This is a genomic window from Colwellia sp. MB3u-45 (assembly GCF_014077005.1).
GTDB lineage: Bacteria > Pseudomonadota > Gammaproteobacteria > Enterobacterales > Alteromonadaceae > Cognaticolwellia.
In genome coordinates this window covers 1-57,671 of record NZ_JACGVC010000043.1, presented here as the reverse complement: position 1 = coordinate 57,671, position 57,671 = coordinate 1, and the positions used below count along the sequence as shown (strand labels likewise).

At 39.5% G+C, this 57,671-nt stretch carries 49 protein-coding genes and 4 tRNA genes (1 of these 53 running past the window's edge); 39 read left to right on the top strand and 14 right to left on the bottom strand.

Annotated elements, in window-relative coordinates; translation table 11 throughout:
• From H4J41_RS05040 to H4J41_RS05015, 6 genes are all read left to right on the top strand, one after another.
• Window positions 1–201, top strand: partial view of a sigma-70 family RNA polymerase sigma factor gene (locus tag H4J41_RS05040; protein WP_182136129.1) — the final stretch only. It extends 330 nt beyond the left edge of the window; the window shows 201 of its 531 coding nt (coding positions 331–531); the start codon falls outside the window, past its left edge; it ends in the stop codon at window positions 199–201.
• The gene (locus H4J41_RS05035; RefSeq protein WP_182136128.1) at window positions 198–896 is read left to right on the top strand and encodes an anti-sigma factor domain-containing protein; all 699 of its coding nucleotides are present in this window, start codon (window positions 198–200) and stop codon (window positions 894–896) included. The genes H4J41_RS05040 and H4J41_RS05035 overlap by 4 nt, the downstream gene beginning before the upstream one ends.
• 614 nt (window positions 897–1,510) lie before the next feature.
• Complete coding sequence (locus H4J41_RS05030) at window positions 1,511–3,103, top strand: DUF4331 domain-containing protein (protein ID WP_182136127.1); 1,593 nt, start codon at window positions 1,511–1,513, stop codon at window positions 3,101–3,103.
• Window positions 3,104–3,114: 11 nt separating this feature from the next.
• Window positions 3,115–3,657 carry an Ig-like domain-containing protein gene (locus tag H4J41_RS05025; protein WP_182136126.1) on the top strand — a complete coding sequence of 181 codons (543 nt, stop codon included), beginning with the start codon at window positions 3,115–3,117 and terminating at the stop codon, window positions 3,655–3,657.
• Window positions 3,658–3,693: 36 nt separating this feature from the next.
• The gene (locus tag H4J41_RS05020; protein WP_259364589.1) at window positions 3,694–4,794 is read left to right on the top strand and encodes a lipopolysaccharide assembly protein LapB; all 1,101 of its coding nucleotides are present in this window, start codon (window positions 3,694–3,696) and stop codon (window positions 4,792–4,794) included.
• Window positions 4,795–4,841: 47 nt separating this feature from the next.
• The gene (locus H4J41_RS05015; RefSeq protein WP_182136125.1) at window positions 4,842–5,951 is read left to right on the top strand and encodes a HupE/UreJ family protein; all 1,110 of its coding nucleotides are present in this window, start codon (window positions 4,842–4,844) and stop codon (window positions 5,949–5,951) included.
• A gap of 192 nt (window positions 5,952–6,143) precedes the next feature.
• On the opposite strand, the gene fur is transcribed toward H4J41_RS05015, so the two are convergent.
• Complete coding sequence (gene fur, locus H4J41_RS05010) at window positions 6,144–6,587, bottom strand: ferric iron uptake transcriptional regulator (protein WP_182136124.1); 444 nt, start codon at window positions 6,585–6,587, stop codon at window positions 6,144–6,146.
• Between the two features lie 211 nt (window positions 6,588–6,798).
• Here fur and H4J41_RS05005 point away from each other — a divergent pair, with 211 nt between their 5' ends.
• Complete coding sequence (locus H4J41_RS05005; RefSeq protein ID WP_182136123.1) at window positions 6,799–7,254, top strand: DUF4442 domain-containing protein; 456 nt, start codon at window positions 6,799–6,801, stop codon at window positions 7,252–7,254.
• Between the two features lie 218 nt (window positions 7,255–7,472).
• Here the strand turns inward: H4J41_RS05005 and hflX are convergent, their stop codons facing one another.
• Entirely contained in the window at window positions 7,473–8,840 is a 1,368-nt protein-coding gene (gene hflX, locus H4J41_RS05000; protein ID WP_182136122.1) for a GTPase HflX, read from the bottom strand.
• Between the two features lie 597 nt (window positions 8,841–9,437).
• On the bottom strand, window positions 9,438–10,499 hold the full coding sequence (locus H4J41_RS04995; RefSeq protein ID WP_182136121.1) for a sensor domain-containing diguanylate cyclase: 1,062 nt from the start codon (window positions 10,497–10,499) through the stop codon (window positions 9,438–9,440).
• A gap of 270 nt (window positions 10,500–10,769) precedes the next feature.
• Between H4J41_RS04995 and H4J41_RS04990 the strand changes: the two genes are divergently transcribed.
• Complete coding sequence (locus H4J41_RS04990) at window positions 10,770–11,543, top strand: sulfite exporter TauE/SafE family protein (protein WP_182136120.1); 774 nt, start codon at window positions 10,770–10,772, stop codon at window positions 11,541–11,543.
• Between the two features lie 247 nt (window positions 11,544–11,790).
• Here H4J41_RS04990 and H4J41_RS04985 read toward each other — a convergent pair whose 3' ends face one another.
• The 5 genes from H4J41_RS04985 to H4J41_RS04965 all read right to left on the bottom strand — a co-directional run bounded on the left by H4J41_RS04985 (window position 11,791) and on the right by H4J41_RS04965 (window position 15,104).
• Window positions 11,791–12,555 carry an ABC transporter substrate-binding protein gene (locus tag H4J41_RS04985; protein WP_182136119.1) on the bottom strand — a complete coding sequence of 255 codons (765 nt, stop codon included), beginning with the start codon at window positions 12,553–12,555 and terminating at the stop codon, window positions 11,791–11,793.
• Between the two features lie 527 nt (window positions 12,556–13,082).
• On the bottom strand, window positions 13,083–13,610 hold the full coding sequence (fldA, locus tag H4J41_RS04980; protein WP_182136118.1) for a flavodoxin FldA: 528 nt from the start codon (window positions 13,608–13,610) through the stop codon (window positions 13,083–13,085).
• A gap of 23 nt (window positions 13,611–13,633) precedes the next feature.
• On the bottom strand, window positions 13,634–13,921 hold the full coding sequence (ybfE, locus tag H4J41_RS04975; RefSeq protein WP_182136117.1) for a LexA regulated protein: 288 nt from the start codon (window positions 13,919–13,921) through the stop codon (window positions 13,634–13,636).
• A 12-nt stretch (window positions 13,922–13,933) separates the two neighbouring features.
• The gene (locus tag H4J41_RS04970; RefSeq protein WP_182136116.1) at window positions 13,934–14,155 is read right to left on the bottom strand and encodes a DUF2788 domain-containing protein; all 222 of its coding nucleotides are present in this window, start codon (window positions 14,153–14,155) and stop codon (window positions 13,934–13,936) included.
• Window positions 14,156–14,336: 181 nt separating this feature from the next.
• Window positions 14,337–15,104, bottom strand: coding sequence for an alpha/beta fold hydrolase (locus H4J41_RS04965; protein WP_182136115.1), 768 nt, complete (start codon window positions 15,102–15,104; stop codon window positions 14,337–14,339).
• Between the two features lie 264 nt (window positions 15,105–15,368).
• Here H4J41_RS04965 and seqA point away from each other — a divergent pair, with 264 nt between their 5' ends.
• The 5 genes from seqA (at window position 15,369) to rho (ending at window position 21,113) form a co-directional block, all read left to right on the top strand.
• Entirely contained in the window at window positions 15,369–15,920 is a 552-nt protein-coding gene (gene seqA / locus H4J41_RS04960) for a replication initiation negative regulator SeqA (protein ID WP_182136114.1), read from the top strand.
• 73 nt (window positions 15,921–15,993) lie between these two features.
• Complete coding sequence (pgm, locus tag H4J41_RS04955) at window positions 15,994–17,640, top strand: phosphoglucomutase (alpha-D-glucose-1,6-bisphosphate-dependent) (protein ID WP_182136113.1); 1,647 nt, start codon at window positions 15,994–15,996, stop codon at window positions 17,638–17,640.
• Between the two features lie 459 nt (window positions 17,641–18,099).
• Window positions 18,100–18,462, top strand: coding sequence for a group 1 truncated hemoglobin (locus H4J41_RS04950; protein ID WP_182136112.1), 363 nt, complete (start codon window positions 18,100–18,102; stop codon window positions 18,460–18,462).
• Window positions 18,463–18,467: 5 nt separating this feature from the next.
• Window positions 18,468–19,421, top strand: a complete 954-nt coding sequence (locus tag H4J41_RS04945; RefSeq protein ID WP_182136111.1) for a GGDEF domain-containing protein — start codon at window positions 18,468–18,470, stop codon at window positions 19,419–19,421.
• Between the two features lie 747 nt (window positions 19,422–20,168).
• Window positions 20,169–21,113, top strand: a complete 945-nt coding sequence (gene rho, locus H4J41_RS04940; protein WP_182136110.1) for a transcription termination factor Rho — start codon at window positions 20,169–20,171, stop codon at window positions 21,111–21,113.
• Between the two features lie 254 nt (window positions 21,114–21,367).
• On the opposite strand, the gene H4J41_RS04935 is transcribed toward rho, so the two are convergent.
• Window positions 21,368–23,650: a TonB-dependent receptor gene (locus H4J41_RS04935; RefSeq protein ID WP_182136109.1), complete on the bottom strand. Its 2,283-nt coding sequence runs from the start codon at window positions 23,648–23,650 to the stop codon at window positions 21,368–21,370.
• Between the two features lie 258 nt (window positions 23,651–23,908).
• On the opposite strand from H4J41_RS04935, the gene H4J41_RS04930 reads away from it, so the two are divergent.
• From H4J41_RS04930 to H4J41_RS04895, 8 genes are all read left to right on the top strand, one after another.
• Complete coding sequence (locus H4J41_RS04930) at window positions 23,909–24,931, top strand: LacI family DNA-binding transcriptional regulator (protein WP_182136108.1); 1,023 nt, start codon at window positions 23,909–23,911, stop codon at window positions 24,929–24,931.
• A 104-nt stretch (window positions 24,932–25,035) separates the two neighbouring features.
• Entirely contained in the window at window positions 25,036–26,277 is a 1,242-nt protein-coding gene (locus H4J41_RS04925; RefSeq protein ID WP_182136107.1) for a sugar MFS transporter, read from the top strand.
• A gap of 8 nt (window positions 26,278–26,285) precedes the next feature.
• Window positions 26,286–27,809 carry an alpha,alpha-trehalase TreF gene (gene treF / locus H4J41_RS04920; RefSeq protein ID WP_182136106.1) on the top strand — a complete coding sequence of 508 codons (1,524 nt, stop codon included), beginning with the start codon at window positions 26,286–26,288 and terminating at the stop codon, window positions 27,807–27,809.
• 642 nt (window positions 27,810–28,451) lie between these two features.
• Window positions 28,452–29,561: a succinylglutamate desuccinylase gene (gene astE, locus H4J41_RS04915; protein WP_310649796.1), complete on the top strand. Its 1,110-nt coding sequence runs from the start codon at window positions 28,452–28,454 to the stop codon at window positions 29,559–29,561.
• A gap of 528 nt (window positions 29,562–30,089) precedes the next feature.
• The gene (locus H4J41_RS04910; RefSeq protein ID WP_182136105.1) at window positions 30,090–31,274 is read left to right on the top strand and encodes a thiamine pyrophosphate-dependent dehydrogenase E1 component subunit alpha; all 1,185 of its coding nucleotides are present in this window, start codon (window positions 30,090–30,092) and stop codon (window positions 31,272–31,274) included.
• The gene (locus H4J41_RS04905) at window positions 31,274–32,251 is read left to right on the top strand and encodes an alpha-ketoacid dehydrogenase subunit beta (protein ID WP_182136104.1); all 978 of its coding nucleotides are present in this window, start codon (window positions 31,274–31,276) and stop codon (window positions 32,249–32,251) included. Before H4J41_RS04910 ends, H4J41_RS04905 begins: the two co-directional genes overlap by 1 nt.
• A gap of 11 nt (window positions 32,252–32,262) precedes the next feature.
• A complete protein-coding gene (locus H4J41_RS04900) occupies window positions 32,263–33,861 on the top strand; it encodes a dihydrolipoyllysine-residue acetyltransferase (RefSeq protein WP_182136103.1) in 1,599 nt (532 codons plus the stop codon).
• Between the two features lie 202 nt (window positions 33,862–34,063).
• Window positions 34,064–35,896 (top strand): protein kinase domain-containing protein, encoded by a 1,833-nt coding sequence (locus H4J41_RS04895; RefSeq protein WP_182136102.1) that lies wholly within the window; start codon window positions 34,064–34,066, stop codon window positions 35,894–35,896.
• Window positions 35,897–35,977: 81 nt separating this feature from the next.
• Here the strand turns inward: H4J41_RS04895 and H4J41_RS04890 are convergent, their stop codons facing one another.
• On the bottom strand, window positions 35,978–37,027 hold the full coding sequence (locus H4J41_RS04890) for a patatin-like phospholipase family protein (RefSeq protein WP_182136101.1): 1,050 nt from the start codon (window positions 37,025–37,027) through the stop codon (window positions 35,978–35,980).
• A 185-nt stretch (window positions 37,028–37,212) separates the two neighbouring features.
• Between H4J41_RS04890 and H4J41_RS04885 the strand changes: the two genes are divergently transcribed.
• Complete coding sequence (locus tag H4J41_RS04885; protein ID WP_182136100.1) at window positions 37,213–37,437, top strand: hypothetical protein; 225 nt, start codon at window positions 37,213–37,215, stop codon at window positions 37,435–37,437.
• A gap of 465 nt (window positions 37,438–37,902) precedes the next feature.
• The gene (locus tag H4J41_RS04880; protein WP_182136099.1) at window positions 37,903–40,356 is read left to right on the top strand and encodes an Ig-like domain-containing protein; all 2,454 of its coding nucleotides are present in this window, start codon (window positions 37,903–37,905) and stop codon (window positions 40,354–40,356) included.
• 166 nt (window positions 40,357–40,522) lie between these two features.
• On the opposite strand, the gene H4J41_RS04875 is transcribed toward H4J41_RS04880, so the two are convergent.
• The 4 genes from H4J41_RS04875 to cmoA form a co-directional block, all read right to left on the bottom strand.
• A complete protein-coding gene (locus tag H4J41_RS04875) occupies window positions 40,523–40,648 on the bottom strand; it encodes a hypothetical protein (protein ID WP_404842464.1) in 126 nt (41 codons plus the stop codon).
• A gap of 95 nt (window positions 40,649–40,743) precedes the next feature.
• The gene (locus tag H4J41_RS04870; protein WP_182136098.1) at window positions 40,744–42,090 is read right to left on the bottom strand and encodes an anti-phage deoxyguanosine triphosphatase; all 1,347 of its coding nucleotides are present in this window, start codon (window positions 42,088–42,090) and stop codon (window positions 40,744–40,746) included.
• A gap of 772 nt (window positions 42,091–42,862) precedes the next feature.
• Window positions 42,863–43,828, bottom strand: coding sequence for a tRNA 5-methoxyuridine(34)/uridine 5-oxyacetic acid(34) synthase CmoB (gene cmoB / locus H4J41_RS04865; protein ID WP_182136097.1), 966 nt, complete (start codon window positions 43,826–43,828; stop codon window positions 42,863–42,865).
• Between the two features lie 4 nt (window positions 43,829–43,832).
• Window positions 43,833–44,567, bottom strand: a complete 735-nt coding sequence (cmoA, locus tag H4J41_RS04860; protein ID WP_182136096.1) for a carboxy-S-adenosyl-L-methionine synthase CmoA — start codon at window positions 44,565–44,567, stop codon at window positions 43,833–43,835.
• Window positions 44,568–44,925: 358 nt separating this feature from the next.
• Here cmoA and aspS point away from each other — a divergent pair, with 358 nt between their 5' ends.
• The 16 genes from aspS to H4J41_RS04780 all read left to right on the top strand — a co-directional run bounded on the left by aspS (window position 44,926) and on the right by H4J41_RS04780 (window position 56,998).
• Window positions 44,926–46,710, top strand: a complete 1,785-nt coding sequence (gene aspS / locus H4J41_RS04855; protein ID WP_182136095.1) for an aspartate--tRNA ligase — start codon at window positions 44,926–44,928, stop codon at window positions 46,708–46,710.
• Window positions 46,711–46,856: 146 nt separating this feature from the next.
• Window positions 46,857–47,384 (top strand): crossover junction endodeoxyribonuclease RuvC, encoded by a 528-nt coding sequence (gene ruvC / locus H4J41_RS04850; RefSeq protein ID WP_182136094.1) that lies wholly within the window; start codon window positions 46,857–46,859, stop codon window positions 47,382–47,384.
• Between the two features lie 124 nt (window positions 47,385–47,508).
• A complete protein-coding gene (gene ruvA / locus H4J41_RS04845; protein ID WP_182136093.1) occupies window positions 47,509–48,126 on the top strand; it encodes a Holliday junction branch migration protein RuvA in 618 nt (205 codons plus the stop codon).
• 104 nt (window positions 48,127–48,230) lie between these two features.
• On the top strand, window positions 48,231–49,235 hold the full coding sequence (gene ruvB / locus H4J41_RS04840; protein WP_182136092.1) for a Holliday junction branch migration DNA helicase RuvB: 1,005 nt from the start codon (window positions 48,231–48,233) through the stop codon (window positions 49,233–49,235).
• 584 nt (window positions 49,236–49,819) lie between these two features.
• Window positions 49,820–50,236, top strand: coding sequence for a tol-pal system-associated acyl-CoA thioesterase (gene ybgC / locus H4J41_RS04835; RefSeq protein WP_182136091.1), 417 nt, complete (start codon window positions 49,820–49,822; stop codon window positions 50,234–50,236).
• The gene (gene tolQ / locus H4J41_RS04830) at window positions 50,226–50,909 is read left to right on the top strand and encodes a protein TolQ (RefSeq protein ID WP_182136090.1); all 684 of its coding nucleotides are present in this window, start codon (window positions 50,226–50,228) and stop codon (window positions 50,907–50,909) included. The genes ybgC and tolQ overlap by 11 nt, the downstream gene beginning before the upstream one ends.
• Before the next feature lie 14 nt (window positions 50,910–50,923).
• Window positions 50,924–51,352 carry a protein TolR gene (gene tolR, locus H4J41_RS04825; protein ID WP_182136089.1) on the top strand — a complete coding sequence of 143 codons (429 nt, stop codon included), beginning with the start codon at window positions 50,924–50,926 and terminating at the stop codon, window positions 51,350–51,352.
• Window positions 51,352–52,254: a cell envelope integrity protein TolA gene (gene tolA / locus H4J41_RS17715; RefSeq protein WP_182136088.1), complete on the top strand. Its 903-nt coding sequence runs from the start codon at window positions 51,352–51,354 to the stop codon at window positions 52,252–52,254. Before tolR ends, tolA begins: the two co-directional genes overlap by 1 nt.
• 33 nt (window positions 52,255–52,287) lie before the next feature.
• Entirely contained in the window at window positions 52,288–53,634 is a 1,347-nt protein-coding gene (gene tolB, locus H4J41_RS04815) for a Tol-Pal system beta propeller repeat protein TolB (RefSeq protein ID WP_182136087.1), read from the top strand.
• Window positions 53,635–53,677: 43 nt separating this feature from the next.
• The gene (pal, locus tag H4J41_RS04810) at window positions 53,678–54,232 is read left to right on the top strand and encodes a peptidoglycan-associated lipoprotein Pal (RefSeq protein ID WP_182136086.1); all 555 of its coding nucleotides are present in this window, start codon (window positions 53,678–53,680) and stop codon (window positions 54,230–54,232) included.
• Window positions 54,233–54,244: 12 nt separating this feature from the next.
• On the top strand, window positions 54,245–55,033 hold the full coding sequence (gene ybgF / locus H4J41_RS04805; RefSeq protein WP_182136085.1) for a tol-pal system protein YbgF: 789 nt from the start codon (window positions 54,245–54,247) through the stop codon (window positions 55,031–55,033).
• A gap of 146 nt (window positions 55,034–55,179) precedes the next feature.
• Window positions 55,180–55,255, top strand: a tRNA-Lys gene (locus tag H4J41_RS04800).
• A 46-nt stretch (window positions 55,256–55,301) separates the two neighbouring features.
• A tRNA-Lys gene (locus tag H4J41_RS04795) sits at window positions 55,302–55,377 on the top strand.
• A gap of 99 nt (window positions 55,378–55,476) precedes the next feature.
• Window positions 55,477–55,552: transfer RNA gene (locus H4J41_RS04790), tRNA-Lys, on the top strand.
• 183 nt (window positions 55,553–55,735) lie between these two features.
• A complete protein-coding gene (nadA, locus tag H4J41_RS04785) occupies window positions 55,736–56,782 on the top strand; it encodes a quinolinate synthase NadA (protein WP_182136084.1) in 1,047 nt (348 codons plus the stop codon).
• Window positions 56,783–56,910: 128 nt separating this feature from the next.
• Window positions 56,911–56,998, top strand: a tRNA-Ser gene (locus H4J41_RS04780).
• The last annotated feature ends 673 nt before the right edge of the window (window positions 56,999–57,671 follow it).

The window sequence follows — 57,671 nt, the reverse complement described above, 5'->3', positions numbered from 1 at the left end:
AAAAGCCATGACATAGAAGAACTGTTACTAGACAAATGCTTGCAAAAGCTTGATCTGCAACAACGTCAGGCTATTTATTTGGCCTACTTCAATGGCTGCTCCCATCAGGAGGTGGTTAAACACCTCAATAATCCTTTGGGCACTGTTAAAAGTTGGATAAGACGTGGTCTTACAAGTTTACAAAGTTGCTTAACCTCATGAATTATTTATCTGAAAACCTCAAAAATGCCCTAGCTGCAGAATACGTATTAGGTACCTTACGTGGGCCTGCTCGTCAGCGCTTTCAAAAATTAATGATGCAATATCCACCGATCAGCGAGGCAACCCACACTTGGGAACAGCAGCTAAATGGCTTAGGAGAAAAAATTCCACCCGTGACACCTGACGTGTCAGTTTGGCTGCGTATCGAGCAGCAGTTAGGGTTTGTTTCTGAACCAGAAAAAAATAATATTGTGTCGTTCACCAAGGCCAAGCCAAAAATCTGGCAAAGCATCGCGGGATTAGCGTCAGCGGCTGCCTTGGTGCTAGCGGTATTATTAGTCAATGTTGAACCCATATCAGCACCTGATGCTCAGCAACTCGCTTTAGTAAATAATGAACAAACTGAGCTGCTATGGGCACTAGAAATCGGCACAGACACTATTGATATTCAAGCGACTAAGACCTTAGTAGCACAGGCCAATGCGGATTATCAATTATGGATAGTACCAGCAGATGGCAGAGCACCTATCTCTTTAGGCTTATTACCTAAAACCGGTAAATTGACCTTAAATAAACCTCAGTTGTTTGATCAAATTGAAATTGCTGCTTTGGCGGTGAGTTTAGAGCCGCTAGGTGGCTCGCCTAATGGTTCACCTACTACCGTGCTATATACCTCTAAATTGGTTACGCTTTAGTTTATTAATAAGCGCTAATGAGTTTACACCTAGCGCATGATTTGTTCTAAATAAGGTGAAAAGCGAAACGCAAGTTTCGCTTTTTTTTTACTTTTTTGTTATTACCCTGAAATAAATTTACCCATTGGCGGTCTGTTATTAGTGTGTTGGATGAATCGTCAATCATTAAAAAATATTGAGCGGGATTACAGCATAAGTTTAACCAGCTGGTACAAGTTGTGTCAGCTGCATAAGTTAAAAGCTAACCTAGTCAATAAAAGCACAAATGCATATAGTGTCATTGTGGGCTAGCTTTAAATCAGCTTGTGTTAGTTAATTAAGTTGCCTAGGTTGGTGAACAACATAATCAATAAAGGAGCACAAAAGTATAAAGGCATAGAGATGCTGCGGTATATAAGAGCGGTACATAAGATCCGTGTATAAGCTATGACACGTTTTTAATAGGGTAAGTAAATATGACCTATTAGCGTGTTTAAGCTGATTAATCGCTTGGAAAAATAATTAATTTAAAAAAAGATTACTTTCTTTGCATCCAATACTTAATCTCAACCGTTTAACTATATGAACTCTAAAAAAAGTACTACTAAGAATCATAAAATTAAAAAGGAAACGTCATGAAAAAATATAAATTAACGCTTATTGCCTCGGTAATTATGAGTGCAACTTTGTCTCAAGCTGTTACAGCATCAAGTCATCGTGAAGCACCTAATGTTACGCGCATGCCGACAATAGATTCAACAGATTTTTATTCATTCAATAGTTACGAAGCAGGGCGTGGTGAATACGTCACCCTAATTGCTAATTATATTCCTTTACAAGATGCCTATGGTGGACCTAACTATTTCGCAATGGATCCTGCTGCGACTTATGATATCCATATCGACAGCGATGGCGATGCCGTTGAAGATATTACTTTCAGTTTTAATTTTAGTCAGATGCTAGGCAATGACAATGCTGGTATTGCCTTGATGGTAGGCCCAGAAGGTGAACAAAAATCTGTTGGTGTACCGCTTAAGAATGTAGGTAAGATCACGGCGGATAATCAAGGGGCAGCTAATTTCTCTGAAAAGTACACGGTTAAAATGACTTCAGGCCCGATGCGCACAGGCACTACTGCCGATGTTACTAATATGGACACAGGTGGTACAAATTTTCGCAAGCCACTAGATTATATTGGTACTAAATCATTTGGCAGCGCCGCAGAATATAAAACTTACGCCGATAGCTTTGTTTACTCAGCAGCTATCCCTGGATGTGATGCCCCGGCTAAAGTGTTCGTGGGTCAGCGTAAAGATGCATTTACTGTCAACTTGGGTAAGGTATTTGATTTAGTCAACTTTGTTCCTGTTGAAGGTGACAGTGCTCGTGGTAATGGCGATGGAGAAGGTTTCCCCGGCGGTATTACTCAGTCATCAATGAATGATGATTTAGCTGATAAAAACGTCACCAGTATTGCTATTGAAGTACCAAAATCTTGTTTAATTGGCGAAGGTAATGGTGTTATTGGTAGTTGGACAAGCGCAAGTTTGCCGCAAGCAAGAATTTTGAATCCTAATGCCAGTTTTGATAGCACTGAAGTGAACGGTGGTGCAATGACTCAGGTTTCACGTTTGGGTTCACCGTTAGTAAACGAGTTGGTTATCGGCTTAGCAGATAAAGATAAATTTTCAACTTCGCATCCCAGTAATGATGGCCAGTTTATCGATTATGTTACACACCCAACGTTACCTGAGTTACTGAATATTCTGTTTAAAGATGCGGTAAATACTAGACTTGGCGCTGATTTAGAAACACTGGCACCAACAAACTTTCCTCGTACTGATTTAATCGCGGCATTTTTGACCGGTGTTGAAGGTGTTAACCAGCAATCAATCGTTACAGGTTCTGAAATGTTGCGCTTAAGTACAATTATTCCAGCCAAGCCAGCTAGCGAGCAATCTGCATTTGGCGTAGCTGGAGACGATTTAGCTGGTTTTCCAAATGGTCGTCGTCCAGGTGATGACGTAGTCGATATTGCACTTCGTGTAGTCATGGGTGCTTTATGTCATGACATTCCAGTGAATGGCGTGCCGACAAATTTAGGTTTCTGTGCACCAGAAGATGCTAGTGTTGGAAATGCCGCCTTTACTGATGGCGCACCTAGCGATGCATCTATGACAGGTACTAGCTTCCCATATTTAGCTATGCCGTTACCCGGTTCTGAATAAGGAGCACTTTAATGCAATATAATAAACGCAACATAGCGTCGCATATTATCGCAGCACCTAAACTTAAGGTGATAGCGTTAAGTTTAGCGACCACTCTGGTACTTGCAGGCTGTAATGATGGTTATGAAGCGCCAAGCGAGCCAGCCAATGCGGCACCTACTACGATAACGGTGGATTTGATTACTCAAACAGAAACGCCGATTACCGATATGTTAAGTGCAGCTGATGCAGATGGCGACGCTTTAAGCTTTAGCCTTGATCAACAGGCAATGTTAGGTGTGGTTACTGTTAGCGGCAATGGTGGATTTACTTACCAGCCAAATAACGAAGTAACCGGTAGTGACAGCTTTACTTTTTCAGTGACTGACGGCGTAAATACTGCGGTTACTGGTACAGTTAACATTACTATTGAAACGCTGACAGTATCTTTTAACAGCACGAGTCGTGCAGCTTTTAATCAGCAATCTAATGATAAACCTTTGGCCGTAAATGGTCGTACGTTTACTCAAGATGTTGAGGATCCAGCGGCATACGACGACTTGCTTCCACAGTAAAATAAAGTTTGACTGCGCCATGGAAGGCGCCCTTTTATGGATAATAATATGGCCATACTCATTTACCTACAAGGTTACACCCGCGCCTTATTAATATTGATTTTTATTACTATCGCACACCCGGCATACTCAGCAAGTTATGTACCCCAATCAGACCAAAGTATCGTTGCCAGTTGGACGGTGCCTCAACCCGCAGAACAACCAAAAGTGTTTATCGCGCAACTGATCAGTGACGCGAGCAAACCAGGTTTAGCCAGTCGCTATTATGGCCGCGCCAGCGCATTACTTAAGCCCTTACTTTTAGCTACTCCTAATGATTTAGAATTACAATTTTATTCAGCTACGGTATTGCAGCACTATCATGAGTTTGATCAGGCACAACAACTGCTTTTGGAAATACTGCAGCTTCAGCCTGATCATGTCGCCGCTTGGCTAATGAAAGCCAATATTCACATGGTTCAAGGTGATTTAGTGGCAGCTAAACGAGCCTGCTTACAAGTGTTGGGGCAGGGCAGTCTTTTGCTAAGCACAGCTTGTGTACTTGAAGTTAATGCTGAACAAGGACAAGTTGCCCAAAGTTATCAGCAATTACAACGCGTGGTTAATATGGCGGGCGACATTCCACGTGAACAGCATGTGTGGCTTAAACAAATTTTGGCTGATCTTGCCCAACGTCAGCAGTTACTAGAGCAGGCAATTCAGCATTTGTCAGATTTTCCTCTAGCACAAGCGCCCGTGAGTTATTTGGCGTTATGGGCTGATATTCATTTGGAGCAACAACAAGGTAACATTGTATTAGATAAGTTAGGGCCTATTGTACTGGCCAGTGACAGTTTTGATGATGCATTACTACTGCGTTTAGCCTTGGCAGAGCAAGCGGTTAACTCAGCCAGTAATATAGACAAGCAAGTGTGGCAACAGCGACTAAGCCAGCGCATTGAAATACGCTTGCAGCGTAACGATACAGCCCATGCCGCCGACATTGCCCGTTATTATTTAGATATTGCGCCTGATGCAATTAAAGCGCTGCACTGGGCAAAAATCAACTGGCAACAAGCTAAATTAGGCCCAGATAAACGCATACTTAAACGCGCAATGGCAGCACAAGCCGACCTTAAAAGTTCAACGCAGGCATAAGCCAGAAAGCTTATAGCCAATAAGCAGTAACAGTAGTGAGATTAAATATGCACCAGTGGTTAAAAATAGCCTTAATCGGACTGTCGTTATTATTAGCGAATACCGTGGCGGCTCATCAATTGAGCACCAGTTATATTATTGCCGAAATTGACGACACGGGTCGCATTAATGGCGAATGGCAATTGAGTTTAGCTGATTTGGAACTGGCGGTGGGTTTAGATCTCAATGCTAATGGTGAGTTAACTTGGGGAGAAGTAAAAAGTCGCCAAGCTGAGATCGCCAGTTACTTAGCAGAAAACTTATTACTTAGCCGTGACAATCTTACATGTAACCTACGTTTCGACCTTGTAGAGCGTTTACAGGATCATGCTAACGAAGCCTTCGCTGTTACTGACTTTTCAGGGCAATGTGCTATCAGTGGGGCATTAAATATAAAATATAGTGCGATATTTGCTTTAGATAGTAGCCATGAAATGGTGCTAAACATTGGTGATGGCAGCAATATGCACAGCTTTGTCTTGGATGATAACACCAGACAAATAGCGATAGATTTACGTGAGGGAAGTTGGCAGACCACCTTTAAGCAGTTTGTCTATCAAGGCATTATTCATATTTGGATCGGCATTGATCATATTCTGTTCTTGTTAGCGCTATTGTTGCCGGCGGTACTAGAACGTAAAAACAAGCAGTGGCAAGCTATTACCAGTGTTAACGTTATTTTGACCAATACGGTATGGATTATTAGCGCATTTACCTTAGCCCATTCGCTGACATTAACCGCAACCGCTTTAGGCTGGTTAAGCCCAAGTAGTCGTTGGGTGGAACTTGGCATTGCTTTATCAGTTTTATTTGCTGCCCTGAATAATATTTGGCCTCTAGTACTACGTTTAGCTTGGTTAACCTTTGCTTTTGGTTTGTTACACGGTATGGGCTTTGCTGGTGTATTAGGCGAGTTAGGTTTACCCGCTGATCAACAATTGCTGAGTATATTAGCCTTTAATCTTGGTGTGGAAATCGGTCAGTTAGCCATATTAGCTATTTTATTACCGGTATTAATTTTACTGCGCAAGAGAAAATTCTATAGTAAAGGCGTGATGCCGCTAGGTTCTTTATTGATTGCCTTGATGGCGGTGCAATGGAGTATTGAGCGTTGGTGAGTTTGATTAGCGTTTAGCTGCGCTGCGTTAGCTTGATGTTAGCCTAGGTGGTAGCTGTTTAAAGACAGGTTATCCTCACTAAGTGTGCGATAACTTGAGTTAATATTCTATATAGAGACAGCTCTTCTTGAAAATAAAAAGCCCTAGTTAACTTAATAACTAGGGCTTTTTATTTATTATTTTATCTGCGCTTTAAGACTGCGCTTTACGATATTTCTCGCACGCTACTTCGTCTTCACATTCGCCATATAAGTATAAACTATGATTGGTTAATTTTACTTTATGAAATTTTGCCACGTCTTCTTGGCGCTGTTCGATTACATCGTCTTCAAATTCAATCACTTTACCGCAATTCAAACACACTAAGTGATCATGGTGTTTCTTATGGCTTAGTTCAAATACTGATTTACCACCTTCAAAATGATGACGAGTGACAATACCTGCATCATCAAATTGGTTTAATACGCGATATACTGTCGCCAAACCAATTTCTTCATTATGCTCAAGCAAAAGTTTGTATACGTCTTCAGCACTGATGTGCTGGTTATTGGGGTTTTGTAAAATGGCCAAAATTTTAATGCGTGGCAGAGTAATTTTTAGTCCAGCTCTTTTTAGTTCTTCATTTTGTTCAGGCATTAATTTTGGTCTCTACATCTGCTTTTAATATAGTGAAAATTATAGGGGGTTATGGGCTCGGTTGAAAGGGCTAGTTGTAAATGATTGTCTATTTTGTTGGTTTTATTGGCTTAAAACGTCATAATACTTTGCTGGTCTGACGAGTATGAGGATATAAACCTTAGCGTTTATATCAGTACTCACGTTTTTATTCCACCTTTGAGGAAAACCTATGTTTAAAAAAGCTTGGCAAATGAAATTATTACTAAATATCTGGCCACCATTTCTATTTACTGGCATTCGTGTTGTTGATGTTTCTGAGGATTTTCGTCAAGCCAAAGTGCGTTTAAAATTAAACATGTTTAACCAAAATGCGGTTGGTGTACATTTTGGTGGTTCGTTATATGCAATGACAGATCCCTTCTGCATGTTATTGGTAATGGCGCGATTGGGAAAAGATTATATCGTTTGGGATAAGTCAGCAGACATCGACTATATTAAACCCGGTAAGGGCACAGTAACCGCAGAATTTGTCATTACCGATGCTTTGATTGCCGATATTTTGACCCATACGGCGCAAGGCGAGAAATACCTGCCTGAAATTCCGGTGTATGTAAAAGATGCGCAAGGCGAAATTGTCGCTAAGCTCAATAGAAAACTCTATATTCGCAGAAAAAAATCAGCGTAATAACGGCTGTAAAGTGACTAATATTTGGAGTTGAAATTTCAATCATTTATGCTGATAAGTCAGCTAAGGTAAAGCAGGCGTGAGCTTTATTTTAATTATTAGACCAAAAACGGGAACACATGGTTAATGTGTTCCCGTGAGAACAGTTAATGACTGTGCCGTTGATGCGCTAGCATTGATGACTTATAACTTATGACTTATGACTTATGGCTTAAGTTTTATGAGTCATCAGTTGATAAACCTAGCATGCTTTTTTTTAATCTTTCTAAATCAATCGCATTTGAACGTACAGTAAGCTTAATATGGCTGTATTCATATTCTTCTTTAATAACACTCATATTTGAACGAATTTCACCTATGATACCTTTAGCGGTATAGGGAATAATAACTTCGTCTTCAATCATCTCGTCCTGTGCAACGCCAACAATATATTTATGCAATTTACTGATATCAGCGGGATTACGCGTTGAAGTCATCATTGCATCAGGGAACTCTTCCATCAGCGCTTGTTGTTGCTCAATGCTGAGTTGGTCTGATTTGTTGAGTACCAGTAATTTTTTACTGTCTTCAACACCCACTTCTTCTAATACGTCATGCACGACATCGAGTTGCGCACGAAATGAAGGATCGGCAGCATCAACCACATAGAGCAATAATGATGCATCATGGGCTTCTGCTAAAGTGGAATGAAATGAGGCGACTAAATCGTGTGGTAATTTTTTAATAAAACCGACAGTATCTGAGACTAATATTCGTGGTTGAGTGATGGGATATAAGGCACGAACTGTGGTGTCAAGGGTGGCAAAAAGTTTGTTTTCACCTTCAACATCACTACCGGTAATGGCTCGCATCATGGATGACTTGCCGGCATTGGTATAACCCACTAAAGCGACACAAAAAAGCTCAGAACGTTGGCTACGTCGGCCTTTCATTTCGTCTTGAACACTGACTAACTCACGCTTGAGTTCGGCTAATTGGTCGCGAACTGCACGGCGGTTTAGCTCTAGTGTAGTTTCGCCAGCGCCTTTACCCATTTGACGTTCTTTATCACCCGTTGAGGTTTCACGAAGGCGCGGTGCAACATAATTAAGCCGAGCAATTTCAACTTGTAATTTCGCTGTTTTGGTCCGAGCATGGCGACTAAATATTTCAATAATAATGCCGGTACGGTCAAACACCTCTACGCCTAACTGATTCTCGACATTACGCAGCTGAGATGGGCTTAAATCACAATCAAATACCACCACATCAGCGCAGGCAAACGGCAGGTTATCTGATGGAACATTTACAGGGTTAAGGGTGAATTCTGCATCTTCTTCTAAGTTTTCATCCTCTTCTAAGCCTTCAACCACACCCTTGTTACCGGTGAGTTGCGCTATTTCAGCCAGTTTTCCTAAACCGAGTACATTCACTTTTTGGGTAGAACTCAGCTTTTGCGATTGTGTACCTACTACTTTAAAGCCTAACGTAGTGACTAAGCGGGCAAGCTCTGCAAGTGACTCGGTTGCTTCATCACCTTTAAAATTCGGTGTGCAAATAGAAATAAGTAACGCGTTAGTCAGTGATGCTTTTGCTGTTAGTTGCATAATTTTTTATGTTAGTGCACGTTAAGTGCAGCCCTAATTTATATCTAAAGTTACCTCATCCTACGCTGTTATAGGTAAGCTTTATAGAGTAATTGCAGACTAAATTGTTGTAAGCGAAAAATTGTCGATATATTGAGATATCAGTTAACTCATTAAACAGCGTATTTAGGCCATAATGCCTTAAGGCCAAGGTGAGTAAGTGTTTTATGATGAACGATTTTTAGCCACTGGTTCACCTTGTGAGTGTGTGAGGGGACGAAATAACTAATCGTCAGTTGGCTTGTTAGACGTTAATAGCGCTTAGACTTTATTTCCCTTGTAAGTTATTACCGTTAGGAGTCAATACGGTTGAGCTTTAACCTTAAGGCGAGCTAGTTTGAAGAAAAAGCGAAATTTTTTTATTGAATAAAACAGCTCATGCCTGACCGTGTTTTTTTTGGCGAACTGAAACAGAACAAGCCATAATAAAAAAATTAAGTGGTGATAAGCATCAAGTTAACTTAGTCAGAAGAAGTCACGCTTGTGCTGTTATTAAAATCATTAAGCAATAAAGTTTGTTACTTAGCGTTTGATCATTTATGTACAGGTATCGAGCGATTAACCTTTCAAATTTTCGTTTGGTGAAAATATTTCAACGCGATTTCGACCTTTATCTTTTGCCTTATAAAGCGCTTGATCAGCCTGATTAGTCAGTTGCTCTATGCTTAATTCATCATTATCGAGATAAGTTTCTGAGACACCAAAACTACAACTAACTTGAAAATAGCTCTCGTCTGAAACAAATTTATATTGACTGATGGCTTCTCGGATACGATTGGCCGTGATGGCACCTGATTCTGCGTCGGTGTTTGGTAAGATAATAACAAATTCTTCTCCACCATAACGGGCTATCCAGTCAACGTCATGGCGAATACATGTATTAACTATCTGTACGAATTTTTTTAGTACCCTGTCGCCAGTATTGTGACCTTGTTGATCATTAATTTTTTTAAAATGGTCTAAATCTGCAAACAGCACAGTAACTTGATTTTTAAAACGATAAGCACGCTGTAGTTCTTTGGCTAAATTGTTATCCAAGTATAATCGATTGTAGCAGCCAGTTAATGGGTCGGTTACCGAGAGTGTTTTAACTTTCTTATTGAGCTTAATTAATCGATGCGTGAGGCGAAAAACCGTTAGAGCGAATGCGCACAAGTAAATAAGCAAGAAAAAACTACTGGAAATAATAGTATTGTACTCTTCATCCAAAAAGTGCAATTCAGGCAAGATAGCAAAAGCTAGAGCAAAAATTGTGATCATCACTAATAGCGTAGTTAACATGGCACGAAAGCCACCAACAAATAGCGCGTTTGCAATCAATAATGTGATCATCGTTGAAGTAAAGGAATAAATCGGCGTAACCAGTATCATCAGGCAAGCAAACAAAGCATCTAAATGCATGTTTATCTCTTCCTGTTTTCGTCCATTTGCAGACAGGTTGGTTGCTGTCAGGGCAAGATGTGGCCATAAAAGGCACAAGGGAATAATCCAGATATAATGTATATCAAAGATATTTGCTCCTAAAATTTGCACCGAAATGGACAAAGCATACATGGTTGCAACAATTCTAGGAATATGATTAATTTTTCCAAGAGGGTGGGCATCTTTGAAATAGATCAAGTTAATCCGTCAGTTATGGATGCTGTAAATGATACAGCTAAACTATATCGCTTTGTCTCTTTTGTCGATTAATTTCTATTATTCAGTGATGAAACTCTAGTCAAGCACTAGTCAAATAGTAGTCAAGCCGTCATCATATATAATATTCAAATGGATGAAATCAGGTTAGGATTGAACATCACACAGGCATTTTACTTGCCAGTATCTGGGGCTGAAAGAAAATATGCTACCGTTTAACCCATTTTTATCTTTACAGGCTTATTATTAATCATGTCATTTGAACTCATATTTTTGTTCCTTGCCGGTTTTTTTGGTGGTGTTGTTAACTCGATTGCCGGCGGTGGAAGTTTTATTACCTTTCCCGCGCTTATCTTTGTCGGTATTCCTCCTATTATGGCTAATGCGACCAATACTTTTGCGTCGTGCGCCGGTTATATGAGCGGTACTTATGCCTTTCGAAAAGAGCTTGCTGCGCATAAAGATGAACTCTTACTCATCATCGTTATCAGTTTAATAGGCGGTGTTTTTGGTGCTTGGCTATTGCTGCAAACATCAGAAGGGATATTTCGAGTCGCTATTCCTTGGTTGTTATTATTTGCCACTGTACTGTTTATTTTTGGTGGTCAGCTTAATGCAGGCTTTAAAAAAATAGCGACTAAGCACCAACACGCATCTGCTATCGGTGGGATTTTACTGTTAATACTACTCTTGGGAGTGTCTATTTATGGCGGCTTTTTTAACGCGGGATTGGGTATCATTATACTCAGCTATTTAGCATTAGCCGGCCATACCAACATCAATGCAATGAATGGATTGAAATTATTAGTGTCAGCGGCCGTGTCATTAATTGCCATCGCCCTTTTTATTTATAATGACGTTATTGTCTGGTATGAAGGCACTATTTTGTTATGTGGTACGTTAGTAGGAGGCTATATGGCGGCGAATATATCACGCCAACTACCACAAAAGCAGGTCAGAGGTGTTGTTATTGTGATAAGTGTTGCGACGACATTATATTTCTTTTTCGCGACTTATTTAGCTTAACAGTGATAGTTAACTGTTAACAGAGGACAGAGCACAGCATTCTTATCCTACAACACTGCCAGCCAGTAACTAGGATAAACCGAGTTTGAATCAAAGTGAGTCGATTGCTGAAACACTTATTTTATATTTAATCAGGTAAGGCTTTTTCAGAGGAAACTGGCTAAGTCACTTTTAACCATGAAAATTCGTAGCTGAAAAAACAAGTTTATTATGGCTAAAGTCCTTTTATAGCTAAAAAACCTGTTAATTAGTACTCAGCTGGAGACAAGTCATATTGTTGTTTAATGGTTAATCGCTGTTTAGCAATATTATCAAAGGCTCGCTGGTAGCTTTGTATTATGTGATCGGGTGTATTGATATTAAATGCCAAGTAATTACCTGTTTTGTTGACCTGCCAAACCTGTTCATAGGCATCAGTATTTAAGTTGCTTTTTTTCGCTAAATGCTCAAAAGCATGAATAGAGGTAACCATCATGTCTACACGACCTGATTGCATCAACAAAAAGGCTTGTTCTAGTTGTGAAATTTCTGCGAGACTAGCCGCAGGAAAACCCATTTTATGTAGCGAAATACCGGAAATATCATCCTTTACCGCTACAACAGTATGATTAAACACTTGCTGTAAGTTGGAAAAATTAAAGTTTTTTGATTTTTTGGCAAATAAGACATGAGTAGAATGAAAAAAAGGCCCAACCCATTTAAATAGCTTTTCACGTGGTTGAGTTTTAGACACAGTAAATAAAGCGGTATTACTTTTATCTAAAGTAAATTTATAGCCACGTGCCCATGGCACTAACAGTACTTCTTGCTCAGGTATGTCTAAATTTTTCCAGATAGCTTTTAACGTATCTGCTGAAATGCCTTTGAGTTCATCATTGATTAAATAATTGGCTGGCGGATAAATCTCAGTATAAAAGGTGATGTTTTCAATGGCCGATGGTGGTTGAAATGCCTTCAGTTGAGGAAGCACTAAAAAAAACAACAAAATTGATTTTAAAATAAATATTTTCATTAGAAAGATCAGTACCAAACCATCGGAAGATCATGATAGCAAGATTCACGATATTAATTAAGTTTAATTATTAAAATCAAATAATTAAACTTAATTAGGAGCAGCATTACTAAGTGTTAACTATTAAATGCCTTGGACTATAGTGATAGTCAACCGCCATTGCCTTTATCTCAAGCGCTTATGCGCTAGTATGGCTACATTTTTTGTTTACTAGTTTTTTTAGATGAAGGGTTGAAAATTAATGTATATACCTTAAACGCATGTCCGGCTGCAAGCGTATAGCAGGTTTTGTTATACCAATTTCATTAACTAGGTGGTCTACTTTATACGCAGGTAAAATGGCCAAATATAAGGCATTTATTTAATAACTAGTTGTTCTAATTATTAAATAAATAACGCAGTAGTGGGTTGTTTTAACCAGTAAAAATGATCAGATAATTAGTGAAATTGGTATTAGCTATAATAGCAACAAAAAAGCCAGCTAACCGCTGGCTCTTTCAATACAATGTAGTTTACTGTGTAAAGCGTTAGTCTGCTAACTCAGCTAAACATAGTTCATCGTAAATTTGTTTAACCCAAGTATCGACGCGCTCGGCGGTTAGTTCAGGCTGACGGTCTTCATCAATACATAAACCGATAAAGGTGTTTTCGTCAACTAAGCCCTTAGAGGCCTCAAATTCATAACCCTTGGTTGGCCAGTTACCAACAATAATAGCGCCCTTTGATTCCACGATATCACGCAATGGCTCCATCGCATCACAGAAGTACTCAGAGTAATCTTCTTGATCGCCTAAACCGAAAATAGCCACGAGTTTGTCGGTAAAATCAATTTCTTCTAATTCAGGTAAGAAGTCATCCCAATCACATTGGTTTTCGCCATAATACCAGGTAGGAATACCTAAAATTATTAAATCGAACTCAGCGATTTCTTCTTTGGTACTTTTGGCGATATCTCTAACATCGACAAGGCTTTTACCCAATTTTTTTTGGATCATTTTGCCTACGGCTTCGGTGTTGCCTGTGTCACTTCCGAAAAATAAACCTACAATTGCCATCAATTTAACCTTTTTATAGCTAACTAAACTTTAATATCGTTGGCATCAAGCGACTGAACTAATAGGGCTTCTATTAATTCACTTCGACTAACACCTTTATCATTTGCTAAAGCGTCTAAGCGTTCATATACATCTTGATGTAATTTAAACTCTATTCGCTTTAAGCCATTGTTCTTATCGCGCTTGACCTGATTGCGTTTGTTTATTTTTACTTGCACGCTGCGTGAATGGGGGTTCGTTTTTGGTCGCCCCGGTCGCTTTTCATCGCTAAATAAGTCAATGGTCGTTAAATCTGCTACTTCTTTTGCCATCTTATTACTTACTTACCCAACGCCTTGGCTTTCCCAAATAAACTGAATGATGCCTTTTGCGATAAATCCAGCACACCCTAAAAATAATACAAAATAAACAACTATCTTTCCGATCTTAGGTACATCGTTTTTTTTCATTACATCATGCATTGATAAGCCAATGAAAATAAAGATAAAAGCAAAAAATAAATTTAGCCCAATGGTTTCAATTAATTCGAAGTGTTCTGCTAACATATTTAACCCTAAAATTTTCAGGGCGCACTATAGCATATTACGGCTTTTAAAGACATTATTTTTGTTACCTGAGTAACCACTTTGTCAGCATTATTTTGCTATTTTGGCGCCTATGAGTATAAAATAATTTTATCTCGCTAATTATACAAAGTTATACTGTTTGGTATTAGCGCTAGATCAATTAACTTGTTAAAAATCCTTCAACGCTGCGATTAAAGGCAAGCGTTTTTTCAGCATGTAACCAATGCCCAGCCCCTTGAATAACGCGAGCACGACTCTGTGGAAATAAGCGTAATATTGCAGTGCGGTGTTCGGGCAATATATAGTCAGAATTAGCCCCTTTGATAAACAGGGTGGGGCCTTGATAGCTATTGTTGCCTTGATAAGCTGTCATTATATGTGGATAATTTTTTGCTATGTTTTCAATATTACATTTAAAAGAAAACTGGCCATTTTCGCTACTTAAATTACGCAATAAAAATTGTCGCACGCTGAGATTGTCAACATATTGGCTGAGCTGTTTATCCGCGTCTTTACGTTGTTTTATCGTGGTAAAGTCAAGTGACCTTAAGCCAGCAATTATTTGCTTATGGTGCGGTGGGTATTCAGCAGGGGCTATATCGGCAACAATTAACTTTTCAACTAGCGCTGGTGCAGTAAGGGCTAATTCCATGGCTATTTTTCCGCCCATAGAATGCCCTAAGACTACGGCACTATTGATGGCTAGGTGCTGCATAATATCAATGATGTCTTGTGCCATGGTTGAGTAGTTCATCACACTATCGTGAAATGAGTCGCCATGGTTACGGACATCAACACTGGTGACTCGATAATTTTCCGCTAAGGCTTTTGCCACCATATTGAGGTTTTCTAAGCGGCCAAATAAACCATGGATAAGGATAATGTTTTTACCGCTGCCAGATTGTTGATAGTTTAAAAGCTTTGCCATTGGAGTCTCTTATGGTGTTATTTAAGGAATAAAACTGTGCTTATTTTTACATTTTGAGGTAATAAAATCTAAATTAAATTTTATTAAAATCAAGCAGTATATCGATTTGAGCGTGCTGATTGTGGTGGCTAATATTTAATTTTAAGAGCTTACCCAATGGCTTTTTGAAAAATATTTCCATCATTTGTTAATCCACTATAGAGACTTATTATTAACGCAAGTATAATCTTGCCGCGATCTATCATAATTTTCCTAGGGTCATCAATGAAAAACATCGAAATAGATGAAGAACTTTATCAACATATTGCCTCAAATACCCAGTATATTGGCGAAAGTGCCTCGTCGATATTACGTCGTCTAATTAACTTACCCAGCCAAAACAATGCTGAGGTTGTAGCTGCCGTTAAAGTAGAAGTTGTTGAACAAATTGTAGAAGCAGTTGTTGAAGAGCCAGTAGCTGATGCAAAGGTTGATGTTAATGGCTCAGTATTTCATTACATCAATAGAGAAGAGTTGGCTATGCAGCGTGGCGCTGTAGGTCGATTTTTACTGGTATTAGCGGCATTACATCGGGTGCACGGCCAGCGTTTTTCAGTCGCTTGTCAGATCAGAGGTCGTGACCGTTTATATTTTGCGGCCAGTGAAGCAGAATTAGTGGCTAGTGGCAGTAGTACTAAGCCTCGTCAGATTCCAGAAAGCCCATTTTGGGTGATTACAAACTCAAACACTACCCGTAAAAAAATGATGTTGACCGAAGTCAGTCGAGCATTAGGCTATAACGAGCAAGATGTAGAAGACATTCGCGATTTACTTTAGTTGTCATGGTGATATTAATCTGTGATCAAGTAAGGTATACGGCTTAAATTTTTATAAGGGATAAGGAAATTAAATGACCATTCATCAACATGCAGGCAAACTGGCAAGACCGATAGATAGAATTAACCTTGGTCGTTTGGTTAGCGACTATTTTTTACAAACACCTAATGTTGACATTGCCGAGCAAAAAGTGACTTTTGGTACTTCTGGGCATCGTGGTAATGCCAGTAAATTAAGCTTTAATCAGCAGCATATTGAAGCTATTTGTCAGGCAGTAGCTGAATATCGTTTAGCGCAAGGCTTTAATGGGCCACTTTATTTAGGTAAAGATACCCATGCGTTATCTGAGCCAGCCTTTGCTTCTGCTATTTCAGTATTGATCGCCAATAATGTCCCTGTTGTTATTCAAGACGATGATGGCTTTACGCCAACGCCGGTTATTTCACGCTTGATTATTGTCCATAATAAAACCCAGTCAAGCCAAGCTGATGGTTTGATCATCACGCCTTCGCATAACCCACCCAGCGATGGCGGCATTAAATATAATCCTCCTCATGGTGGTCCAGCTGAAGGTGAAATAACCCAAGTTATTGAGCAGCGTGCGAACGAAATAATTGCGAATAAACTGCTTGATGTTAAACGCCTTGATTATACCCAAGCGCTAAAATCTGCATTACTGACTCGTGAAGACTTTATCACTTTTTATGTTGAGCAATTAAGCCAAGTAGTCGATATGGAAGCCATTGCAAAAGCAGGTATACATATTGGTGTTGACCCTTTAGGGGGCTCAGGTATTCACTATTGGCCGGTAATCGCTAAAAAATATGGTTTGAAATTAGACGTAGTCAACCCAGTGGTTGATGCTAGTTTTGCTTTTATGCCCTTAGATAAAGATGGCAAAATTCGCATGGATTGCTCATCACCTTATGCCATGGCTGGCTTAATTGCTTTGAAAGACAAGTTTGATATTGCCGTCGGCAACGATCCTGATTTTGACCGCCACGGTATTGTGACTAAAACCGGTGGTTTGATGAACCCCAATCATTACTTAGCCGTGTCTATTCACTATTTAATGACTCACCGAAACTGGCCTAAAACTTGTAAAATAGGTAAAACACTGGTCTCTAGTTCGCTAATTGACCGTGTTGCCAAGCTTATTGACCGTCCTCTTTCAGAAGTACCTGTTGGTTTTAAATGGTTTGTTGATGGTTTACATGATGCAAGCTATGCCTTTGGCGGTGAAGAAAGCGCCGGCGCGACATTTATCGCCCGTGACGGCAGCTGTTGGACCACAGACAAAGATGGTTTTGTGATGACTTTACTTGCGGCTGAAATGCTTGCCGTTACTGGTAAAGACCCTTATCAATTATATCAAGCATTAGCTAAGCAATTAGGCGAACCCTGTTATGGCCGTGTTGAGGCGGTCGCTAACTTGCAACAAAAGCAGGTACTGACGGCACTAACCGCCGATGCTATTACTACTGATATGCTAGCAGGTGAGAAAATCAGCCAAATATTGTCACATGCGCCCGGTAACAATGCCGCTATTGGTGGCATTAAAGTGTGTACTGAAAATGGTTGGTTTGCTGCTCGCCCGTCAGGCACTGAAGATATTTATAAAATATACGCCGAAAGTTTTATTGATGATGCGCATTTACAGTTAATTATTAGCGATGCACAAAAACTTGTCAGTGCTGCCTTTGTGGCTGCTGGTTTGTAATACAAGCATAAAAAATATGGTTAGAATGGTGTTAAATAAAGTTGCCAGTGGGTGACTTTATTTATCGTTATGTCATTCTAATATTTATCTATTACTTTCTGTTCTTATGATACTCAAGGTCGTCTTATTTACGCTTAGTGTATTATCAAGTATTGTGGTGCGGGTTAAGATGAATGTAACAAGATGTTAAGGTAGTCTTATTTACGCTTAGTGTATTATCAAGTATTGTAGTGTGGGTTAAGATGAATGTAACAAGACGTTAAGGTAGTTTTATTTACGCTTAGTGTAGTATCAAGTATTGAGGTGCGGGTTAAGATGAATATAGCAAGCTTTAGTCTTGTTATATTCATTGAAAAAAAGAGCAAGTAGTCACTTAGTTAGTGAGATATTAGCTTAGCGAAATATTAGGCTTCCTAGTTATGGATAAATTCTAGCAATAGAACTAGAAATGGAAATTAAATGACGGCAATAAATTATTTTGAAAAATACGGGGGCTTTGCCACTTTATATCCTCTTGTGGGTGAGTTTTACGATGCAGTTCTAGAGTCAGATATTGTCGCTTATATTTTTGAACCAATTAGGATGGAGGCATTAATCGAGCACCAAACCAAATATTTGGCGGCTATGATGGGAGGCCCAGGTGAATATGATGATGAAAAGCTCAAATCAGCCCATAGTCAATTTAAGATAACTGAAGTTGAATGGCATGAAGTGGTCAATATTTTTATCGCTACCTTGAACAATTTTAAAGTTGAAGACGAGGATATCAAGGCGTTAGCTCGCTTGATAGCTGCTCGAAAATCGTTAATTGTCGCGGAGTAATAACCATGGGATTTGATTTATTAAATAAATTAGACGTTGTCGTTGCAATATGTAACAGGCAAACATTAGCCCCATCTTATTCGAGTAGCAAGTTTAAGGCGATCATAGGGGAATGTGGCGAGGCCATTTTCAACCTATTTGAGAGTAAATATCAAGAATTCTCTAGAGAGCAAGTCTTAGCTGTAACTGCACAAAGCCCTTATGCATTTACCATACAATTAAAAGCTGAACGCACGCGTAAAACCATCAAAGTTACCATGAGTGATTATGATGAAGACCAACTCATGATTGTTGGTCAGGACATAACCGAGCTGAAAAAACTAGAATATTCATTACAGGCTTATGCTTCTCTTATGGAAACACAAGAAAAGAGCCTGATTAAAATGGCCTATACCGACTCATTAACCGGTATCGCCAACCGTCGAGCTATGTTCAAAAGATTTAATGAATACATTCAAAACCAAAACCAAAACCAAAACCAAAACCAAAATAATACTAAAGGCTCTATCGCCGTAATTGACATTGATCATTTTAAACAGTTTAACGACGTTTATGGCCATGAGTTCGGTGATTATGTGCTAAAGCGCTTCGCTGAAAAAGTTACACTAGCGTTAGATAATGACTGTTATTTTGCCCGTATTGGTGGAGAAGAGTTTTGTGTCTTTAGTTACACACGCAATGGCGCAGAGTTAACTACGCTGATTGATACGGTTTTAGATTCAATAAAATGTTATGAAATACTGACGCCAGAAAAAAACATGACTCAACTTAGTTTTAGTGCTGGTATTGTCGAGAATACAACACATGGTACGACTTTAGATGAACTACTAAGCAATGCAGATAAGGCATTATACTTTGCTAAAGCGACTGGACGTGGTCAAGTTATTTCTTATTCAACAGATTTATTGGCAAAGTATAACGCTAAACCTATGCCTAAATTTCGAGAAATAAAGCGTTAAGTTATTTATTGCTATCAGAAATGAGCTTTGAATTTTGCAACCCTTTGTTGCTGGTTTTTGTGAGCAAATTAACGCTGTTAAGATATTAAGTTCAGCTTTTCAATGTCATCCTGAACAATAAAAACAAGCCGACTCAGTGATAAAAACTGGCATTAAAAATCAACAGTCAGGATCGCTATTGAACCATCCGCACAAGTGCGCTGTTAATTACTTAAAACGAGCACAATTAATAGAGCCCTTATGCCGCTGAAATTTACTTATGTCCAATGAGTAAAATAAAGCGATAAAATAGTCATTGATAATGATGGCATAAATTCTCAAAACTGCTGGTAATTACTCTTCAACGTGACTCTATCTACCATGACTTTAATAGGAAAGTTAGCCGCTATAAAAATGCTACGTTAGCGCTTAATTTATTTTACTGACATAAAACGTTAGCTAAAAAAACGCTTTTCTGTGATGATAAATTGGGCTCCTTTAGCTTAATTTACAATGCTATGGATATAGTTTTTTCGGTGATAGCAAGGGAAGCAGAGCGATAGCACTTTAAGCTTAATTTAGATTTTGATTTTAAAGATAACCGCTGAAAATATTGATCAATTTTTTCTAGTGGCTTAATCGCTATTTTAATAAAATATAATCTGAGCAGGTCGCTAATATTGTATGGGTGTAATACCCGTTAGTTACCTTAGACTAAAATACCGAGGTTAAAGAACACTTCACTCTCCAGAGCTATAAAGCGATATCATGACAAGAAAAATATTAACATTACCGGTCAAAAGAAAAAAAATATCCAAACAAGTGCATGAAGTAGTTAAAGATGCATCTTGTGATGACCCACAAAAGCGTTTTTTAAATGGCGTAGCCATTAATCCTTATCAGTGTATTGAGCTAGCATCAGGCTCTGAGCAACTTTCCATGCGAGCGATGGATTTGTTTACACCGCTTGGCAGGGGGCAACGAGGCTTGATTGTAGCTCCGCCAGGCTCCGGAAAAACCACGCTTTTAAAAGATGTTTGCCAAGCAGTGGCGACAGCTTATCCCGAAATAAAGCTTTATGCCTTACTTATTGATGAGCGTCCAGAAGAGGTGACCGACTTTAAGCGCAGTGTGTCGGCACAAGTACATGCTTCCTCTACGGATGAAAACCATGACCAACACGTTCGTGTCGCTAATAACCTGCTTAATATTGCGCGCAAGGAAGCGGGAGAAGGTCATGATGTTATGATTGTTATTGATTCTCTAACTCGACTGACAAGAGTACATAATGCCAATCAGAAAAGCAGTGGCCGTACTATGTCGGGCGGCCTTGACGCTAGCGCGATGGCGATACCACGAAAATTATTTGGCGCGGCGAGAAAGATTGAGCATGGTGGGTCACTGACTATTTTAGCAACCATACTTGTTGATACTGGCAGCCGGATGGACCAAGTGATATTTGAGGAATTCAAAGGCACGGGTAATATGGAAGTTGTTTTATCACGGGAAGCTGCACAACAACGAATTTTTCCTGCCTTGGATATGGCTAAAAGTAGTACGCGCCGTGAGGAACTGCTGTTAAATGTTAAGGATCTCGAAAATATAAAAAATTTGAGAAGAGCATTTACCGGGCTTAAACCCACAGAAGGTGCGAGTAAACTTGTTGAGTTACTGAAAAAATATCCAAGCAATGCCGAGCTGTTAAATCGTTAGTGGCGAAAAAATTGCAGTGTATTGCAGTGTTGAGTTGATGAAATGAATTAGCGCACAAAGCGATAACTTTATGTGCTAATTAGCTCTGTTTTTTCTACTACTTTTGCTGCTAGATTGGCAAATGGGTAGTTATTAATCTATGGTAAGCTTAGTTACTGGCTTAGTTACTGGCTTAGTTTAATAGTTAATAGTGAGTCAAGACAACAAAGCGAATCAAGTTGTTTCGCTTTGTTGTTAACTGACGCTAGTGCAAACTAGAACTGATAACTGACATTAAAATCAATAGTACGCGCTAAGATGTAACGACCATTTGAAGATAAGGTGTCACGTGGATCTCCTTCGGTTAAACCTTCTTCATCAGTTAAGTTACTTACCGATAATTGCATTTGTACTGCATCAGAAAGATTTAAAATCATACCAAGGTCAATTTTCTCGTAGCCCTCTAATATTGCTGCTGGGGTATTTAATGCATCGCTAAAACGATCATCTACCACGCTAAGTGTGCCGTACAAGGTGGCATACATGCCATTACTAAAGTCGATATTATAACTAGGTGTTACCCGCACTTGATAGCTTGGTAATCTTGGCGATTCATTGCCAATAACCAGTGGATCGCTATGCTCAGTGACTTCTGTTTTTTGCAAAGTAGCATTTAGGTTTATTGAAAAACCATTATTACTGTAGTAATTAAAATCGAGTTCTACGCCATAAGCTTCATTGGTAAAAACTTCTGCAGGATCACCTGGCGTTGCCACGAAAGTGTCACCTTTTACCTCGTTGAAAAAACCTGTAGCATAAAGCTCATAGCTATTGGTAGAAAGCTTATAACCTAATTCAAATTGACTAACATCTTTGATCAGATCTTCACCGGTTTGGTAGGCACCAAAGTTATCTCTGAAATCATCAAAGAAAGGCATTTTACTGCCTTCACTAGCGCGGACAAAAATGCCTTGTTTTTCAGCAAACATCCAGTTCGTACCAACTGTCCATGCCGTGCTTGTTTCATCGTATGAAACTGCTTTGGTAATAGTACCGTCTAGGCCTTCGTCAACCGTGTACTCAATTTGATGGTTTTCACGACGCAACCCACCATCAATCGTTATTGCATCTGATACTTCATAAGAAGCAGCAAGGTAAAGGGCTGTTGTACGGCCCTCGCCAACACTATTGATATCGTAATTCCAGCCACAGCTATCCACATTGTCATTACAATCGATACCAGTCAGGTTTTCACCGCCGGGTGCTATTACATGATAGGAATGATTTCCTAATGCCCACCAATCTTTGGCAGAAAAAGTAGAGTTATATAAACCGGCGGTTACGCTGCCCTTGTCAAAGGTTTTGGTTAAAGCGAAATCATTGGTAAATGCTTCAATTTGTTTTTTAACTACCCAACGACCAATTTGCTGAACATCAGTATCACCTGAATATTCAGTACCTGTAACACTGCCCAATGCACTACTGCCATTATCCGCAACCGTTGATAATTTAACGGCTGAGCCGTTTGGTACTAAGCCATAGGTATCAGCATCGCCACTGGTATAAATGAATCGATCTACTATTCCCCAGCCATTATCTAAAGTTAGATCAATACTACCGCCAGATACTGAGCCATTCCAGCCACGCCCTTGGCCAAAATCAACCGTTTCAGTGGTTTTATTACCTTCAGGACCATATTGAATACTTGCTTGGCGATTTAATGTACCTATTTGAGTAAATTTATTATCAACACCTTCAACATTTAAAGGTGTTGGTAAATACCAAACACCATGGTCATCAGTTTGACGAGTGTAGAAGTTGATTTTACCGTTATCTAAAACTTTCGTTAAGTTAAGCGTAAATTGATTGCCTTCTTCAGCATTAAAACCCGCATCGCGCACACCGGGTGAGCTTTTAATATAACCACCTACCATGAAGAACAGATCATCAGCAAGGCTGCCACTCACCACTGCGTCTACACGCTGTAAACCGTAGTCAGAAGTAGAGTACTTTACTAAGCCTTCGGTATATTCTGAGCCTTCTTTTAATAGAAAGTTAGTGGTAAGGCCGGGTTGACCATTACTGATCACTGGGTTGGTACCACCACGTAGTGCTTCCATAAACTCTACTGTTTCATCTAAGCGAAATAGGGTTGAATTTTCTAGGAAAGAAAGCGTTGGTGGCGGAAATATTGGCGCACCTTGCAGTTGAACTGTTAAGAAAGGCGCATCTCCACCACTAGGGAAGCCACGCACGAAAACATTGGCACCAGCAACGCCGCTTGAGCTTTCAGACCAAACACCAGGAATTGCCTTAAACAAGTCAGCAGTGCTTTTTGGTGCTAATCTTTTAATATCTTCTTCAGAAAACGAGCTAATAGCAAAGCTGGCTTCTTCCTTAGCAACCGCTTTACCACTAAAAGTACCAGTAACGATAATTTTTTCAATTTTCTCATTGGCTACTTTACGGTTTGATTCTTCTGCAGCTAAAACATTATTTGCTTGGCAAAGTAAGGTTATTGCAATGGTGATTGCAGATAGTTTGAAATTCTTAGTCATGTTTTGTCCCCTGATCTGATAAGAGCATTCGCTTTATCAGTTAATAGTTTTGTTGAATATATTTTTCCCCACGAGCAATATAAGTGTGAATGCAAACGTTTGCAAGTCGATTGTTGCAAACGTTTGCATTTTTTTGTTTTCAATTGCATTACTGGCTAATTGTGCAATAATTCTTGAGCATTATTAAGTAGAAAAAATTAAGCTGTAAATTTATGACGGTAAAATCGAAAGTTGTATCAACTTAGGAAGTAAAGACAATTGGTTAATGACAACAAATTAACGTTAGCAGGGCTGGCAAAACTAGCCGGTGTTTCGACGTCAACAGTATCAAGGGCTTTGAAAGATAACCCATTGATAAAAAAAGAAACGCGAGAAAGCCTACAAGCTTTAGCTAAAGAGCACAATTTCAGTTTAAACCGAGCGGCAAGTCGTTTACGTACCCAAAAGACTAATGTTGTAGCCGTTATTTTAAATTTAACTGATGATACAGACCAAAGTATCAGCGACCCTTTTTTACTTAAAGTTGTTGGCGACTTGAACCAAGAGCTTAATCAACACGGCTATGAATTATTATTGTCAAATTCGCACATGGCTAATGATGATTGGGCTAACTATTTTATTAGCAGTAGCAGAGCCGACGGCATTATAGTTATTGGCCAGGGTAAAAGCACAACACAAGTCGAGCAAGTGGCTAAATCAGGTGCTCCGCTTGTGGTTTGGGGCGCTCCAACGGCACAATCCAGTTACGTTATTGTTGGCAGTAATAACGACTTGGGCGGCTACCTTGCAACACAGCATTTGATTGACGGCGGCTGTAAACGTATTCTTTTTCTCGGCGATCCTGAACATGCTGAAATGAGTGAACGTTATAAAGGCTATAAAAGAGCCTTAATAGAAGCTGATATAGACTCTTCAACCGAGTTAACTTTATCTTGTGACATTACCAGTAAAGTTGCCTATGAAAAAATTGACGAGATAATTTTAGCTAAAGGGTTATTTTTTGATGGCATAGTTGCTACGAGTGATATGGTGGCTCTAGGGGCTTTAAAGGCTTTGAAAGAAAGATACATTAACATTCCTAATGATGTCAGTATTATTGGTTTTGATGATATTGCGATGGCCGAACTTTTTCATCCCGCCTTAACTACCATTAAACAGGACACTAAATTAGCGGCTAAAATAATGGTTGAGCAGCTGTTAAGGCAATTTAATCACCAAGCAGCCGAGTCTGTTGTCATCGACATTGAGCTTATTAAGCGAAAATCTACCCGCGATAGTTAAGCTACTAGCGGATATAGATTATAAAAAAACCATAATGCAAACGTTTGCATTATGGTTTTTTTGTTATACACTAAGTGAAATCACCTTCAAGGATAAGTTAAAGTATGTCCCGACTAGTCACCATAAGTGCTATTGCAGCAGCCTATTTTGTTTTTGCCATTCTGCTAAATAGCGTTGGTACAGTGATCCTTCAATCGATTAATAGTTTTGGTGTTAGTATGCCACAAGCTAGTACTTTAGAAGGCTTTAAAGACTTATCCATTGCTTTTGTTTCTTTTTTTATAGCCTCTCTCATTCCAAGAATTGGCTATAAAGTCACCTTGATGATGGGTTTGTCATTAGTGACACTGGCGTGTTTGATTACTCCAATACTGGGCAGTTTTTGGGTGATTAAGTTACTGTTTGCCTGCATTGGTGTTTCATTTGCGTTAGTCAAAGTATCGGTTTACTCGATTATTGGCCAACTATCATCATCGGTAAAATCACATTCGTCACTACTTAACACCATTGAAGGTATTTTTATGTTGGGTAGCTTGTCAGGCTATTGGTTATTTAGCTTTTATGTCGACCCTAATATTAAAACCTCTACTGATTGGTTAGACGTGTATTACCCTTTGGCCGCAATGATCGCGTTAACCTTAGTCTTAGTCGCTTTTTCTTCCATTGAGAAAGCTGAAATAAGCAGTGAAAATAAAAACATGATCAGTGGTTTTATGCACATGATTAAAATGAGCTTTCAGCCCTTAGTGTTGGTGTTTGTTCTGTCTATCTTCCTTTACGTATTAATTGAGCAGGGTATTGGCACTTGGTTACCCACCTTTAACAGTGAGGTCCTAGGGTTGCCCAGTAATGTTAGCGTACAAATGACCAGTATTTTTGCGGCTGCGCTTGCCATTGGTCGATTATTGGCCGGACAAGTATTACGAGTAATTCATTGGTATGTGTTACTCAACATCTGCTTAATCGTGATGGGGCTAACCATTATCGTGCTATTACCATTAACCGAACTTTCTTCAACACAAAATGTGACCAGCATTTTTGATGCGCCTTTAGTTGCTTATCTTTTACCCCTGATTGGTTTGATGATGGCACCTATTTATCCAGTACTTAATTCAGTGATGTTAAGCAGTATAGAGCGTTCGCAACATGCGGCTATGACAGGGTTAATTGTTATTTTTTCTGCTTTGGGGGGAACCACAGGTTCAATTATTACCGGCTTCTCTTTTCAAGCTTTTGGCGGCCAAACCGCTTTTTATCTGTCACTTATTCCTATGGGACTAATTTTTATTAGTCTGTATTTTTTCAAAACGGCAACGCAGAAAACGCTCGATTTAAAGCCGGTATAGAGACTCGCATGAAACACACCAATAATATAACGTCAAAAGTTCAAACAAGCTTAGCATTCTTTGAAAGTGAGCTATTTAATCAAGTACAAATGAGTGGCATTTTTCCTGATAGTAAAACTTTTGCTGACGCCATAGCCAGATTTCCGCTTGAAGATATATTGAAAAAATATAATTCAGCGCCAATTAATAATGAAAATATCATTGAATTTGTTGAAGAAAATTTTATTATTCCTAAGCTAAATGAAATACTTATTGAAACACCAAGTCTTGATATTAATAAGCAAATTGACGCTTTATGGCAAGCTTTACGCATGCCAGCAGATCAGCAACTCAATAGCTCTTTATTAGCCCTTAATAAACCTTATATAGTGCCAGGAGGGCGTTTTAGAGAAATATACTACTGGGACAGTTATTTTACTGCTTTGGGCTTGGTTGAGTCGAATCAAGTTGCGCTAGTTGAATCTATGTTAGAAAATTTTGTCGACTTACAATCACGTTACGGCTTAATTCCTAATGGCAATAGAAGCTATTATATCTCGCGTTCTCAACCACCTATTCTAGGCTTATTAGTTGAATTGCTTTTACCTTATCAAGACGATAAAGGCGCATTTTTAAAAAAATATATTACGCCGATTGAAGTGGAATACCAATTTTGGATGCAGGGAAGTGCCAGTTTATCTCAGGGGCAATATGAGCATAGGCGTGTTGTAAAAATGCCTGATGGTAGCTTTTTGAATCGTTATTGGGACGACAACGAAACACCACGGTCAGAGTCATATAAAGAAGATATAGAATTGCTAGATCAGTCAAGGCCCGAAAACCCTGGTGAGTTTTATCGTAATATTCGTGCGGCTTGTGAGTCGGGTTGGGATTTTAGCTCGCGCTGGTTGGCTGATGCGCAGTCATTGGCGTCTATTCGTACCACCCAAATTATTCCAGTAGACTTAAATTGCTTGTTGTATAAACAAGAAAGCCTACTGGCTGATTATTATTTAGCGATTGGCGATAAAGCCGCGAGTGTAAGTTACCAGAATTATGCCCTAAGCAGAAAAAATGCTATTAATCGTTATATGTGGTCAACGAAGCAGGGTTATTTTATGGATTACGATATCGGTCAGCAAAACCAGAGTGCGGTGTATTCCTTAGCTGGCGTGTTACCTTTATTTGTACAATTAGCCAGTTCAAGCCAAGCAGAGCAGATAGCTGATGTTATTGAAGATAAGTTTTTGCAAAAAGGAGGCTTAACGACTACAGCTATTAACAGCGGCCAACAATGGGACGCCCCTAACGGTTGGGCACCTTTACACTGGTTTGCGGTGCAAGGTTTACTTAACTATCAGCAAGCGTCTTTAGCGCAAACAATTAAAAGTCGTTGGCTTAATACTGTTGAGGTTTATTTTAACAAAACGGGCAAGCTGATGGAAAAATACAATGTCTGCCAGCAAAGTGATAAAGCTGAAGGAGGCGAGTATGATGTGCAAGAAGGCTTTGGTTGGACAAACGGAGTTTATAAAGCCTTTGTGCAAAAATAGTTATCCGCAGCAAGGTTAACAAGTTTCATCAAACCAAATTTAAACATCGAAGATTTTTAGGGGATATTGCGCGCTAAAAATAATATTTGTCTAATCTAGCTACCTTCGAAGATAGTCGCCATGACCTCAGGAGAGTTCAAACGCTATTGCAACAAAAGTAGCTATTAAAATTTAAGTCCTAATTTTAATAGCTAGCGACAAAAGTGGCTGTTAATAACCCAAGTCATAGGTTCATAATACGCCTGCAAATGTCTACGTTTAGCATAAAATTTTAACTCGCTTTATACCCTAGAGCGAGTTAGTAACCTGGTTAAACTTTTAACTCTGAAAGTTGTAATTTTCACTATTTTAAACCGCTTGCTTAAAGTGCTTAATAAGATGGCTGAGACAGTTAAAGACGAATATTTTACTACTAACCAATCAACCTACTAAGCAACCAATAGCGACAAAAAATATCTACTGTTAAAGCTCACACTGAGTAATCATGCACAAAAGAGATTAAATTTGCAGCGCAAAGACCTTTAGTTTCAAATCAAGTACAATAGCGCATAATCAGCAATCAGCAATCAACAATTAATAAGCGTTGCCGTCTCCAATCTAGGCTACTCAATTAAACTCTTTTATGACAACAGGTGAAAACGCGTGAGTGATTTTTCAAGTTCAACCAATGCCTTCGCATCAACTTTACAACAAAGTGGTGATTTTCTCTCAATGACTCGTGCTAATGAATGGTCATTACCTGGTGGCGCTTTTAGTTTTGATGTTACGCATCAAGCTTCTCAAACCTCAAGTAAAGTCACGGTATTAGATACCGGCTTAATTACCTTCGAACCGATTGATCGTGCTAGCAGCCAAGATATTGTTTTATCGAGTGCTGTTCATGGTAATGAAACCGCGCCAATTGAAATTTGCAGCGATATTATTGGCCAATTGATCCGAGGTGAGTTGGCGTTAGCAGAGCGGGTATTATTTATTTTTGGTAATCCGGCCTCAATGAATATTGCCGAGCGCTTTATTGAAGAAAACCTGAATCGTTTGTTTTCTGGCGGCCATTCACAAGACCAAGGCCAAGGTGCGGGGTTAATTAATAAAGAGCGTCATCGTGCTTTGTTATTAGAAAACACAGTGAGAGACTTCTTCGTTGCAGGCAGTAAATTAGACTCAGCAGATGGCGAAGAACGTAGTCGTTGTCATTACGATCTACATACCGCTATTCGTGGCTCAAAGTGTGACAAATTTGCGGTTTACCCTTTTTTGCATGGCGCGCCGCGTAAAAAAAGTCAGCTACAGTTTCTAAATGCCTGCGGTGTTAGCACTATTTTATTGTCACATTCTCCAACTACTACCTTCAGTTATTTTTCGTCACATGAATTTGGCGCCGATGCTTTTACCGTTGAGCTAGGTAAAGTACGTCCATTTGGTGAGAATGATATGAGCCAGTTTGTTCAAGTTAGAGACACTTTGACCAAGCTAGTGTCAGGTCAGCAGCTTGATTTAGTGCCATATAAAGCCAGCGATTTTAACCTTTATGAAATATCACAAGTGATTGATCGCCAGCATGAAAATTTTTCGTTAACTTTTGCTGATGATGTTGAAAATTTCACAGACTTTCCTAAAGGTCATGTATTAGCGATTGACGGTGAAAATGAAGTTAAAACTCAGCAAGACGGCGAAGCGATTATTTTCCCTAATGCTAATGTCGCTATTGGCCAACGTGCGATGCTAACCGTTACCCCCACAACACTTGCCTAAATGGACTTAGGTACTTAGGTTATGTCTGGAACAAATAACCTGTGCCTAAATGGACTTAGGTACTTAGGTTATGTCTGGAACAAATAACCTGTGCCTAAATGGACTTAGTTACTTAGGTTATGTCTGGAAGACATAGCCTGTGCCTAGGTGAATCTCGTTACTTAGATACTTAGCTTAGAACTGAAACTAAAAGTCTGCGTCTAAATGGACTTCGGTATTTAGCTACTGATTTTTTTGAAACTAAAATATTTTTTATCAATGACTTAGACTCATAGGTTTGATTATAGCGAATATAACTGTAAAGAATTCTGCTCGCTGCAAGGCTTGCAGAACAGTTCACTTTGATCACTAGACTTGTGTTTCAGTTTACGTAAAGGTAAAGTGATCGCGATTATTACAACCAACAATTCATAACAACGACATTAATACTCACCTTGCGTTGAAAGCTTCTATACTTTCATTAATTAAAGCCAAGGTAGAATAGGCAATGTTACCTTATATCCAAGGTTAATAAAAAAAGAGAAGGCTATGAACACTGACGTATATAGCGAAAGCCCGGTTGTACATCAACCCGCTTTTATTGATGGTCATTCAGTTGAAATTCCAATCCTTAAAATATTGAAACAAGATGGTAGCATTTATAAAAATGCTGCCATGCCAAACATAGATCAAGCATTAGCGACTAAAACCTATAAAACGCTCGCTTTTCATCGTGTATTAGATGAACGTATGGTGGCAGCACAGCGCCAAGGTCGCATCAGTTTTTATATGACGGCACTTGGCGAAGAAGCTGCTAGTGTTGGTGGTGCTGCTGGCCTGAAAGATCAAGATATGATCATGGCGCAGTATCGTGAGCAGGGAGCATTAATGTTTCGAGGTTTTAGCCTTGAAAACTTTATGAACCAAATGTTCAGCAATGAAAAAGATTTAGGTAAAGGTCGTCAAATGCCAATTCATTACGGTAGTCGTGAATTGAACTATATGACGATTTCATCACCACTTGGTACACAAATCCCACAAGCTGCCGGTTATGCCTATGGTCAAAAACTGCAAGGTTTAGATGCGGTTACCATTTGTTATTTCGGTGAAGGCGCGGCGTCTGAAGGTGACTTTCATGCCGGCTTAAACATGGCGGCTGTACATCAAGCACCGGTTATTTTCTTCTGTCGTAATAATGGCTACGCTATTTCAACGCCATCAGAAGAACAATATGTCGGTAATGGTATTGCTTCACGTGGTGTGGGTTACGGTATGAAAACCATACGTATTGACGGCAATGATATTTTAGCTGTAATTGCTGCCGTACAATTGGCGCGTGAATATGGCATAAAAGAAGGCAAGCCGGTATTAATTGAAGCTATGTCTTACCGTTTAGGTGCGCATTCAACGTCTGATGATCCTTCAGGTTATAGAACACGTGAAGAAGAAGCCAAATGGCAAGAACATGATCCAATTCTTCGGATGAAGAACTGGATGCTTGCCCAAGGTTGGTGGGACGAAGCACAAGAAACTGCCTTGTTTGAAAAGTTAAGAGATGAAGTTTTAGCCGCTGTTAAAGTGGCTGAAAAAATTGACAAGCCACCAGTAGAAGATCTCATTACTGATGTTTATGACCAAGTACCGCCTTTGTTACAAAGTCAATTTGATGATCTTAAAGAACATATCAAAAAACATCCTAAAGCTTACCCGTTTACGTCAGGGAGAATTAAGTAATGGCGCAAATCAATTTATTACAAGCGATTAATGACGCGCTTAATATCGTGATGGCAGAAAACGATCGTGCGGTTTGTTTTGGTGAAGATGTGGGTCACTTTGGTGGCGTATTCCGTGCCACCAGTGGTTTACAAGAAAAATACGGTAAAAGCCGTTGCTTTAATACCCCCTTGGTTGAGCAAGGTGTTATTGGTTTTGCTAATGGCCTAGCCGCGCAAGGTAGTACCGCTATTGCTGAAATTCAGTTTGCTGATTATATTTTTCCGGCCTTTGACCAAATTGTTAATGAATCAGCTAAATTTCGTTACCGCAGTGGTAATGAATTTGATGTGGGTAAACTGACTATTCGTACGCCATACGGCGGCGGTATTGCCGGTGGTTTATATCATAGCCAATCACCTGAAGCTTATTTTGCTCATACGCCGGGTTTAAAAGTTGTGGTGCCTCGTAACCCTTATCAAGCAAAAGGTTTGTTACTGGCGTCAATTCGTGACGATAACCCGGTAATATTCTTTGAACCTAAACGTTTGTATCGTGCATCAGTTGGCGAAGTGCCAGAAGAAGACTACGAACTACCCTTAGGTAAAGCTGAAGTTGTACAAAAAGGCAGTGATATCACCTTACTGGCTTGGGGCGCTCAAGTTGAGATCGTTGAGAAAGCAGCAGCATTGGCAGCAAGCGACGGTATTTCATGTGAAATTATTGATTTACGTACCATTTTGCCTTGGGATATTGAAACAGTAGCCAACTCAGTGACTAAAACAGGGCGTTTTGTTGTCAGTCAGGAAGCCCCTTTAACGGCTGGTTTTGCCAGTGAAATTGCCGCGACTATTCAACAAGAATGTTTCTTGCATTTAGAAGCGCCAATTGCTCGAGTTTGTGGCATGGATACACCTTATCCATTAGCACTTGAAAAAGAATACGCTGCAGATCATTTAAAGATCTTTGAAGCAATTAAAACCACTATGACCTACTAGGATTTATAAGCATGAGCATTGATTTTATACTGCCAGATATTGGCGAAGGTATCGTTGAATGTGAACTGGTTGAATGGCTAGTAGCTGAAGGCGATGTGATTGCAGAAGATCAGCCCGTTGCTGATGTGATGACCGACAAAGCCTTGGTTCAAATTCCAGCGATGCATTCTGGCGTAGTAGACAAACTTTACTACGCACAAGGCGAGATAGCGAAAGTTCATCAACCTTTATTTTCTATGACACCAGAAGGTAGCGCTGAAACGCAAAGCGCTGTTGCACCAACATTAGATGACACAATAGCCGCTGAAATACCTGTAGCGCCAGCGCCTACTACTGCAAGTGCAAGCGGCACTCAAGTAGAAGACTTTATTTTACCTGATATTGGTGAAGGTATTGTTGAATGTGAATTGGTTGAATGGTTAGTAGCTGAAGGTGATTTGATTGAAGAAGATCAACCGATAGCTGATGTGATGACCGATAAAGCCTTGGTACAAATACCAGCTATGCATAAAGGTAAAGTGGTTAAGCTTTATTATGCCAAAGGTGAAATTGCCAAAGTTCATGCACCCTTATTTGCCGTTGAAATTGCCGCCTCTGGACCAGCGACTGTTGCTGCTGTAGTTGAAGCTCCAAAAGCTGTTGCCACTAATGCACCAGCTAAGGCTGAGGTTGTTGAAACTCAAGCAGTTGTAGCAAAAGTAGTGAATAAAAAAGCTGTCGCGAGTCCTGCTGTGCGCCGTGTTGCGCGTGAGTTAAGTGTTAATATTCATCAAGTACCTGGCAGTGGTAAAAAAGGTCGGGTTTATAAAGAAGATGTTTTAGCTTTTAACAAAGTACCAGCACCCGCAGTGGCAACTAACCCTAGCGTTGCTGATGTTAGCAATGTTACCAGTAGTGTTTTTGGTGGCACACGCGTTGAACCTATTCGCGGTATAAAAGCTGTGATGGCAAAAGCTATGGTTAGGTCAGTATCGACTATTCCTCACTTTACTTACTGTGAAGAAATCGACATGACCAATTTGATTAAATTGCGTGGAGAACTAAAAGAAGTTTATGCCAAGCAAGATATTAAATTAACCATGATGCCATTCTTTATGAAAGCTATGTCGTTAGCGTTGAAACAATTTCCGTTAGTGAATACGCAAGTGAATGAAGATTGTACCGAGTTAACTTATTTTGACGATCATAATATTGGCATGGCCGTTGACTCGAAAGTAGGTTTGTTAGTACCTAATGTTAAACAAGTACAAACAAAATCTATTTTAGACTTAGCTGCGGATATTACCCGTTTAACCAATGACGCGCGCTCAGGTCGAGTGCCAGCAGCTGATTTGAAAGGTGGCACGATCACCATTTCAAACATTGGCGCTATTGGTGGCACGGTGGCAACGCCTATTATCAATAAGCCTGAATCTGCTATTGTTGCCTTAGGTAAGTTACAAAAATTACCCCGCTTTAATGACAAAGGTGAAGTGGAAGCTCGCTCAATTATGCAAGTGAGTTGGTCTGGCGATCATCGTACTATTGACGGTGGCACCATTGCTCGTTTTTGTAATTTATGGAAGTCATTCCTTGAAGAGCCAAGCAATATGCTAGTGCATATGTCATAATTTTTGTTCAATTATCTTGATTAAAAAAACCTGCATTATGCAGGTTTTTTTTATTAAAAATTAGGCTGAAGAAATGATAAATTTAAATAACTCAATGTTTTTGAATTACTTTAGTCACAAGAACTCAGCTAAAAGATATCAATTAGCCTTAAATTCAATGATAATTTATCTAGATCCAGATGTTTACAGTTAAGGAAGTCTAGTGGCGGAAAAGAAACTCCAGCATTTTTATATCGCTGAAGAACAGTCGATTTATTTATTAAATCATGAAGATGCAACCAAGTTAAAGCAATGGGTTGAGCTTTGTCAGCAGCAGTTAACTTTGTTGGGTTATCAAAATATCGCGCTCATTGGTAAAGGGGCTTATGGTTTTGTCTTTGGCGGTGAAGACGAACATGGGCAATCACAAGTTTTTAAGTTTTCCCGTATTAATCTGCCACAACATGTTCAAGATCGCTTAGCTGAAGAAGCGGATATTCAGCGAGAATTATCTCATGAACGTATTCCTAAAATCATGGGTTATTATAAGATAAAGCGCCAATCAATTGTCCATATGCAGCGTGCTCCAGGCATAGATCTTGAGAAGTTGTCCTATCAAGAAGGGCCTTTACCGAGTGAATTAATCGTTAAAATTGCCCTACAACTTGCTGATATTCTGATTTATTTGCGCGATTCTAGTCAACACGAGAAGGGTAGGCCTTATGTTCATGGTGACATAAAACCTTCCAATGTGGTGTTTGACCCTGAAACTGAGAAAGTCTACCTAATCGATTGGGGCTCTTCAGTACCTGCCCAACTTGATGTTAATGGCCAATCTACCGCTAATAATGTTATGGATTTAATGAGCAGCGACTTACAAAATAGTAATGCCCGCTTAGGCGATGTTTACTTTATTGGTGATGAGCAAATTAGCGGTGAAATGTCGTCGCCCCGTTTTGACGAACAAGGGCTAGCGGCTACCTTATATGCCTTAGCTTCAGGGCAGTCTTGTCGCTATGGTAGTGCGGTGATCACGCCTTCATCTTTGGGCTTGCCTAAATTACTGGCACAAATATTATCGGGTATGTTTAGCAAAGACAGAAGTGAGCGAAATCAAGCCGGGGACTATTTTTTTAAACATCTAGCCCTGTTAAAAAACACCGTGATGGCCGATCCGCCTTTGCCGGTTGAAATTAAGCCTTTAGTGCCAGTTTGGTGTAAAAGTTATCACAAAAATATGGATACTGTGGTTTATGGTTCGCGTAAATCTTTCCTGCGAGAATCTGTAGAGGTAGACGAATTAAATGATATAGACGACGTGCAATTAGAAAAATACTTTAAGAATTTTCTGATGGGCATGGGCGATACTGAGAAGGCTTTTGTTGCTGCGGTTAGCCGACTAGCTAATTTTCCTGTTGTGGGTGGCTTAGCGGTGCGTTGGGAAAAAAATGGCGTGTATATTGACTCAAACTTATCGTTATTTGACCCGAAACTGAAAACATCATTTCAAAGTGCGGTGAATAATATGGTGCGCTTAGCTCAAGGGATATTCAGAATAGGGGTTTTTAAAAGTTGTTTATTCAATGCCCGAAACACTTTGCATGTTGAGCGTGAAAATGAAGAGCAACCCTTTCAAGCCTTAGCCAATCAAGTTATCCATTTTGATGTCAGTGATATTGCTGATATTGACGATATAACACGACTGCATTCTTACTTTGAAGATGGTGTCGACCCAGATGAATATTTATATTTACCCGACGAAGTTATGGTGGTGCTAGGGCGTTTAAATCAGATCCATCACACAGGTTGTATTATTTTTGAAGTTTTGCCACGACACCTTAAAATTCACAGTTATTTAATGTTGCTAAATCACGATAAAGAAGCAGAATTTACGCAATGCTTGACAGAAATATTACAGTTGCTACCAACAATTACCGGTATTGGTATTTCTGGTTTTATGAAGCTGCCTTACAAAGACACACGATTTTTTGAACACATAAATGGCTTACCGGATAAGTTTTATCCGAGAAACCCCAAGCAAACAGCACAACCTTAACTCTGTCTAACAATAAAATAGCCATAAAGGCTTGATTCAAATAATACTAAACGGACTAAATTAGTCCGTTTAGTATTAAGCTCATTCAATAAGTTTAATATGTTCGGTGTTCGGTTTAGCTACGCATGCTGAAAATTCATCCGCTAAACATTCAGATGCTTTTAACACTGCTTGCCAATATTTTAGCCGTGTTGCAGGCGCTAGATTAATAAAATCTTTCCGATCAGGTATTTTTGCAAAAGGTAATTGAGCAATAAAGGCTGCAGAGGGCACTAACATTACGGTGTTTTTGTAATACTCGGTATTGACCTTACGCGCTAAATTTTTATCAAACCAACCGGCTTTTGGCGTTGGTGAAAAGTGTGGATACAGGGTAAGGCCAGATGCTGGCTTGATATCAACATCAAAGTGGTAATCAATAATACCACCGTCGCGATACATGCCTTTTGGCGAATCAGCAATGTTTTTTACACCGCCCATAACAACAGGGATAGAGCCAGAAGCAAGCAAACTGGTGGTTAAGTTTTTGTGACTCAAGGCTTGATATTGGGTATTAAAATTATAAGGGTCATTAATCGTTAACTGGCTTTTAGGATGATGGTAAACAAAGCGTTGATATTGTTTGGCCAGTAAACCGCGATTGATTTGATTAAATACCATGCTTGATATTAACCCCAACATTAACGGCGTTTTTTGCTCAAAAGCAGTTAAGCCACGGCATTTTGCGACAATAAAGTGTGCTTTGAAAATTGGATTGTTGATAATTTCATCACTGCCTTTCGCACCTAAGACTTCTTCAAGTAGAGCCATTGCTTTGGCGGTAATTTCTTTATTTTTGGCATTTTCCGAATAGGTGGTTTGTGAATAGAGTGTCGCTAAGCGCGTAATCGCCGCAACGGGATCTTGCTGGCTAAGGGCGGCAAAGCGAAATGCCCCCGCTGACGAACCAACTAAATTTAATTCAGTGCGGCGATCTTTAAAATATTCACCAAAAAGGTATTTGTCTAAGCCAAATAAGCTAAACCATTTTGGCCCACCACTGGCGCCCAGCATAGTGGTAAAAAGTTCTTGTTTAAAACCGTGTTCTTGTATTTTTTTTAAGGCATTAGAGCCTGCATAAATATCTAACATCTTATTTCTTCAATTTAATTTTCAGGTGACTGGTTATTAACCCTTCATTATTAGGTTTATAGTCATCAGGTAGAGTGCAATAGTACTCTGTCTGAGCCTATAGATGAAGCGGTTTAAATTCCACAACAAGCGTGTATTGATGAATGAAAAAATGTTCGAAATGAACAAAGCTATGCATCAAAGCTATGCATCAAAAATATGCTCCTCAGATGAAACCTATTTTAAAAATGCTTAACTGTGATGTGAAAAATATAGAAGTATTAGATGAAGGAGATTTTGTCATTCATTTCAAAAAACATAATAGTTCTGAGGTGAATGATGGTAATTTAAAAGTTGTGGGGAAAGGCTTTTCTAAACAACCTCAATTTGGCTTTATTTTACTCAGTAGTATTAGTTGTTGTTATATATGAGTTTTAGTGTATTGTAGGATCTGTTTTAGGTAGTTAACTACCTAAGGACAGGGATTTTAAATTTAAAGGAACTAATATGCTCATAACATTTTTACATTCATCACTGCTACTTTTTCTTCTTCGAACTCCGCTATTATCAGTAGCTAATACTTGTCAAAAACCTCCCTACACCAAGCTCAAAGTAAAAGAATAAGCTCAATTTCCCATAATTAACAAAAGTTCGTACAGGCTGTAAATAGTCGACCTTCGTAATAATAAAGGGGACTCAGCAATTGTTAGCCGTATGGCATCGGAAAGCCCACTAATAAAAACAATATGAGTTATTGCGCATGATTAAAATGAACTGGCCATTTTCTCTTTATAGAGATTAGCTCAATAGTCATTTTTATACTTATGAATACCTCAATTAAAATTAATACACTAAAAATTTCAAACCATAATAATACCAATTAATAAGGACATACCATGAAAAAACAGTTATTACTTTCAATGCTAGCGTTATCAATTATTACAGGTTGTGGCGGTAGTGATAAATCAACCAAAACTACAACTCCACCCCCTCCCGAAAGCAACACAGCCCCTATAGCTAATGCTGATACTGGCCTTGCACAAAATAATAAGTCAAGCACACTTGATGTATTAGCTAATGACACAGACAGTAACGGTGATACTTTAACCTTAGACAGCATCACTGTTCAGCCACAATTTGGCACGGTTGAAATCGTTGATAATGCGCTTTTATTCACTCCACTAACAGATTATGCAGGCGTTGACACCCTAAGCTATCAAATATCTGATGGTGCATTAACCGCAGAAGCTGAAGTTAACCTTACAATCAATCATACAATGACAATAGCGGGAAAGGTTACAGACAGCCCAATCTCAAATGCATTAGTTACAGTTGAATTAGACGGTCAAACTTATACCGCCACAGCCGACTCGAAAGGCAACTACCAGCTACCCATCACCATTAATAACATGCAAAATATGCTTTTCATAAAAGCACAAGGTAGTGAGATAAACAATCAGGCAAGCGTTGAGTTGGTTGCTATGCTAGGAGAGGTTAAAAATCTGCTTAGTTCTGTTGATGCTAACAAAGAACTAACAAATCAAGAAAACAATAGAACTAACGTGACTCACCTTTCTACGGCAACGTATTTACTAGCGAAAGACAGGAATGAAAACCAAAACATAGCTTCAAACGAGCAGCTTGAAGCGTTAAAAAGCGATATTTCGGCAGAGGATACGCTAGAAACCGCAGGTTTTATTAAATTATTAGTAGATAACCCCAACTTTCAAATACCTGAAGGCGAGTCTATTTTGTCATTACTGGACTCTGACGAAGCTAGTTCAACAACAGAGGCTATAAACAACTACCTAGTAGCAAACGCTTATGTTGATGAAAGTGGTGAGGCAACTGAAGCTTATACTCAAGCGTTAGACGTAGCTATAGCGGCAACAATTTCGGACCCAGACGCGGTAGCACAATTCACAACTGAAATGTTTACCGACAAAACCATGCTCAGTCTCAATGGCGCTAAACAAGGGTGGCTTCGACATTCGGGAAATGGCTGGCACTTTAATAGTAACGGAACAGCAAGTAACTATATCAACTATTATGCTGCTGATACCAAACAAGTGGATTGGACAGTCACCAATGGCAAGCTCGTGTTAGCCTATAAAAAAAATGAAGTAAGCTTAGATTACTTTTCTTATCCGTTTGATAGCGTAACCACGCGTTATGGTTTTGAACAATCAGTTCAAGATAAGTTAAAAGAAGCTGCAGATAATGGAGTAATCGGTCAAAACTTACGAATTGAAATTCATTCAGGCGTAGGACATGAGAGTGTAACCCTATTATCAAAAACTGATACAGCTTACCAAGTGAATGTTTCAGGCGAATTTGGCTATAAAATGATACCTCCAGAAGCAATGGATTGGCAGGGTGAATCTCCTACTGGTACAGAATTTATCAACTCAACTCGTACTTATGTTCACAATGACAATAGTTTATTTGCAGGCAAAGTGCTAAATGATATATCTGGTCGTTGGGTAATGCATTTTGACTATTCAACGAAGGATTTTTCACAAGAGCAAGTTGAAGGCTTTTTCGGGGACACTATTACCATTAGTGAAACCTCAGCGACAACAGACAAGTCGGCTTATCAATTTACGCCAACACTTGATGACGGAACTTTAACTCTGACGCAAGAAAATATCAGCTATAAAATAACGCCTTTTAAGCAATCAGGTAAACATTACCTGGCAAAAATTGAACAGTGGGTTGATGGTAAATTAACTGATGTCGTGAGTTCACAAATAGCTAAATTCGATGACAGTTTTACTTTATACACGGATAATCTTGTTACTGAGCTACCAGAGATACAAGCATCTTTTATTAATGCCTCAAGCGCTGACCAATGGGACGGCGATAAACTAAAGCTTGAAAATATTTATGGATATCAATTTAACGCGGATGGTACTTTCAATCGAGGTATCAGAGGTGAGCCTGCTGGAAAATGGAATGAATATGGCGTGGATTATTTTCGCATGGGTGATGATAATTGGACTTGGAATGTAGAGAGTAACATCGTTAATTTGTATAAGGAAAATTCTTATCAAACACGCCATCATACTTGGGAAGTCATTTCAGTCGATGATATGGGCAGAGCGCTAGTGCTTGAATATTCTACAATGGGTTATGATGATAATGGGGACGGTGTAGTTTCTGAAGATGAAATTAACCCGTATATCAAACCTCGTATTAATATCCTGATGAAAGAAGACTTAAGTCGTTGGAGTGAAGCATGGGAGAACACTCAAAATTTAGGATTAACATCAGGCTCTGACTCTAGTAATAAAATAGCACAGCCTGTCACTAGTCAAAAGAAATCCTCTCGACTAATAACTACACGTTAGTTACATTAAGTTTATACTTTTAAATCTAGTTAATTCCTGAGGTCACTCTTGGGAATTAACGTCTTAACAAATGTTGTGATATCAAATTTAACATTGTCTGTTTTAAGTTCATAAAAACTTTTTATGAACTTATTTTTATTATTATATTTTCGGCGTATAGCTTGCACTAAAGAAACCATTTTGGCCCACCACTGACGCCCAGCATAGTGGTAAAAAGTTCTTGTTTAAAACCGTGTTCTTGTATTGTTTTTAAGGCGTTGCTGCCACAATAAATATCTAGCATATTAGCCATCGTTAGAAAAACCTCTCCATGGGTTATTACAGTGCATACTATTTTTTAGTGGTACTTAACTTATCAGCACCTGCTTAGGTTATCTGCTGGATAAGTTAATAGTCGTGTTGACCAAATCCAGTTTGTCCTATGGGTAAAAATAAGGTTTGATAAAGTTTGGTGGCATATTCATCGGTCATCCCCGCGACATAATCAGCGATAACACGGTGTTGATTGAGCTTGTTTTCTTTTGCTTGTAGCCAACGCATGGCGGTGTTTTTAGGTAATAAGCGCTCAGGGTCGGAAGACAAGGCTTGAAATAATTCCATCACAATTTGCTGACCACGATATTCCAACTGTTGAATTGACGTTTGCTTGATCACAAACTGATAAACAAAGTCTTTGAAAATCTGTAGCACTTGAGCGGCAATTAACGGATGCACGGCATTATAGCGTAAAAGTTGCTCTTGAAAGTTACACGTTTTAGTTGCGTTAATATCATCTAATTCGACGGCGGTTATTAAGTAATTCACTAAACCGCCAATGGCTTCTTTTTGTTTATAGCGTTGAGGACTAAAAAGATTATCCGCTAAGCTTAAGCTATAGTCGTGCAGCCAATCATCGTCTATTTTTAGTAGCCTTTTGATCACATTTTCATCAAAGTCTTGTTGATTAACCACGCCGGTAACTATGGCATCTTCTAGGTCATGAATGCCATAGGCAATATCATCGGCTAATTCCATCATCGAGCAATCTAAAGATTTATAATTGGTTTTACTATGGCTATTCGCTTTGCTGGTAAATTGTTGAAAAAGTGCTTTGTCTGACTGACATAAAGGCGCTAATACCCAATTAAACATATCAATATCGTCAAGATATAAGCCTTTGGGTGGCTGCCATTTCGACGTTTCTAATTGGCGAAAAGATGCCGGTATTGCTTGCGGAATATTTTGTTGTAAATTGTTTAAGGTTTGTGGATATTTTATTAAGCCCAGTAGTGTTCTGCGGGTTAAGTTCATACCGAAATTTTCACTAAACGGTTCTAAGTGCGCCACGATACGAAAGGTTTGTCCATTGCCTTCAAAGCCACCATAATCACGCATCATATAATGTAGGGCAATTTCTCCACCATGGCCAAAAGGAGGGTGGCCGATATCATGCGCTAAACATAATGCTTCAATCAAACTGTCGTCATTAGGCAGTAGGGCAGCGCTATGCTCAGGATATTTACTGCGAATTTGCGCGATAATGCCGCTACCAATTTGTGCCGCTTCTAAAGAATGGGTTAATCGGGTGCGATGAAAGTCACTTTGACCACTGCCCATCACTTGGGTTTTTGATTGTAGTCGTCGAAATGCGGCTGAATGGAGAATACGTGCTCGGTCACGTTGAAATGGGCTGCGGTGATCTTGATGTCTTTTTGCGACTCGCTCTAATCGTCTTATTTGCCAAGGATTGTCCATGATGCCTCTGTTTTCAAGCTGAATTAACCGTATGATACAAATAGTATATTATTCTTTAAAGGAAGGTAATAGCCAAGCCATTAAGTTAGCTCTTACTCAGCACTTGCTAGCCGTTGACAACAACTTTAATTTTTCCCTCTAGGTGCAGAGCCAAGTCTCTCGGTGGTGAATTTTTTTAGTATTTTACAAGGAGGATTTACAGGGAGTAAAGCATGAGAAAAGAAGGAGTAAACACTGAGTAAATTTAAGGAAGGTAGATTGATATTGAGTAAAAAATTACGTTAATGTATTTTTCTTTTTCGTTTAGGACAAAGTACCTCGCTGGTGAAATGGCTTAGCATTTTTTTACCTTATTCAGTCCTCATTCACTTCTTCCTGTGAGTTTTTTAGTGTGTTACAGGGAGGAAAACATGAGAAAAGAAGGAGTAAGCACTGAGTAAATTTAATGAAGGTCGGTTGATATTGAGTAAGACATTACGTTAATTTATTTTGCTTTTATTGGTGTAGGACAACGTTTCTCGATTGTGACATGGTTTAGTGTTTTTTAGCTCATTCAGTCCTCATTCATTTCTTCCTGTGAATTTTTTTAGAATTTACAGGGAGGAAAGAATGAGAAGAGAAGGAGTCAATATTGAGTAAACACGGAGTAAATTTAATGTCGAAAGTTAAGGCATGACTTTAATTTTTTACTCTTCTCACCGTAGGACGAAATCCCTCTGTCCCTCAGTGGTGAAATAGCATTGTGTTTTAGTGACAGTTAACTAACATAAGGCTATTTATTGGCAATAAATATTGCCCGTTTTGGTGCTGGGTAGCCTTCAATGGTTTTACTGTTATCATCAGGGTCAAGAAAGTCTTGTAATGATTCAGTATCTATCCAATCAGTTTTACGTTGTTCGTCAAGGGCAGTGATATCAGTATTAACCACACGAATATTTTTAAAACCACAACGTTCAAGCCATGCACACATAGCCTCACAACTGGGTAAGAACCAAACATTGCGCATTTTCGCGTAGCGCTCGCCCGGCACTAACACGGTATTTTCATCGCCATCAACCACTAGGGTTTCTAAGACCAGTTCGCCGCCTTTAACCAATTGCGCTTTTAGTTGGTAAAGAAAATCTATTGGCGAGCGTCTATGATACAAAACGCCCATCGCAAATACGGTATCGAAGGCATTTAACTCAGGCAACTGTTCAACACCTAGCGGTAATAAGTTAACGTGATCATCTTGAACAAAATGTTGTATGGCTTGAAATTGTGATAAAAACAATTGTGTCGGGTCAATACCCACAACAAACTCAGCACCTGCACCGCGCATGCGCCACAAGTGATAGCCACTGCCACAGCCAATATCGAGTACATAACGATGAGTTAAGTCACTAATATGCGGCGCTAAGCGATCCCATTTAAAATCAGAACGCCATTCAGTATCTATGTGCAGCCCATGAATATGATACGGGCCTTTACGCCAAGGTTTAAACTTTTTCAGTAAATTCTCTAAACGTTTATATTCACCGTCATTAATGTCAGCGCGTTCGCCTGCCCGTACTGTGGTACTAATATCAACACTCGATGGTGATGTTTTTGGTAGCGCCATTAAGGTTTTTTGCCATTGGGCAAATTCGCCGTGTAAATGTTGTTCTCGCCACTGAGTCAGTTGAGCGGGCAAAATGTTAAGCCAGTGGCTTAAGCGATTACTCGCTATTTTTTGATAGAAGTTGTTAAATGAAATCATGGGGCTATTTAATCGCGATCAGAGAAAAGAAGTTAAAACATTGAAACCAAGGGGCGCTATGGTTAAAGCCAGCCAGTTTCAAACGCTTTAAATGGGTGTCTAAATTATCAGTGAGCATGACGTTTTCTAGTGCGGTACGTTTTTGGGCGATTTCTAATTCGCTATAACCGTTGGCACGCTTAAAGTCATGATGTAAGTCGACGAGTAACTCATTGCAGACGTTGTCGGTATGGGCGATTTTCTCTGACAGTAATAATAAACCACCGGGATTAAGGCCTTTAGCTATTTTATTTAACAATAATTGGCGTTGTTCTGGCGCGATAAATTGTAAAGTAAAATTAAGCACTACCATAGAGGCATTTTTAATTTCAATATCAAGAATATTAGCTTCTATTATCTCAACCGGTGTTTCACCTTTAAAAGCACTTACATGCATTTTACAGCGTTCAACCATAGCGCTTGAGCTATCAATGCCGATAATTTTACAGTTTTTTGCGCTGATACCTTTACGCATCGCCAATGTTGCCGCGCCGAGCGAACAGCCCAGGTCGTAAACTTGGCTGTTATCGGTGACATAGCGCTGACTGAGTCGGCCTATGGTATCAATAATAGTGCTATAACCAGGCACTGAGCGGCTGATCATATCGGGGAAAACTTCTACGACTTGTGCGTCGAATGCAAAGTCTTTGATTTTACTTTGTTTATTAGAAAAAATTAAATCGGTATCTGATGTTTTCATGATGACAAAACTATACTAACGTTTGAGGCTATAAAAGCGTATTTTACCTGATATATTCTCTGATAAACAAGGTAATGTGTTTTTATGTTCTGCTTAGGACGTTATAGCCGACTTTACGCCATTATTGGTAGTGCTTAGCATAGAATGCAAAACCTGCTTAAAGCTTGAGGGGGTAAGCATTATCAATATCATTAACCGGCATACTGAAGTGGAACGGGTCTAATTAGACTATTCATTGAATGTCGGGTGACTTTACTTAGCATTGCTTTATAATGTTGGCAATTTTTATCATCACAAGTTATAGATTTATAAAACATCTGTTAACTTGTTCAGCTTATTCGAATTTTAGGGTAAATACATGCGTAGTCTTTATTGTGGTGAGGTTAATGAATCTCATGTGGGTCAGGAAGTCACACTTTGTGGTTGGGTTAATCGTCGTCGTGACTTAGGTGCGGTAATTTTCTTAGATTTACGAGACCGTGAAGGTATTGTACAAGTTGTTTACGACCCGGACTTTCCTGAAGTGCTTGAAAAAGCCAACACCTTGCGTAATGAGTTTTGTGTGCAAATCAAAGGTAAAGTGCGCGCTCGTCCTGATGGCCAAGTGAATAAAGATATGGCAACGGGCGCTATTGAAGTGTTGGGCTTAGAGTTAACTATTTTAAATAAGTCAGCACCGCTACCTTTAGATTCAAATCAGAAGAACTCTGAAGAGCTACGATTAAAATATCGTTATCTTGATTTACGTCGTCCAGAAATGACTGAGCGCATGCGTTTTCGCGCTAAAGTGACTTCAGCGGTGCGTGCATCACTTGAGTCACAAGGCTTTTTGGATATAGAAACACCTATTCTTACAGCCGCTACCCCTGAAGGTGCGCGTGATTATTTAGTGCCTAGCCGTACTCATAAAGGGCAATTTTTTGCTTTACCACAGTCACCACAATTATTTAAACAATTGTTGATGATGTCAGGTATGGAACGCTACTATCAAATCGTTAAGTGTTTTCGTGATGAAGACTTACGTGCAGATCGCCAACCAGAATTTACTCAAATTGATATTGAAACCTCATTTATGAGTTCAGATCAAGTGATGCAAGTGACTGAAACTATGATCCGCGGCTTATTCCAAGAGCTACTTAACGTAGACTTAGGTGAATTTCCGCGCATGACCTATTTAGAGGCGATGACTCGTTTTGGCTCTGATAAACCAGATTTACGTAATCCACTTGAAATTGTTGACGTGGCTGACATCTTAAAAGATGTTGAGTTTAAAGTGTTCTCTGGCCCTGCTAACGACGATAAAGGCCGAGTTGCCGTTATTTGTATACCGGGAGGCGCCGCTAAATTCTCTCGTAAAGGTATTGACGAGTTAACTAAATTTGTCGGTATTTACGGCGCTAAGGGCATGCCCTGGTTAAAAGTTAATGACCTTGATGCTGGTCTTGAAGGCTTACAATCACCGATTTTAAAATTCTTAGATGAAGCCGCCGTTAATGCCTTATTAACCCGTACTCATGCTAAAACCGGCGATATTATTTTCTTTGGCTCAGACACTTATAATGTGGTGACTGAATCATTAGGTGCCTTGCGTTTAAAAGTGGGTGAAGAGCTTGAGCTATTGCAAGGTGATTGGAAACCATTGTGGGTGGTAGACTTTCCAATGTTTGAAGAAGCTGACGGCAATATGCATGCTATTCATCATCCGTTTACCGCGCCAACCAATTTAACCGCGGCTGAATTAGAAGCAAATCCCGTGGGTGCTTTGTCTGATGCCTATGACATGGTTCTTAATGGCTGTGAATTAGGTGGTGGTTCAGTGCGTATTCATAATCAAGATATGCAAGCCGCTGTATTTCGCATTCTGGGTATTAGCGATGAAGAAGCGCAAGAAAAGTTTGGTTTCCTACTAGAAGCATTACAATACGGCGCGCCACCACATGCCGGTTTAGCCTTTGGTTTAGACCGTTTAGTAATGCTGATGACTGGAGCTAGTTCAATTCGTGATGTGATGGCATTCCCGAAAACAACAACTGCGGCGTGTCCGTTAACTAATGCGCCAGGTCATGCAAACCCAGCACAACTGGCTGAATTAGGCATTGCTTGTTTGGCAAAAGAAATTGATACTGAGCCAAAAGCAGAATAACCTCTGTTAGAAAAATTTTAACGTGACTAAGCGTTAATGTTAACACAATTAAAACGCACGAATTAATGCTACTTAGGCCTTATTCGTGCGTTTTTTTTCAATAGTATTATTTTTAAAGTTAACGCTTTTATTAAGGTAAATAACAAGTGAGTATTATTTTAGGTATTGACCCAGGGTCACGTTTAACCGGCTATGGCGTCATTAAACAATCGGGCCGTAATTTTACCTATTTAGGCAGTGGCTGTATTAAAGCCACAGCGGCAGGTGAAGATTTAGGTATGCGCTTGCAAACAATTTTTGCTGGCGTTAGTGAGCTTATCTTGCAATTTCAACCTGACATGTTTGCTATTGAGCAAGTCTTTATGGCGAAAAATCCTGATTCAGCATTAAAGTTAGGCCAAGCTCGAGGTGCGGCTATTGTTGCGGCGACGAACAATGGTTTAACGATTGCAGAATACTCGGCTAGACAAATTAAGCAATCGGTTGTGGGTACAGGTGCGGCAGATAAAACTCAAGTGCAACATATGGTGAAAACTATTTTGAAATTACCGGGCACACCTCAAGCTGATGCCGCCGATGCACTGGCCGTTGCCCTGTGTCATGCGCACAGTCACGACTCGATCAGTAAACTTTCAGGCCAAGCCACTAAAACAGTACGTGGACGCTTACGCTAATAGTTATTTTTCTAGTATTATCGTTATTTGCGCACCGCTTTAAATAATTCAGGGCGTAAACTTTACTGTATAAATATCTAGTGGTATGGTGTTGTCATATAGTATATCAAGCAAAGGTTAAGCCGTGATTGGACGTTTACGTGGCATATTAATAGAAAAAATGGCCCCCGAAATTTTAATTGAATGTAATGGTGTTGGCTATGAAGTGACTATGCCAATGACCAGCATTTATGCCCTTGGCGAGGTTAATCAAGAAGCGACTTTATATACCCACTTTGTGGTACGTGAAGATGCACAATTACTTTATGGCTTTGCTAATAAAGTTGAGCGTAAACTGTTTCGCTTACTGATCAAGGTTAATGGTGTTGGGCCTAAATTAGGTTTGGCTATTTTGTCAGGCATGTCTGCCGATCAATTTGTCAGTTGTGTTATACATGACGATTTAACCACCATAGTGAAAATACCCGGTGTTGGTAAGAAAACAGCGGAACGCTTGTTGATTGAAATGCGCGATAGATTAAAAGATTGGCAAACTGACAGTAGTGACGCTTTGGTGCATATGATGCCAACGGATGTTCATCAAGCCAATGCCTTTATCAGTGATAGTAAAGGCGATGCTATTAACGCCTTAGTTTCTTTAGGGTATAGTCAGCTACAAGCAGACAAAGCAGTTAAATCAGTTTTTCATCCTGACAAAAGTAGCGAAGACCTGATCCGTGGTGCTTTAAAAGCCATGTTATAAGTAGTAATCACTTCGCCATATCGACGATAACAAGTTTGGGCCAAAGGTAAATGACGATAAAATTTTTCAATGAGTTTTTTAATGATTTTTTCAATGAGTAATACATGATAGAAGCAGACAGATTAATTGAACCCGTAGCCACCCGTGAAGATGAAACGGTTGACCGAGCTATTAGGCCTAAAATGTTGTCCGACTATACTGGGCAGGCTCATGTAAAGTCTCAAATGGAAATTTTCATTGCGGCGGCTTTGAAAAGACGCGAGCCGCTTGACCATTTGTTAATTTTTGGTCCACCGGGTTTAGGTAAAACCACCTTAGCCAATATTGTCGCGAATGAAATGGGCGTCAGTGTTCGGGCTACCTCAGGTCCGGTATTGGAAAAAGCCGGTGATTTGGCGGCATTACTGACTAACCTTGAAGAAAATGATGTCTTGTTTATCGATGAAATTCATCGTTTAAGTCCTGTGGTAGAAGAAATTCTTTACCCAGCGATGGAAGATTATCAGTTAGATATTATGATCGGCGAAGGGCCAGCAGCCCGCTCTATAAAACTTGATTTACCGCCCTTTACCTTAATTGGTGCAACAACTCGCGCAGGCGCGTTAACCTCACCACTTCGCGATCGTTTCGGGATAGTTCAACGGCTAGAATTTTATAACACGCAAGAGTTAACCGAAATTGTCATGCGTTCAGCACATTTCTTAGATTTAGACATTGCTCAAGCGGGAGCATTTGAAGTCGCAAGGCGTTCTCGTGGTACACCGCGCATTGCTAATCGCTTATTACGCAGAGTCAGAGATTACGCGGATGTAAAAACTGACGGTATAGTCAGTAAAGCAACCGCTGCCAGTGCCTTAGATATGTTAGAGGTAGATAATGAAGGTTTCGATTTAATGGACCGGAAATTATTGGAAGCGATTATTGATAAATTTTCCGGCGGCCCCGTTGGTCTTGATAACATTGCCGCTGCCATTGGCGAAGAACGTGAAACCATTGAAGATGTATTAGAGCCTTTTTTAATCCAGCAAGGTTTTTTACAACGCACACCGCGCGGGCGAATTGCTACAAGTAGAGCTTATCTACACTTTGGTTTAGACTTTCCAAGTTAACTGCTAAGTTTTTACCGTTATAAAAAGCACCTTAGGGTGCTTTTTTTGTTCAGGATGAACGGTATGGCGTGGTCACATGGATGTGAAAGAACGTCGATGTTTATTCTTTGAATTTTAAGTAAAAAAAAGCCCACATAAATCTATGTGGGCCAACTTAAAATATAAGCTGCTAAAAGGAAATGGGGATCCTAGAAAATATATAACAGAGAAAGGTAACAACACCTATCAAAACATTTGTGGGCTAAGATGAAAAATGTAAAAAACAAAATTCGTGCGCTAGCTCAAACAACAAGGCTATTCTAGTCCGATGAGTTGAGCAACACAAACAAAAATAATTTATGTTAATCATTAGGAAAACTAATGCGAAATAAATTGTCGTAATCTTGCATTAATATAAGGAGAGTAACCATTTACAGTCGCTGATCAGTAATGATTTTTTATAATATTAGACTAATAAAAGATCCGTAATTAGATTTATTGTTGAAATTTTTACAAAGAAAGTACCTTAGCTCTTGTTCCGTGTGAGCTTTATCTATTAAGATAAGCACTTGAAAATTTTATACTAAGATAAATCGAAAAATTTAATGTCATTAAGCAGTCATCAACACACCGTACGTGTTTACTATGAAGATACCGATGCCGGTGGTATCGTTTATTACGCGAACTATTTAAAGTTTTTTGAACGCGCTAGAACAGAATGGCTGCGCGAACTTGGTATTAATCAATCAATATTTTTAGAACAAAATATCGGTTTTGTGGTCACAAAGGTGGCAATGGACAATAAGGCATCAGCAAAACTTGATGACTTGCTAACAATGACCACAACAATAAGCCGATTAAAGTCTGCGAGTTTGGTATTTTCACAGCAACTTGTGAACCAGAACCAGATAACATTATGTACGGCTGAGATTAAAGTCGCTTGTGTTAACTTGGCTCTAGCAAAACCTAAACCTTGTACTATCCCCAAAAGCATATTAGGAGCATTAAAACGTGTCAGCTGAAATTTCGTTTTTTGATTTATTTTTACAGGCCAGTTTATTAGTTCAGCTGGTCATGTTGACCTTATTAGGATTTTCAATTGCCTGTTGGACCATGATTTTTCAACGTCGTAAAGTATTGCTTGCAGCTAAAATACAATTAAAAGACTTTGAAGACAAATTTTGGAGTGGGGCTGATTTAAGTAAGCTCTACAGTGAAGTTTCTGCCAAAGAGCATATTGACGGTATTGAAAGTCTTTTTGTTTCTGGTTTTCGTGAATTTGCTCGTTTACGTAAATCGCATGGCTATTCACCGCAAGTGATAGTTGACGGCACACACCGGGCAATGCGCGTGGCAATGTCAAGAGAAGTCGATAACTTGGAAACACATTTGCCCTTTATGGCCACCGTTGGCTCAATAAGCCCTTATATTGGTTTGTTTGGTACCGTGTGGGGTATCATGAATTCATTTATTGCCCTAGGTGCGGTTGAGCAAGCCACTCTGGCTATGGTTGCGCCCGGTATTGCCGAGGCATTAATCGCGACTGCAATGGGGTTGTTTGCCGCCATTCCTGCCGTGATGGCATTTAACCGTTTTAGTCATAATGTTGAAAAACTTGAAAATAGCTATGGTAACTTTATGGACGAATTTTCAAGTATATTACAAAGACAAACAGCGACAGAGCAACACGGCTAAGGTAGAGATTAACTATGTATAATCGAGTCAGGCGCCGCAAGGTTGCTGAGATAAATGTAGTACCTTATATTGACGTAATGTTAGTGTTGCTGATTATTTTTATGGTAACGGCACCGCTGATAACACAAGGCGTTAAAGTTGATTTACCGCAAGCTGATGCACAACCTCTAAGTAAAGACATGAAACCGCCTTTAGTGGCTTCAGTTGATGCTAATGGCAATTATTATCTGGCGGTTGGAACCAGCAAAAATGAACCTATGTCGGCAGAAGAAGTTGCCACCTTAGTCGCCGCACATTTAAAGTTGGCACCTGATACCCCCGTGGTGGTTAATGGCGATGGTGCGGTTTCTTATGATGCGGTTATTCAATTAATGGTGATGTTACAAAAAATAGCAGGTGTACCATCTGTTGGTTTAATGACTGATACCCCGGAGAGTAAGTAGTGTCATCGAAGTATTCAACTCCCTTAGCGTTAAGTTTTGCCATACACATAGTACTTGCTGTTGTTTTGTTGTGGGGTGATTTCTCATCGCCACCAAAATCGACGCCAACGTCAGTACAAATGGAGCCTATTCAAGCGGTTGTTGTTGAAAGAAGTAAAGTAGAGGCGCAAATTAATAAGATTAAAAAGCAAAAGGCCGATGACGCTCAAAAGCTTAAAAATCTTGAAAATAGTATTGCCGCCGCAAAAGAAAAACAACTAAATGAAGAAAAACGCATTAAGAGTCTTGAACGTCAGCGTAAGATAAAAGAGCAAGAAAAAAAGGCAGCTGACAGCGCGGCTAAAAAGTCTCAAGCTAAAGCAAATGCGGCAGACAAACAGCGCAAACAAAAAGAGCTTGAAAGAGCGCAAGCTGATAAAGCGGCAGCAGACGCGCAAGCTAAGCGAATAAAAGAAGAGCAAGCGGCTAAAAAAGCAGAAGATTTGCGTAAAAAGAAAGCGGCAGACCAAAAACGTAAACAGCAAGAAGATCGAGAACGTGCCGCTCAGCAAAAGTTATTAGAGCAACAAATGGCTGAAGAAATGGCCAATCGTCAACAGGCTCGTCGCCAACAAATGATGACAGAAATTGGTCGGTTTACCGCATTAATAACGCAAACCATAAAGCGTAATTTGATCACTGACCGTAGCACGATGGAAGGTAAATCTTGTAAGTTAACCATAAGTCTAGCACCCTCAGGTTTTGTGACCAATGTGGTCACAGGCCAAGGCGACAGACGAGTTTGTGAAGCAGCAAAAACAGCGGTATATAAAGCGGGTACTTTACCTGTTTCTAAAGACCCTGAAATATTTCGAGAAATGAGAACGATCAGTTTAACGGTAGCACCAGACAAATTTAATTAAGTTTTTGTATATATTAGGAAGATAATCGACGCTATGAAAAATGTAACTTTATTTTTACTATTCTTTGCTGCAGTGTTTTCGCAGCAGGTAAGGGCAACGTTAGAAATTGTTATCACCGAAGGTGTTGATAGTGCACGACCCATTGCTGTGTTGCCATTTAAATGGACAGGAACGGGTGTCATGCCAGAGCGTTTATCTACAGTGGTCAGTGATGATTTACTACGCAGTGGTAAATTTAGTCCAATTAAAGCCTCACGTTATCCTCAGGTACCTAACAAGGATAGTGAAATTGATTACAGCGCTTGGGCAAGTGAAGGTGTTGAAGCCGTTGTTATTGGTGAAGTTAGCGAAACCTCGATAGGTCGTTATCAAATTAAATATCAGCTGGTTGATGTTATTCGTGGCCAAGTTACCGGTGGCGAAACGCAAATGTTAAGTAATGGCAAGTTAGTGCGTACCTCAGATCATATTTTGGATGAAAGTACCGTTGAGATTGGCGCCGATCAATTTCGTCGTTACGCCCACCGTATCAGTGATGCTGTTTATGAAAAGCTCACAGGTACACGCGGTGCATTTTTAACAAAAATTGCCTATGTTATTGTGCGCGATCAAGGTGAATATCCTTATCAGTTAGCTATTGCTGATTACGATGGTTTTAACGAACATGTTTTGTTAAGTTCAAAAGAGCCATTAATGTCACCATCGTGGCACCCAAGTGGCAATCAGTTAGCTTATGTAACCTTTGAAAATCGACAAGCACAAATTCATATTATTGATATTTATTCCGGGCAACGTAATTTAATCAGCTCGTTTGAGGGTATCAACAGTGCACCTAATTGGTCACCAGATGGTAAAAAACTGGCAATGGTATTGTCTAAAGATGATAATCCTGAGCTTTACGTGATGAATGTTGCAACGAAAAAATTACGACGTATAACTCGTCATCGTGCCATTGATACTGAACCCAGTTGGACACCAGACGGCAAGTCATTGATATTTAGTTCAGAACGGGGTGGAAGAGCGCAGCTATATCGGGTAAGTTTAGTAGATGGCAAAATTAGAAGGCTAACTTTTGATGGCGAAATGAACCTAGGTGGCTCATTAACACCTGATGGTCGTCAATTAGTGATGGTAAATCGTACAAACGGTAAGTATCATCTAGCCAAGCAAGAATTTGATTCAGGGATTTTTCAAGTGTTAACCACAACACGTTTGGACGAATCACCAAGTATATCACCTAACGGTGGTATGATTATTTATAGTACTTTACACAATAACCGTCAGGTACTAAGTTTAGTTTCCGTAGATGGAAGATTTAAGGCAAGGTTGCCAGCACTTAATGGCGAAGTGAAGTCACCTTCATGGTCACCATTTTTATAATAATTATTAGTAATTTAATTTGTAAATAATAAGGACACATAAAATGCGCTTTAATAAAACAGTAAAAGCCTTAGCGGTTGTTTTACCTATCATGGCTTTATCGGCTTGTAGTTCATCTGACTCAGCTAGCGAAGACGCTAGTGCGATGCAAAAAAATGAAGCCGTTATGGCTGAACAAAAAGCTCGTGAAGCAGCCGAACTTGTAAAAGTTGAAGCAATGCAACGTGCTGATGCTATTGAAGCTAAAAAACGTCAAGAAATTGAAAAATTACGTTCAGAGCATATTGTTTATTTTGATTTTGACAGATCAACAGTAAGTGGTGATTTTGTCGCTATTCTTGAAGCACATGCTGAGTTTCTTAACGAAAACTCAACGGTCAATGTGTTAATTGAAGGTCATGCTGATGAACGTGGTACACCTGAATATAACATTGCATTAGGCGAGCGCCGTGCAAAAGCTATTGAAACGTTTTTAGAGAACATGGGCGTTTCAGCTGCACAATTAAGCACAGTAAGTTACGGCGAAGAAAAACCAATGGTTAAAGATCGTAGCGAAGGCGCGTTTGCTAAAAACCGTCGTGCCGTGTTGGTCTACTAATCAGGTAATGAAATGAAACCCAATAGTATTCTATTCGGGATGACGTTCGCTGTGGCTGCCAATTTGGCAGTAGCAGCTGAACGGGCTCCTGTTATTGAAGTAACCGCTGGCACGCCTACCAAGGCTGCCAAATTAAGCTTGAGTGAACAGCTGGTTAGTCTTGAACGCAAACTTGATGCCCGTAACAGAGCCCAAGTTAACGTTCAACGACAACTCGATGAACTGCAAAACGAAGTTAACGAGCTTCGTGGCATCACTGAGTTACACACTTATCAATTGAGTCAGGTACTTGACCGTCAACGTGAGTTGTATCAAGAGCTTGATCGCAGAGTATCAGAAGCACTAAAACCAGCAAATCAAATACCCGCAACAATCATTGCACCTAGCGGTGATGCAGGTAAGGTAAATTACAGTAATAACTTAACTGAAAATGAAGCCTATGATCGTGCGGTTAATATGGTGTTAAAAGATAAGCGTTACGAACAAGCTATTCCTGAGTTTGAAGCGTTTAATCAAAGGTACCCTAACTCGACTTATGCAGCGAACGCCCATTATTGGTTAGGACAGTTATTGTTTAACAAAGGTGAGTTAACTCAAGCACGTCAAGAATTTGATGTGGTGGTGAGTAATTATCCTGATTCCAGTAAACGTAGTGACGCAATGTTAAAGCTTGCTATGGTTGAGCAAAAAGAAAATAATGAAACCAAAGCGATTGCCGTATACAAAAAGTTGATAGCGCAATACCCTAATTCAAGTGCTGCAAAACTAGCGCAACCACGATTAAATAGTATCAAACCATAATTTTTGCTTATAAGTTGTGCGCTTTGGTGGCTTTTTGTTCGAACAAACAATAAAGTGCAAAAAAGTCGACGATTGTTGTTGCACTTAAAAATATTATGAGTATTATATGCCCCGCATTGGACGAGTAGTCCAGCGGAAACAAATACCGGTCGTTAGCTCAGTTGGTAGAGCAGTTGGCTTTTAACCAATTTGTCGAAGGTTCAAATCCTTCACGACCGACCACTTTTTTACCAATAAAAGTGTTCGGTATTTGTTTCAGAATATATGACGGTCGTTAGCTCAGTTGGTAGAGCAGTTGGCTTTTAACCAATTTGTCGAAGGTTCAAATCCTTCACGACCGACCACTTTTCTTAACCTTAACCTTGATAGTTGATAGTTAAGAACATAGTGGCATTGAAATTAGCACCATGCGGTTTCATTATTAAAAATTAAAAGTAGTTTATCGGTCGTTAGCTCAGTTGGTAGAGCAGTTGGCTTTTAACCAATTTGTCGAAGGTTCAAATCCTTCACGACCGACCACTTTTAATGACCCTATCTTATTCCTCAGTACTGTTTAAATTTATCTAACCACCTACATTATTCTTTATCTCATTAATATAATTTTTATATCTCTTATCCACCTTGAACCATATTCGTAGTACACTTTTATTCTTCTATACCTTATAATTCTTACGATTTTTAAGGCACTCATTGAGAAGACATATGACCCAAGCAAATTTAGCCGTTGATTTTGATTTTCAATTCCCCAAAAAGGCTACGCCACTAAGTGCTGTAGAGCGTGAAGAGTCTAAAGCACGTATCAAATTATTATTGAAAGAAAAAAACGCTGTACTTGTTGCACATTATTACACTGATCCTGAAATTCAAGCATTAGCAGAAGAAACCGGTGGTTGTGTAGCTGATTCATTAGAAATGGCAAGATTTGGTAACAACCATCCTGCAGAGACTTTGATTGTAGCGGGTGTGCGTTTTATGGGTGAAACGTCAAAAGTACTGACCCCAGAAAAAACAGTGGTAATGCCTACATTAGAAGCCACATGTTCGTTAGATTTAGGTTGCCCAATTGAAGAGTTTAGTGCTTTTTGTGATCAACACCCTGACAGAACCGTTGTGGTCTATGCTAATACTTCTACCGCTGTTAAAGCTCGTGCTGATTGGATAGTGACTTCATCATGCGCTTTAGAAATTGTTGAGCATCTTGATGACCTGGGTGAGAAAATTATTTGGGGTCCTGATCGCCATCTAGGTGCATACATTGAAAAGCAAACGGGTGCCGACATGATCATGTGGCAAGGTGCTTGTATTGTTCATGATGAGTTTAAAACCAAAGCACTCATTGATATGAAGGCGCTTCATCCAGATGCTGCCGTGCTTGTTCATCCGGAATCACCAGCAGAAATAATTGATCTGGCCGATTCGGTAGGGTCAACTAGCCAATTAATTAAAGCGGCTCAAGCACTACCCAATAAAAAATTCATTGTGGCGACGGACCGTGGTATTTTTTATAAAATGCAACAGTTATGCCCTGATAAAGAATTCTTTGAAGCACCAACAGCTGGCGAAGGTGCTACATGTCGTAGTTGCGCACATTGTCCGTGGATGGCAATGAATGGCTTAAAGGAAATTGAACAAGCACTGTTAAACCCAGAAGGTAGAGAAGTCTTCGTTGATATGAAACTTCGCACAGGAGCGCTTAAATCTCTAGACCGCATGTTAAATTTTAATACTGAAATGAACAAAAATAAGTAATCTTATTATACGTTGGCTGTTAAATAAGCAACTGCTTTAACTTTGTTTAAATTAGGTTGCGTTATAGAGATTATTTTTCTAACATAGCGCAGCTCGGTACGAGGAGCTCAATAGATAGTGATTAAAACGGTGAGGTGTCCGAGTGGCCGAAGGAGCACGCCTGGAAAGCGTGTAAGGCGCAAGCCTTCGAGGGTTCGAATCCCTCCCTCACCGCCATCTATTGATTTACTGTAAGGTATAACAATATTAAATATGAAAGCCGCTAGTTATCTAGCGGCTTTTTTCGTTTCCAAACCTTGCATTCAATCCAGTCAACAATGCCTTCTGCGCTCTATAACTAGCTAGTCATGTTAAAAAATTAAACCTAAGCGCTATTCAATAACTAATCTTAGCGGTAAGTAGTTTGTATTCATTCATAACAAGGGCTATTAGAAATGAATACAGTATAGAAGGGTCTAATAGAATATTATTAGGCAGCGTCTTACAATTAAGTTAATCATTTAAGATAAAAGGCGTTTGAAGGCCATTGTTACTTGCATTAACTTAAGCAAAAGCCCGCTATTTATTACGCATTAGTGTTTATTAATGTATGTATCGGCTTCTATTTGCTCACATTGCCTAATTAAAAAGCAAACAGTCATTTAATCGCAATTTAATTGATATTAGGTGTTGACGTGAAGCCAGAAATCTCTAGAATGCGCTCCAGTTCCAAGGGGTAACCCAAACGAACGGTTTCAATGAGTTATCTAACTCGGTCTAGGCTGATTAAGTTAACTTAACGTTTTAAAAATGAGTTTGAATCTTCTGAAAAGAAAGTTTAAAAAATCTAAATAAAACGTTGACATTAAAACTCAGGTGCGTAGAATGCGCATCTCGCTTCAGGCAAGGC

Excerpts from the sequence above, each read along its gene's own strand:
- H4J41_RS05035 (WP_182136128.1), top strand. The coding sequence starts at position 198 with ATGAATTATTTATCTGAAAACCTCAAAAATGCCCTAGCTGCAGAATAC.
- H4J41_RS05030 (WP_182136127.1), top strand. The coding sequence starts at position 1,511 with ATGAAAAAATATAAATTAACGCTTATTGCCTCGGTAATTATGAGTGCA.
- H4J41_RS05025 (WP_182136126.1), top strand. The coding sequence starts at position 3,115 with ATGCAATATAATAAACGCAACATAGCGTCGCATATTATCGCAGCACCT.
- H4J41_RS05020 (WP_259364589.1), top strand. The coding sequence starts at position 3,694 with ATGGATAATAATATGGCCATACTCATTTACCTACAAGGTTACACCCGC.
- H4J41_RS05015 (WP_182136125.1), top strand. The coding sequence starts at position 4,842 with ATGCACCAGTGGTTAAAAATAGCCTTAATCGGACTGTCGTTATTATTA.
- fur (WP_182136124.1), bottom strand. The coding sequence starts at position 6,587 with ATGCCTGAACAAAATGAAGAACTAAAAAGAGCTGGACTAAAAATTACT.
- H4J41_RS05005 (WP_182136123.1), top strand. The coding sequence starts at position 6,799 with ATGTTTAAAAAAGCTTGGCAAATGAAATTATTACTAAATATCTGGCCA.
- hflX (WP_182136122.1), bottom strand. The coding sequence starts at position 8,840 with ATGCAACTAACAGCAAAAGCATCACTGACTAACGCGTTACTTATTTCT.
- H4J41_RS04990 (WP_182136120.1), top strand. The coding sequence starts at position 10,770 with ATGTCATTTGAACTCATATTTTTGTTCCTTGCCGGTTTTTTTGGTGGT.
- H4J41_RS04985 (WP_182136119.1), bottom strand. The coding sequence starts at position 12,555 with ATGAAAATATTTATTTTAAAATCAATTTTGTTGTTTTTTTTAGTGCTT.
- fldA (WP_182136118.1), bottom strand. The coding sequence starts at position 13,610 with ATGGCAATTGTAGGTTTATTTTTCGGAAGTGACACAGGCAACACCGAA.
- ybfE (WP_182136117.1), bottom strand. The coding sequence starts at position 13,921 with ATGGCAAAAGAAGTAGCAGATTTAACGACCATTGACTTATTTAGCGAT.
- H4J41_RS04970 (WP_182136116.1), bottom strand. The coding sequence starts at position 14,155 with ATGTTAGCAGAACACTTCGAATTAATTGAAACCATTGGGCTAAATTTA.
- H4J41_RS04965 (WP_182136115.1), bottom strand. The coding sequence starts at position 15,104 with ATGGCAAAGCTTTTAAACTATCAACAATCTGGCAGCGGTAAAAACATT.
- seqA (WP_182136114.1), top strand. The coding sequence starts at position 15,369 with ATGAAAAACATCGAAATAGATGAAGAACTTTATCAACATATTGCCTCA.
- pgm (WP_182136113.1), top strand. The coding sequence starts at position 15,994 with ATGACCATTCATCAACATGCAGGCAAACTGGCAAGACCGATAGATAGA.
- H4J41_RS04950 (WP_182136112.1), top strand. The coding sequence starts at position 18,100 with ATGACGGCAATAAATTATTTTGAAAAATACGGGGGCTTTGCCACTTTA.
- H4J41_RS04945 (WP_182136111.1), top strand. The coding sequence starts at position 18,468 with ATGGGATTTGATTTATTAAATAAATTAGACGTTGTCGTTGCAATATGT.
- rho (WP_182136110.1), top strand. The coding sequence starts at position 20,169 with ATGACAAGAAAAATATTAACATTACCGGTCAAAAGAAAAAAAATATCC.
- H4J41_RS04935 (WP_182136109.1), bottom strand. The coding sequence starts at position 23,650 with ATGACTAAGAATTTCAAACTATCTGCAATCACCATTGCAATAACCTTA.
- H4J41_RS04925 (WP_182136107.1), top strand. The coding sequence starts at position 25,036 with ATGTCCCGACTAGTCACCATAAGTGCTATTGCAGCAGCCTATTTTGTT.
- treF (WP_182136106.1), top strand. The coding sequence starts at position 26,286 with ATGAAACACACCAATAATATAACGTCAAAAGTTCAAACAAGCTTAGCA.
- H4J41_RS04910 (WP_182136105.1), top strand. The coding sequence starts at position 30,090 with ATGAACACTGACGTATATAGCGAAAGCCCGGTTGTACATCAACCCGCT.
- H4J41_RS04905 (WP_182136104.1), top strand. The coding sequence starts at position 31,274 with ATGGCGCAAATCAATTTATTACAAGCGATTAATGACGCGCTTAATATC.
- H4J41_RS04900 (WP_182136103.1), top strand. The coding sequence starts at position 32,263 with ATGAGCATTGATTTTATACTGCCAGATATTGGCGAAGGTATCGTTGAA.
- H4J41_RS04890 (WP_182136101.1), bottom strand. The coding sequence starts at position 37,027 with ATGTTAGATATTTATGCAGGCTCTAATGCCTTAAAAAAAATACAAGAA.
- H4J41_RS04885 (WP_182136100.1), top strand. The coding sequence starts at position 37,213 with ATGCATCAAAAATATGCTCCTCAGATGAAACCTATTTTAAAAATGCTT.
- H4J41_RS04880 (WP_182136099.1), top strand. The coding sequence starts at position 37,903 with ATGAAAAAACAGTTATTACTTTCAATGCTAGCGTTATCAATTATTACA.
- H4J41_RS04875 (WP_404842464.1), bottom strand. The coding sequence starts at position 40,648 with ATGGCTAATATGCTAGATATTTATTGTGGCAGCAACGCCTTAAAAACA.
- H4J41_RS04870 (WP_182136098.1), bottom strand. The coding sequence starts at position 42,090 with ATGGACAATCCTTGGCAAATAAGACGATTAGAGCGAGTCGCAAAAAGA.
- cmoB (WP_182136097.1), bottom strand. The coding sequence starts at position 43,828 with ATGATTTCATTTAACAACTTCTATCAAAAAATAGCGAGTAATCGCTTA.
- cmoA (WP_182136096.1), bottom strand. The coding sequence starts at position 44,567 with ATGAAAACATCAGATACCGATTTAATTTTTTCTAATAAACAAAGTAAA.
- aspS (WP_182136095.1), top strand. The coding sequence starts at position 44,926 with ATGCGTAGTCTTTATTGTGGTGAGGTTAATGAATCTCATGTGGGTCAG.
- ruvB (WP_182136092.1), top strand. The coding sequence starts at position 48,231 with ATGATAGAAGCAGACAGATTAATTGAACCCGTAGCCACCCGTGAAGAT.
- ybgC (WP_182136091.1), top strand. The coding sequence starts at position 49,820 with ATGTCATTAAGCAGTCATCAACACACCGTACGTGTTTACTATGAAGAT.
- tolR (WP_182136089.1), top strand. The coding sequence starts at position 50,924 with ATGTATAATCGAGTCAGGCGCCGCAAGGTTGCTGAGATAAATGTAGTA.
- tolB (WP_182136087.1), top strand. The coding sequence starts at position 52,288 with ATGAAAAATGTAACTTTATTTTTACTATTCTTTGCTGCAGTGTTTTCG.
- pal (WP_182136086.1), top strand. The coding sequence starts at position 53,678 with ATGCGCTTTAATAAAACAGTAAAAGCCTTAGCGGTTGTTTTACCTATC.
- ybgF (WP_182136085.1), top strand. The coding sequence starts at position 54,245 with ATGAAACCCAATAGTATTCTATTCGGGATGACGTTCGCTGTGGCTGCC.
- nadA (WP_182136084.1), top strand. The coding sequence starts at position 55,736 with ATGACCCAAGCAAATTTAGCCGTTGATTTTGATTTTCAATTCCCCAAA.